The organism is Stenotrophomonas sp. HITSZ_GD, assembly GCF_029543105.1.
Taxonomy (GTDB): Bacteria; Pseudomonadota; Gammaproteobacteria; order Xanthomonadales; family Xanthomonadaceae; genus Stenotrophomonas_A.
In genome coordinates this window covers 1-56,709 of record NZ_JARQXB010000007.1, presented here as the reverse complement: position 1 = coordinate 56,709, position 56,709 = coordinate 1, and the positions used below count along the sequence as shown (strand labels likewise).

The window sequence follows — 56,709 nt, the reverse complement described above, 5'->3', positions numbered from 1 at the left end:
CGCGCGCTGTCGGCCGGCTGATCGCGCTCAGCGCGGCAGCGGTATCCGGTTGGACAGCGCCACGCCGCGCTCGAAGGCGGTGATGTTCTCCAGCGTGGTCGCCATGATCTGCCCGATCGCCTCGGCGGTGAAGAACGCCTGGTGGCCGGTGACGATCACGTTCGGGAACGACACCAGCCGCTGGATCACGTCGTCGGTGATGATCGTCGCCGACAGGTCCTGGAAGAACAGGTCCGCCTCCTGCTCGTAGACGTCGATCGCCAGGCCGCCCAGGCGGTGGGTCTTCAGCGCGTCGATTACCGCTTCGGTGTCGATCAGCCCGCCGCGGCTGGTGTTGATCAGGTAGGCGCCGTGGCGCACCTCCTGCAGCGAGCGCGCGTCGATCAGGTGCCGCGTCTGCGGGGTGAGCGGGCAATGCAGCGAGATCACGTCGCTTTCGGCCAGCAGGTGCGGCAGCGGCACGTATTCGCCGATGCCGTGGAATTCGTCGCTGGGATACGGGTCGAAGCCCAGCACGCGGCAGCCGAAGCCGCGCATGATCGAGGCGAAGATGCGGCCGATCTTGCCAGTGCCCACGACCCCGACCGTGCGGCCGTGCAGGTCGAACCCCATCAGCCCGTCCAGTTCGAAATTGCCGTCGCGCGTGCGCTGGCTGGCGCGCGCGATGCGCCGGTTCACCGCCAGCAGCAGGCCGACGGCGAATTCGGCCACCGAATAAGGCGAGTAATCGGTCACGCGCGTGGCGGCGATGCCCAGCCGCTGCGCGGCCAGCGCGTCGATATGGTTGAAGCCGGTCGAGCGCGTGGTCACCAGGCCGATGCCCAGCCCCTTCAACGCGTGCAGCACGGCCTCGTCCACGTTGTCGTTGACGAACACGCACACCGCGCCGCAGCCCTCGGCCAGCGGCGCGGTGGCCACGCTGAGCGCGTCCTGCACGTAGACCAGTTGGTGATGGTGCGCGGCGTTGGCGCGGTCGAGCATGACCCGGTCGTAGCGGCGCGTGCTGTAGACGGCGACCTTCATCGGCGGCTTCCTGCATCGGGGCGCTCCATCATGCCCCAACCGGGCTTCAATCCATGCCGTCCAGCGCGGGCAGCCGGCGCGCGCCCTCGCCGTCGGCGCCGAGCGCGTCGTGCGGATTGCTCAGGCGGCAGCGCTTGAGCGACAGGCAGCCGCAGCCGATGCACTCGGAGAGCTCGTCGCGCAACGCCTGCAGCGCTTCGATGCGCCGGTCCAGTTCGCCGCGCCAGCGCGCGGACATGCGCGCCCATTCGGCGCGCGTGGGCGGACGCCCGGCCGGCAGCACCGCGAACGCGTCGGCCACGTGGCTGAGCGGAATGCCCAGGCGCTGCGCCACGCGGATCACCGCCAGCCGGCGCAGCACGTCGCGCGCATAGCGGCGCTGGTTGCCGGCGTTGCGCTGGCTGTGGATCAGCCCCTTGCGTTCGTAGAAATGCAGCGCCGACACCGCCACGCCGCTGCGGCGGGCCACGTCGCCCACGGCCAGTACCTTCTCCATCCCGCTTGACCTCAACTTCGCTTGAGGCGGCATCCTGCGCCGCGTCCCTTTCCACGGCAAGTCCACGCAGCGCCCATGTCCCTCCCATCTCCCGGCCACGCCCTGGCCTGCGCACCGCTCTCGATCCTGTCGCCGCGCTACCGCGCCACCACCGTGGCGATGGTCGCGCTGGTGGCGCTCAATGCCTTCGAGGTGCTCGCCGTGGCGACGGCGATGCCCACCGTGGCGCGCGAGCTCTCCGGCCTGCCGCTCTACGCGCTTGCGTTCGGCGGCACGCTGGCCACCAGCCTGGTCGGCATGACCGTGGCCGGGCACTGGAGCGACCGCGCCGGCCCGGGGCCTTCGCTGTGGGCCGGGATGGCCTGCTTCGTGGCCGGCCTGCTGGTGGCCGGGCTCGCGCGCAACATGCCGATGCTGGTCGGGGGAAGGCTGCTGCAAGGCCTGGGCGCTGGCGCGTTCTTCGTCGCGCTGTACGTGATCGTCGGCCGGCTCTATCCCGAACCACTGCGCCCGCGGGTGTTCGCGGCCTTCTCGGCGGGCTGGGTCGTGCCCTCGCTGGTGGGGCCGGGCATCAGCGGCCTGATCGTGCAGCACCTGGGCTGGCGCTGGGTGTTCCTCGGCGTGCCGCTGCTCGCCTTGCCGGCCGCGTGGCTGCTGCGCCCGGGCCTGCGCGAACTCGCCGCGGCGCCCGCCGCGCCACGCACCGGCAGTGCGCCCCCTCCCATCGGCTGGGCGGTGGGCGCGGCGCTCGGCGCGCTGGTGCTGCACCTGGCCGAATCCCTGCCCGCGCCGGTGCGCTACGGGGCCTGGGCGCTGGGCGCCGGCCTGCTGCTCGCTTGCGCGCGCCGGCTGCTCCCGCGCGGCACGCTGGCGGTGGCGCGTGGCCTGCCGGCGGTGATCGCGCTGCGCGGCGTCGCGGCCGCGGCGTTCTTCAGCTGCGAGGCATTCCTGCCATTGCTGCTCTCGCGCGAGCGCGGGCTGTCGCCGCTCGCCGCCGGCGTGGCATTGAGCGTCGGTGCGCTGGGTTGGAGCCTGGGGTCCTGGTACCAAGGCCATCGGCTGCGGCCCGGCGCGCGTGCGCGGGCCATGCAGCTCGGCGCCTACCTGCTGCTCGGCGGCATCGCGGTGGCCGCCAGCGCGGCGCTCGGGTCGCCGGTGGCGCTGTCCATCGGCGGCTGGACGCTGGCCGGCCTGGGGATGGGGCTGCTCTATCCCAGCCTGGCGGTGCTCACCTTGTCGTTGTCGCCGGTCGACCAGCAGGGCCGCCACAGCTCGGCGCTGCAGCTGAGCGAAGCGATGGCGGTCACCGCCGCGCTGGCCGCCGCCGGCGCGCTGTTCGCATTGTGGCTCGATGGCTCGGCGCCGCGCGCGTACCTGGCCGCTTTCGCGGTCTCGGGCGTGCTGGCAGCGCTCGCTGCGGCGCTCGTGCGGCGCCTCTAACCTTCGTCGTCGAATATCGGCTGCAGGCTCTCGTCGACGAAGATGGCCGGCGATTCCCAGGGATGATGCCGCCGCACACCCTCGCGCAGCACGCGCGCCAGGCGCTCGGGATCGCGCGGGATGGCGAAGGTCAGGCACACGCTGGGGACGCGCGCCAGTTCGCCTACCGCCCCCTGCGCCGGATGGGCGCCGGCCAGCGGCCGGAACTGCTCGATCCCCGGCGCGGACAGCCACATCACCGCGTCGTACCGTTCATCGCCCAGCGGCTCGACCGACAGGATGCCCTCGTGCAAGGCCTGCAGATGCGCGGGCGGCACGAACACGGTCACGCGGTAGACCTCCCGCAGGCGCATGGCCGTCAGGGATACAGCATCCGCTTGCTCCACGCGCCGGCGGCGTCGGCCTCGTAGCGCCAGCGCTCGTGCAGGCGGAACTGCGCGCCGTACCAGAACTCGAAACGCTGCGGCACCACGCGGAAACCGCCCCAGCCTTCCGGCCGTGGCACCTCGCGCCCTTCGAAGCCCGATTCCACCTTGGCCAGCCGCTGCTCGAACTCCTCGCGCGAGGACAGCGTGCGCGACTGCATCGACGCCCACGCACCGGTCTGGCTCTGGCGCGGACGCGAGGCGAAGTACGCATCGGACTCGGCCGCCGACACCTGCTGCACGTCGCCTTCGATGCGCACCTGGATGCCGGCCTCGCGCAGGCGCCGCCACAGGAACAGCAGCGCGGCCTGCGGGTTGGCCTGCAGGTCGCGGCCCTTCGGGCTTTCGATGTGGGTGTAGAACACGAAGCCGCGCTCGTCGAAGGACTTCAGCAGCACGGTGCGCGCGCTCGGGCGCCCTTCCAGGCTGGCCGTGGCGAGGGTCATCGCGTTGGGCTCGATCTCCTCGCCCTGCTGGGCTTCCTGGTAAAGGGCCGCGAAGGTCGACAGGGCTTCGGCGTAGAGGTCGGTCATGGGATCCGTGCAGCAGCGACGTTGGCGCTATTGTGGCGGCATGCAAGTGAAAGCGCATCCGATCCCGCGCCCACCGGCCGGCGCCGCGCAGGCACAAGCCGTGCTCGCCGACGCGTGGGCGCATCGTCCACACGACGGCGCCACCGCGGTTTTAGCCATCAGCGGGCTGCAGGGCAGCGGCAAATCGACCCTGGCCGACGCGGTGGTCGAGGCCGCGCGGGTGCGCGGACATGTCGCAGCCACGCTGTCGCTGGACGACCTCTATCTCACCGTCGCGCAGCGCCGCGCCCTGGCCGCGGACATCCACCCGCTGCTGCGCACGCGCGGCCCGCCCGGCACGCACGACCTCGCGCTGGCCGCCCACGTGCTCGACGCGGTCGCCGCCGGCCGCCCGCTGCGCCTGCCGCGCTTCGACAAGCTGGCCGACGACCGCCTGCCCGAATCCGCGTGGCCGCGCGTGGACGCGCCGCTGGACCTGCTGGTGATCGAAGGCTGGTGCGTGGGCGTCCCGGCCGAGGCTGACGAGGCGCTCGCCGTGCCGCTCAACGCGCTGGAGCGCGAAGAAGATGCGCAGGCCACCTGGCGCCGGTATTGCAACCAGGCGCTGGGCGCACGCTACCCGGCGCTGTGGAATCGGCTGCACCGCCTGTGGGCGCTGCAGGCGCCGTCCTTCGAGGTCGTGACCGCCTGGCGCGGGCAGCAGGAGCGCGCCCTGGAGGCCGCCACGCCCGGGCGCACCGGCATGGACGACGCCGCGCTGGCGCGTTTCCTGCAGCACTACGAGCGCGTGAGCCGTCAGGCCCTGCGCACGCTGCCCGAACGCGCCGACCGCGTGCTGTGGCTGGACGCGGCACGGCGGATCGCGCGCGAGCGCTGACGCGCCCTCGCCGCGACAGCGCGCGCGAGGGCGGTTTCACACGAAAGCACCCGCCGTCAGGCCACGGCGCGGTGCTAGCATCCGCGCATGAAGTCCGCACCAAACGTCGTGATGATCGGCCCGATGGGCGCCGGAAAGAGCTGCATCGGCCGCCGCGTGGCCGAGCGCTTCGGGCTGTCCTTCGTCGATGTCGACCACGCCATCGTCGAGCACGCCGGCGCCAGCATCTCCACCATCTTCGAGCTGTCCGGCGAGGCCGCCTTCCGGGCCCATGAGCGCGAGGTGCTGCAACGCCTGCTGTCCGGCGAGAACCGGCTCATCTCCACCGGCGGCGGCGCGGTGCTCGACGCGGCCAACCGCCAGGCGCTGCACGCGCAAGGGTTTGTGATCCACCTGCACGTGAGCGTGGCCACCCAGCTCGAACGCCTGCATCGCGACCGCAGCCGCCCGCTGCTGCAGCGCCCGGACCGCGAGCAAGCGCTGCACGCGCTGGCGCAGGCGCGCGACCCGCTGTACCGGGAAATCGCCGACCTGCACCTGGACACCGACCACCTTTCCCCGGCCGAGGCCACCGCGCACCTGGTGACGCGGCTGGCGGCCGCCTGGCAACCCCGGACCACCACCCACGCATGAACGAAGTTTCCTCCCTGCGCACCGTCGAGGTCGGCGGCGCGGCGCCCTACGCCATCGCCATCGGCCCGGACCTGCTGCGCGACGGCCACCGCCTCGCCGCCCCGGTGCGCGGCCGCCATGTACTCATCGTCAGCGACGACACGGTCTCCCCGCTGTACGCGCCGCGCGTGCGCGCCGCGCTGGTGCAGGCGCGCCCGGACCTGCAGGTGGGCGAACTGGTGATCCCGGCCGGGGAAGCCTCCAAGACGCTGGAACACTTCGGCGCGGCCATCACCGCGCTGGCCGAACTGGGCGCCACGCGCGACGCCTGCGTGTTCGCGCTGGGCGGCGGCGTGGTCGGCGACCTGGCCGGCTTCGCCGCGGCGTGCTGGATGCGCGGGGTGGATTGCGTGCAGCTGCCCACCACGCTGCTGTCGATGGTCGATTCCTCCGTGGGCGGCAAGACCGCGGTGGATATCCCGCAGGGCAAGAACCTGGTCGGTGCGTTCCACCCGCCGCGCGCGGTCATCGCCGACACCACCGCCCTGCACAGCCTGCCGCCGCGCGAGCTGCGCGCGGGGCTGGCCGAGGTGATCAAGTACGGCGCCATCCGCGACCCGCTGTTCTTCCAGTGGCTGGGCGCCGAGCGCGAAGCGCTGCTGCGCGGCGAGGCCGCCGCCACCGCGCAGGCGATCGCGCGCAGCTGCGAGCACAAGGCCGAGATCGTCGAGCGCGACCCGCTGGAGAAGGGCGAGCGCGCCCTGCTCAACCTGGGCCACACCTTCGGCCACGCCATCGAGACCGAGCAGGGCTACGGCGCCCCGCATAACGACAACCTCAACCACGGCGAAGCGGTGGCCGTGGGCATGGTGCTGGCCGCGCGGCTCTCGGCCCGACTGGGCATGGCCCCGGCGGACGACACCCAGGCCCTGCGCGCCCTGCTGGAGGCCTACGGGCTGCCCACCACCGTGCCGGCCGGGTTGGACCCGCTCGCCTTGCTGGCGCGCATGCGCCTGGACAAGAAGAACATCGCCGGACGCCTACGCCTGGTGCTGTGGCGCGGCATCGGCCGGGCCGAGGTGGTGCCGGACGTGGACGAAGCCGCCGTGCTGGACGTGTTGCGCGGCTGATCCGCCCGCCGCCCCGCGTCGCGGTGGGGCAGCCGGTACAATCGGCGCATGCGCGTTTACCTGCGACAACCTCTGATCGGCGCCACGCCCACCCGCTACGTGCGGCTCACCCTGACCCCGGACCTGTTCGGCGGCTGGGAGCTGGTGCGCGAAAGCGGCGAGATCGGCGGCCGCATCCAGCTGCGGCGCGAGCAGTACCTGCTGCAGGAAGAGGCCCAACGCGCCTTCGACAAGGCCCGCGACTCGCAACTCAAGCGCGGCTACGAGATCACGTCCGCGCCCAGTGGCGACGACGGCCCCTGAAGGAAACCCGATGCTGAAGAACGATCGCCTGCTGCGCGCCCTGCGCCGCGAACCGGTGGACTGCACGCCCGTGTGGCTGATGCGCCAGGCCGGCCGCTACCTGCCCGAGTACCGCGCCACGCGCGCCAAGGCCGGCAGCTTCCTGGCGATGGCCAAGAACCCGGAGATCGCCTGCGAGATCACGCTGCAGCCGCTGCGCCGCTTCCCGCTGGACGCGGCGATCCTGTTCTCGGACATCCTCACCGTGCCCGACGCGATGGGCCTGGGCCTGTATTTCGTCGAAGGCGAAGGCCCCAAGTTCGAACGCCCGCTGCGCAGCGCGGCCGACGTGGCCCGGCTGGCGGTGCCGGACATGGCCACCGAGCTGGGCTACGTGACCGACGCGGTGCGGCTGATCCGCCGCGAGCTGGACGGCGCGGTGCCGCTGATCGGCTTTTCCGGCAGCCCGTGGACGCTGGCCTGCTACATGGTCGAAGGCGGCGGCAGCAAGGAATACGCGCGCATCAAGGCGATGGCGCTCAACGAGCCGGCGCTGCTGCATCGCGTGCTGTCGGTGGTCACCGATGCGGTCATCGCCTACCTCGGCGCGCAGCGCGAGGCCGGCGCGCAGGCGCTGCAGGTGTTCGACACCTGGGGCGGCGTGTTGTCGCCGGCGATGTACCGCGAATTCTCGCTGCCCTACCTGACCCGCATCGCGCGCGAACTGGTGCGCGGCGAAGGCGCGCAGCGCACGCCGCTGATCCTGTTCGGCAAGGGCAACGGCGTGCACCTGGAGGCGCTGGCCGCCGCCGGCGCCGAGGCGGTGGGCGTGGACTGGACGGTGGAGCTGGCCGAGGCGGCGCGCCGCACCGGCGGGCGCGTGGCGCTGCAGGGCAACCTCGACCCGGCCACGCTGTACGGCGCGCCGGAGGCCATCGCGCGCGAGGCCGCGCGCGTGCTCGACAGCTACGCCGAGGGCAACGGCGGCTCGCGCGAGGGCCACGTCTTCAACCTGGGCCACGGCATGTCGCCGGACATGAACCCCGAGCACGTACGCGTGCTGGTCGACGCCGTGCACACCCACAGCCGCCGCTGACCCCGGCGCGCGGGCCGGCCCTGTCCGGCCCGCGACGCCTTGCCGAATACCACCGCTCGCCTGCCCACATCGGGCGAAAAGCACGTGCGTACCGGCCCGCGCGCATCGCCTGCACGGGCCGTGGCCGATAATGGCGCCCTCTCCCCCGTGCGAGCGCCCATGAACACCCCGCCGACCTATGCCTCCCTGCGTCCCTTGCTGTGGCTGGTGTCGTTGGCGATCTTCATGCAGATGCTCGACTCGACCATCGTCAACACGGCGCTGCCGGCGATGGCCCACAGCCTGGGCGAAAGCCCGCTGCAGATGCAGTCGGTGGTCTTCAGCTACGCGCTGGCCGTGGCGATGTTCATCCCGGCCTCCGGCTGGGTGGCCGACCGCTACGGCACCCGCCGCACGTTCCTGGCCGCGATCATCGTTTTCACGCTGGGCTCGCTGCTGTGCGCCGGCGCGCAGCACCTGGGCCAGCTGGTAGCCGCGCGCGTGGTGCAGGGTATCGGCGGCGCGATGCTGTTGCCGGTCGGCCGGCTCGCGGTGCTGCGCTCGGTGCCGCGCGCCGAGTTCCTGCGCGCGATGAGCTTCATCGCCATCCCCGCGCTGATCGGCCCGCTGATCGGCCCGACCCTCGGTGGCTGGCTGGTCGAGGTCGCCTCGTGGCACTGGGTGTTCCTGATCAACCTGCCCATCGGCGTGATCGGCTTCGTGGCCGCGCTGAAGATCATGCCCGACCACTACGGCGCCGAACGCCAGCGCTTCGACCTGCCCGGCTACCTGATGCTGGCCTTCGGCATGGTGGCGCTGTCGCTGGCGCTGGACGGCATTTCCGAACTGGGCCTGCGCAGCGCGTTCGTGATGCTGCTGACCATCGGCGGCCTGGCCGCGCTGATCGGTTACTGGCTGCACGCGGCCAACGCGAAGGCGCCGCTGTTCCCGTTGGCGCTGTTCCGGGTGGCGAGCTATCGCATCGGCATCCTGGGCAACCTGTTCTCGCGCATCGGCAGCGGCAGCATGCCGCTGCTGATTCCGCTGCTGTTGCAGGTCGGCCTGGGCATGAGCCCGATGAACGCCGGCCTGATGATGGTGCCGGTGGCGCTGGCGGGCATGGCCTCCAAGCGCGCGGCGGTGCGGCTGGTGACGCGCTTCGGCTACCGCCGCGTGCTGATGACCAACACCGTGTTCGTCGGCCTGATGATGGCCAGCTTCGTGTTCGTCGAGCCGGGCCAGCACATGGCTTGGCGCCTGGTGCAGCTGGCGGTGTTCGGCGCGGTGAACTCGCTGCAGTTCACCGTGATGAACACCGTGACCCTGCGCGACCTGGACCGCGAGATGGCCAGCCCCGGCAACTCGCTGCTGTCGATGGTGATGATGCTGGCCACCGGCTTCGGCGCGGCCGCGGCCGGCAGCTTGCTGGCGGCCTTCAGCCACCACCTGGGGCTGGACCACGGCGATGCGACCCGCGCGCTGCACGCCACCTTCGTGTGCGTGGGCGCGATCACGCTCACCTCGACGTTGATCTTCTGGCAGCTCTCCGATACGCGGCCCGAGCCGCAGCAGGTGGAACAGGTCGCCGAGTAACCGGCAACCAGCGTCTCAGCCGCGCAACACCTGCGCGATCGCCTCGGTCAGGATTTCTCCCGTCACCGGCTTGCGCAGGAAACCATCGAAACCAGCCGCACGCGCTGCCGGTTCGGCATCGGCGTCGGCGCGCGCGGTCACCGCGATCAGCGGCATCGCGTGGCCGAACACGCGCAGCTGGCGGGCCAGCGCGAAGCCATCCAAACCCGGCAGGTCCAGGTCCAGCAGCGCCACGTCGAACGGCTGTTCGGCCACTTCGGTCAGCGCGGCCAGGCCGTGCGCCGCATGCACGACGCGATGCCCGCGCGCGGTCAGCAGGCCGGAAATCACTTCGGCAATGGTCGCATCGTCCTCCACCAGCAGGATCTGCAGGCCCGTCTCGATCGACGGCGCCACCGCGACCGAGGCACTGCGCGCCGCGCCGGAGGTGACCCAGCGCAGCGGCAGCTCGACGATGAAGCGCGTGCCCTGCCCGAGGCGGCTGACGATATCGATGCGCCCGCCCATCGCCACGGCCAGCTCCTGGCAGATCGCCAGCCCCAGCCCGCTGCCGCCATAGCGCGCAGCCGTGCGCGGGCCTTCGCCCTGTTCGAAGCGGCGGAACAGCCGCTGCTGCTGCTCGGCGCTCACGCCCGGGCCGGTATCGGCCACTTCGAAACGCAGGCCCTGCCCCGGCGCCAGCGCGGCCACGTGCAGGGTCACGCTGCCGCGCTCGGTGAACTTCACCGCGTTGTTGAGCAGGTTGAGCAGGATCTGCCGCACGCGGGTCACGTCGCCGTTGGCGGTGAGCTCGCCCGGCAGGGCGTTGTCGAGCACGAAGGACAGGCCGCGGCTCTCGGCCAGCGGCGCAGTCATCGCCGCGGCTTCCTCCACCAGCTGGTTCACCGAGAACGGCTGCAGATCCAGTTCGAGCTTTCCCGATTCGATGCGCGCCAGGTCCAGCGCGTCGTTGACCAGCCGCAGCAGGTGCGCGCCGGCACGGCGGATGGCCTCGGTGTAGCCGCGCTGGCGCGCGTCCAGCGGGGTGTTGAGCAACAGCTCGCTCATGCCCATCACGCCGGTCATCGGGGTGCGCACCTCGTGGCCGAGCGTGGCCAGGAAACGGGTCTTGGCCAGCGACGCCTGCTCGGCCAGCTCCTGCTTGTGGATGGCCAGCTGCCAGGCGTGCAGGCGGCGCAGGCGGCGCCGGTACAGCAGCAGGATCACCAGCACCACCAGCAGCCCCAACGCGGACAACGCGGCGATGCCCCAGCCGCTGCGCCACCATGGCGGCAGCACGCGGAACTCCAGCGTGCGCACCTTGGACCACACGCCGTCCACGGTCTTGCCCTGCACTTCCAGCGTGTACGGGCCGGAGGGCAGGCGCGAGAACAGGCGCTCGCCGCTGGGCCCGACGTCGATCCAGTCCGGGTCGTAGCCGCTGAGCTTGAAGCGGTAGCTGCTCGCATCGGAATCGGCGAAGGAGAGCATGCGCGCGACGATGTGCAGGTCGCGGTCGCCATCGGCGATCTCCAGCGGCTCCACGTGCGTGAGGTCCAGCCCGCTTTCGCCACGGCGCACGCCGACGCGCTCGATCATCAGCGGCGGCTGCCGGGTGGAGGGGCGCACGCGCGCCGGGTCGAACAGCACCAGGCCATCCGGCGTGGCCGCCACCACCTGGCCCAGGCGCGACTGCAGCAGCGTGCGCGGGCGGAACTGCTGGTTGGGCAGGCCGTCGTGCACGCCGTAGATGCGAATGGCGCGGTTGGCCGGGTCGATGCGGATGAGGCCGCGCATGCTCGACACCCACGCCACGCCGGCGGCATCGACCACCATGCCGCCGGGCTCCAGCGCCGGGAAGTCCTCGCGCGCGCCGATGCCGTCGAGCAACTGCAGGCGCCGGCCATCCCAGAAGTATTGCGATACCTGCCCCATGCCGGCCAGCCAGGTGATGCCGGTATCGGTGAAGGCCGAGGCGTAGAGCGGCTGGGCCGGTGCGCCGGGCACGGGCACGAAGGCATCGGCGGCCTCGTTCCAGCGCAGCAGGCCGCGGCTGGTGGCCAGCCACAGCTGCCCGTCCGGGCCCACGCGCATCTCGTTGACCGCCAACTCGCGGCTGAGCCCGTGCGCGTCGTGCGCGAGCGTGCGCAGCACGTGGCCATCGGTATCGCGCAGCTGGATGCCATCGACATCGGAATAGAGCCATAGCCGGCCATCCGGCGTCTGGCGGATCATTTCCGCCTCGCCGTGCATCGCCGGGTCCTGTGCGTCGGTGTCTTGCCAACGGGTGACGCTGCGGTCGGCCGGGTCGTACCGCACCAGCCCCTTGTACAGGCCGATCCACACCCGGCCCCGGTGGTCCTCCTGCACGGATTGCGGCCACTTCAGGCCATCCACCTTCAACAGGTGATGCTCGACCACACCGGTGGCCGGATCGAGCCGATCCAGCATGCCGCGCGTGCCGACGAGCCAGAAGCGGCCATCGGCCGCACGCGCGGCCGCCAGCACATACGGGTTGCCGATGGAGCTGTCGTCCTCGCGACGATTGGCGAGCACGGCGAACTGGCGCCAGTTCGCCGGCAGGTGCCACAGCCCGGTGTTGGGGCTGGCGAACCAGATACCGCCCTCGTGGTCTTCATAGGCGGCCGACCAGTTCGGCTTGACCAGCCCGTGCGCCGAGCTGCTGTACAGCGGCACGTTGCGCAGTTCGCCGTCCGCCTCGCGGCCGAGGCCGGAGAGCGTGTCGAGCCAGTAGCTGCCGGCGCTGTCGCGCAGCAGCACGCTCAGCACGGAGTCGTCGGTGATGTGCCGCCAGGGGTGTTCGTCCCAACTGCCGTCGGGCCGGCGCAGCAGCGGGCTGCCGTTGGAGTCGGCGATCCACAGGCTGCCGTCGGCTTCCACCGACAGGCCGTTGATGTAGCGGGTGACCTCGCCCGGCATCGCCAGGCGTTCGAAATCGTGCCCGGTCCAGCGCGCCACGCCGTTCTTGGCGGCCACCCACAAGGTGCCGTCGGGCCCGACCTTGAGGAAGTTCACCGAGGTGGACGGCAGGCTGCGTTCGTCGCCGGGAACGGGCATGAAGCGCTGCATCTTGCCGGCCGGGTCGATGCGGTACAGGCCGCCGGTGGAGGTGCCGAACCAGATGCTGCCGTCGGGCGTGGACTCCACGCACCACACCGTGTTGCCCAGCATCTGCGGATAGCCGCGGTGGTCGTAGTAGTGGAAGCGCCGCCGGTCGGCGGTGAGCATGACCAGGCCGGCATTCTCGGTGCCGATCCACACGCGGTTGCGCGCATCCACGTGCACGGCCCAGATCATGTTGTCGCGCAGGCCGTCCTCGATTCGCCAGATGCGGTAGCCGCGGCCGTCGTAGCGCGCCAGGCCGTCGCCGCTGGCCAGCCACATGTAGCCGTAGGCGTCCTCGGCGAAGCCGTTGATGGTGTTGGAAGGCAGGCCGTCGGCGACGGTGAGCTGGCGCGGCTGCGGCGTGGCCGGCACCTCGGCCGCCGCCGTGCCGCTGGCGAGCGCGCCGACGAGCAGCATGGCGCCCACGGCGAGGCGGGCGGCCCATCGCCAGCCGCGCTTGCCGCCTTGTCCTGCCCGTATCGTGGTCATGTGCGCCTCCCCGCCCGGCATCGTGCGTGGCCGCGGGGCGGGCTGGCAAGTCGGCGGTTCATGCCGGCGCCGCCGCGCTGGCGGGCAGGTCGAGCGCGGCCAGCGCGCGCGCCAGCCCGTCGCCGGTCACCGGCTTGCGCAGGAAGCCCGCGCATCCGGCGGCGCGCGTCTGCGGCTCGGCGTCCGGATCGGAACGCGCGGTGAGGGCGATCACCGGCAGCGTGCGCCCCAGCGTGCGCAACTGGCGCACCAGGCCCAGGCCGTCGATGCCCGGTAGGTCGAGGTCGAACAGGCCCACGTCGAAGGCCTGCACCTGCAGTTCGGCCAGGGCGGCCAGGGCGTGCGCCACGCGCGTCACCCGGTGGCCGCGCGCGTGCAGCAGGCCGCGCACGACATCGGCCACGGTGTCGTCGTCCTCCACCAGCAGCAGCCGCAGCGGCGGCAGCGGCGTGTCCGGTGGCGCGGCGGCGCCTGCCTCCAGGTCGATATCGGCCTGCTCTGCCCACGGCAGCGGCAAGGTCACGCGGAAGCAGGCGCCCTGCCCGGGTGTGCTGTCCACGCCGACATGCCCGCCCATCGCGGTGGCCAGTTCGCGGCAGATCGCCAGCCCCAGGCCACTGCCGCCGTGGCGGGCACGCCCGTGCGCGCCACCCTGCTCGAAACGCCGGAACAACCCGGCCTGCTGTTCGGCGCTCAGGCCCGGCCCGGTGTCGTGGATCTCGAACACCACGCCACCACCGGGCGCGCCCGGCATCGCGTGCAGCGCGACGGTACCGCGCTCGGTGAACTTGATCGCATTGCTCAGCAGGTTGAGCAGGATCTGCCGCACGCGGCTGGGATCCCCGCGCAAGGCCACCGGCAGCGCCGGGTCGATCTCGCATACGAAGGCCAGGCCCTTGCGCGCGGCCAGCGGCCGCGCCAGCGCCATCGCCTGCTCCAGCAGCGCGTGCAGCGGGAAATTGCGCCGTTCCAGCGAGAGCTTGCCGGCCTCGATGCGGGCCAGGTCGAGCGCATCGTTCACCAGCCGCAGCAGGTGGCGCCCGGCGGTATCGATGGCGCTGGCGTAGCCGTGCTGGCGGGCATCGAGCGGGGTCTGCAGCAGCAGCTCGGTCATGCCGAGCACGCCGGTCATCGGCGTGCGCACCTCATGCCCCAGCGTGGCGAGGAAGTGGCTCTTGGCCAGCGAGGCCTGCTCGGCCACCTCGCGCTTGTGCTGCGCCAGCTGCCAGGCGTGGCGGGCACGCAGGCGCTGGCGGTACAGCGCGGCCACCGCCCACACCGCCAGCAGGATCAGCAACGCGAACAGCAGCAGGCCCAGGTGGCTGCGCCACCACGGCGGCGGCATCGACAGGCGCAGGTGGTGCACGTTGGATGCGTTGCCCTGCGCATCCACGCCCTGGATCTGCAGCGTGTACTGGCCCGGCGGCAGCACCGGGAACTCGCGCAGCGACTGGCCGTTGAAGTCGCTCCAGGCCTCCTCCAGCCCATGCAGGCGCCAGCGGTAGCGAATGCCCTGGCCATCGCCGAAGGAGAGCAGGCGCGCGGCCACGCGCAGCTGGCGGTCGGTCGCGCGCAGGGTGAGCGTGCCCTGCACCGGCAGGCCGATGCGCTGGCCGTCGCGCATCACGCTGATCTCCTCGATGCGCAGCGGCGGCGTGGCCGGCGGCGGGTCGGGCATGCGGGTATCGATCAGCAGCAGGTGGCCATCCACCGTGGCGCCGGCCAGCACGCCGTCGCGGTCCAGCCGCAGGCAGCCGCGGATGAACTCGCGGCTGCTCAGGCCATCGCGCAGGCCGAAGGCGCGCGACGCGGCCGGCCCCGTGGCGGAGGGGTCCATGCGCCAGAGCCCGCGCCGCGTGGCCAGCCAGACGCGCCCGAGCGCGTCCACGCGCATGTCCATCGGCTCGGTCGCCGGCACGCCCTGGGCGGCGGCCATGCGCCGGGCCACGCGCCAGTGCGCGCCCTGCCGCCGCCATTGGGTCAGTTCGCCGAGGCGGTAGGTCCACACCTGCCCGTCCGGCGCCAGCGCGAAGGCGGACACCTCCTGCGGCAGCATCCCGGGCACCGGCACGAAACGACGCCGCGCGGCATCCCACGCATGCACGCCCCGGTTGCCCGACACCCACACTTCGCCCGCCGGCCCGTTCCCCAGCTGGCCGATCTGCGTGCCCGGCAGTAGCGCGTCGCGGCCGAACACGAACGCATCGAGCACGCGGCCACTGTCGCCGTCGCGCCGCTGCAGGGTGTTGAGCACGCTCAACCAGATGTCGCCGCGCGCGTCCTCGACCATCCAGCCCGGCGCGCCGTACTGCGGGGTGGCGTCGGCCGGGTCGTGCCAGGTCCAGTAGGCGGCGGTGCGCAGGTCGATACGCGACAAGCCGGTGAGGTAGTTGCCCAACCACAGCCGGCCCCGGCGATCCTCCACGCCGGCGGTCACGGGCATGTCGCGCAGCGCCGGCCAGTGCGCGGGCAAGGTCTGCCGCGCGCCGCCATGGGTGGGCAGGCGCGAAAGCTGGCCGCGCGGCTCCACTTGCCACAGGCCGCCCTCGCGGGCCTGCACGAGCGGGCAGTACACGCCATCGCCCAGGTCCACAGGCAGCGGCAGCACCGCGGTGCGCTTCCAGTCCGCGCGCAGGTAGGCCAACCCGCGGCCATGCAGTGGCACCCACAATCCCCCGTCCTGGCCGCGCAGCAGCGCCATCACGTTGCGGCGGCGGCTCAACGGCACCTGTTCGCCGAGCATCTGCACCGGAGGCTGCTCGCCATGCGTGCGCCACAGCCCGCGCTCGCTGCCCAGCCAGTACTCGCCATCGCCGGCCGCGGCGACGGCCCACACGATATTGCCCGCCTCGGTACCGAAGCGGCGCGACCACGCCGGCAGCCGCCACGCGCCGGTGCCCTCGCGCCACAGGATGCCGGCGGCGCTGCTCACCCACAGGCGGCCATCGATCCAGGCCAGGGCGAACACCCCATCCTCGAGCGGCATCGCCTCGCGGTGCAGGCGCCGCCCGTCGTAGCGCAGCAGCCCGCCGGTGGTGCCGATCCACAGCTCGCCGTGTGGCGTGGCCGCCATCGCCATGATGTGCGTGCCGGGCGGCAGCAGGCCGGCGGTCTCCACGCGCGACAGCGCGCCCGCCGCGGCGATGCGGTAGAGCTGGCCGCCCTGCGTGCCGAACCAGACCTCGCCGGCGCGGCCGGCCAGGGTGAAGACATCCTCGTCGCGCAGTTGCGGGTGGGTGTCGGCGCGGTAGTGCCTGAAGCGCTGGCGGGCGCGGTCGAGCACGCTGACCCCGCGCCCTTCGGCGGTGACCCAGATGCGGTCCTCTGCGTCGATGTACAGCCCCTGCACCGAGTTGCCCGGCAGCGAGGCCGGATCGCCCGGGTCGTGTCGCCAGACCTTGAAGCCGGCACCGTCATAGCGGGCCAGCCCGTCGCCGGTCGCCAGCCACAGGTAGCCCTCGCGGTCCTGGGCGATGCCCGAAATCTCCGTGGAGGGCAGTCCGTCCCCTCCCTCCACCAGGCCGAAGCGCGGTTGTTCCGGCACGGCCGCCGGTGCGGCAAACGCCACGCCGAGCCACATGCAGGCCATCCAGCCTTTCAGCCATGCGCGCAGCCGCATGCCCGTCATCCTTGTCGTTCGTTCGCGTCCTGCCCGCATGCTCGCAACGGATCGTTGCGGGCGCAACCGCGAGCGGGACGCGCCCGCTATGCCTAGAATCGCCGCCATGAAGCTCCGTGCCCGCCTCCTGCTGCTGTCCCTGGCCCTGGCCGCCCTCCCGCTGGCCCAGGCCGCGCCCGCGCAGTACGCGCTCGACCCGGTGCATACCCGGGTGCTGTTCGCCATCGACCACGCCGGTTTCTCCAAGGCGCTGGGCACGGTGTCCGGCAGCGAGGGCAGCCTGCGCTTCGATCCGGACGACTGGCCGAGCGCCCGCCTGGAGGTGAGCGTGCCGCTGACCCGCCTGGACCTGGGCGATGCGAAGTGGAACCAGGCCGTGCTGGCGCGCAACCTGCTCGACGGCGAGCGCTTCCCGCAGGCGCGGTTCGTCTCCACCCGCGTGGAGCCGATCGACGCGCAGCATGCCAAGGTGTTCGGCACGCTGACCCTGCACGGCGTCAGCCAGGACATCGTGCTGGACGTGACCCTCAACCAGCTCAAGCGCCACCCGTTGCCGCCGTTCCACCGCACCGCCGGCTTCTCGGCGACCACGACGATCAGCCGCGCCGCGTTCGGCATCGACGCGTGGAAATCGGTGATCGGCGACGAGGTGCAGCTGCGCATCGAGGCCGAAGCCGTGCGCCAGGGCAAGGCGGACGACGACACCGCCACGCCTCCTCCCTCTCCCGACACCACCGCCACGCCCGCCAAGGAAGACACGCCATGAGCCTGCGCAACACCGCCGAACGCTGGGGAGGTGTCAGCCAGACCCTGCACTGGCTGATCGCCGTGCTGATCCTGCTGCTGGGCGTGGTCGGCCTGACGATGGGCGAATTGCCGAAGACGCCCAAGTATTTCTGGGTCTACACCGCGCACAAGTCGCTGGGCCTGACGGTGCTGGCGCTGGTGATCGCCCGGCTGGCATGGCGCCTGTACGCCGGCGCGCCCAAGCCGGTGCCGGGCACGCCCGGCTGGCAGGAGAAGATCGCCACCGCCACGCACGGGCTGCTGTACCTGCTGATCTTCGTGGTGCCGCTATCCGGCTGGCTGTACGACTCGGCCAGCGGCCTGCGTCCGTTCCGCTGGTTCGGCCTGGTCGAGGTGCCCAAGCTCAGCGGCCCGGACGAAGCCATCCGCGCCGTCGCCCACTTCTTCCACGAATGGGGCTTCTGGCTGTTGATCGCCGTAGTGCTGGCGCATGCTGGCGCCGCGTTCTACCACCACCTGTTCCAGCGCGATGCCACTCTGGCCCGCATGCTGCCGCGCGGCTGGCTCTCTCCCAAGACCTGAGGAAACCCCCGATGTCCTCCAAGTTCGCTTCCCCCGCTGTCGTGGCCGCCTCGCTGGTGGCCTTGCTGGCCGCCACCCCGGCGATGGCCGCCGATTACGTGCAGGCCCCGGGCTCCACGCTCGTATTCGCCAGCAAGTACGATGGCGAAACCTTCACCGGCACCTTTCCCGGCTTCAATACCCAGCTGAGCTTCGACCCGGCCAACCTGGCCACCGCCAAGCTCGACGTCGCCATTCCGCTGGCCGGCGCCAAGAGCGGCAACCCGGACCGCGACTCCACGCTGCAGGGCGCGGACTTCTTCAACGTCGCCAAGTTCGCCACCGCCCACTACCGCGCCACCAAGTTCCGTGCGCTGGGCGGCAACCAGTACGCCGCCGACGGCACGCTGGAACTGCGCGGCGTGACCAAGCCGGTGACGCTGACCTTCACCTGGACCCCGGGCGCGCAGCCCGTGCTGGCGGGCAAGGCCACCGTGAAGCGCCTGGACTTCGGCGTGGGCGGCGGCGATTGGAAAAACACCGACACCATTCCCAACGAGACCGCCATCAGCACGAAGGTGGTGTTCAAGGCGAAGTAAGCGCAACGGCCGAGGCCCAAGAGGCGGAGCGGAGACGCTCCGCTTTTTTGTTGCCGCAACCGAACCCATCGCGGTCACCCGCTTCGACAGAAGCCGCGGCGATGTATCGGGCGTCCGGGGGCAGGCCCTTTCCGGGACCGTAGGCGACAAGGATGTCGCCTACGAGCCTCCATGGAGGGATTCACGGCGTGTACCGGAAAGGGCCTGCCCCCGGACGCCGCGCGACCCCTCCGCAGGCTGCACGCTTTAAAGCCCCGCCAGCCACCCAGCCAAACGCGCCCCATCGAACGGCCAATCCAGTTCCCGCCCCGAAGCGTCGCGCAGCACCGGCACCCGCATCCCGTAGCGCGCCTCCAGCACCGGATCCTCATCGATGAACACGCTGGCAAAATCCCCCGCCTGCGCCTCGGCCAGCACGGTCACGGCCAGGTCGCACAGGTGGCAATCGTCACGTTGGTAAAGCGTCAGCGGCATGCGGGCTCCGGGCGAATTGCTGCACTGCGTTCAGGCCTGTCATGGCCCGCGCATTAGAATATTCGACCTTTCCCGTATTTCTGCCCATGGCTGTCAGCACGTTCGACCTCTTCAAGATCGGCATCGGCCCGAGCTCCTCGCACACCGTGGGCCCGATGCGCGCCGCCGAACGCTTCGTCCACCGCTGGCTGCTGGATACCGGGCGCCTGCAGGACGTCGTGCGCCTGCGCGCCGAAGTGTTCGGCTCGCTCGCCCTCACCGGGCGCGGCCACGGCACCGACAAGGCCGTCCTGCTCGGCCTGGAAGGCCACCGCCCGAACCTGATCGACCCGGACATCATTCCGGCCACGTTGGAGCGCATTCGCAGCAGCAAGCGCATCAACCTCATGGGCCAGCACGAGATCGCCTTCGAAGAGAAGCGCGACCTGCCGATGAACAAGCGCCAGAAGCTGCCCTTCCACACCAACGGCATGCGCTTCACCGCCTACGACGCGAACGACGAAGTCATCGCCACGCGCGATTACTACTCCGTGGGCGGCGGCTTCGTCGTCAACCAGGACGATGCCGCCGACGACCGCATCGTCGCCGACGAAACCCCGCTGCCCTATCCGTTCAACAGCGGCGACGAACTGCTGGCCCAGTGCACGCGCAGCGGCCTGAGCATCGCCGAGCTGATGTTCGAGAACGAAAAGAGCTGGCGCAGCGAGGACGAGATCCGCAACGGCCTGCGCGAAATCTGGAACGCCATGCAGCATTGCATGCAGCGCGGCATCCGCGAGGAAGGCACCCTGCCCGGCGGCCTGCACGTTTCGCGCCGCGCGCCCACCTTGTACCGCGAACTGTCCTCCAAGCCGGAGGCCAACATGCGCGACCCGCTGACCACGCTGGACTGGGTGAACCTCTACGCGCTGGCCGTAAACGAGGAGAACGCCGCCGGCGGCCGCGTCGTCACCGCGCCGACCAACGGCGCGGCCGGCATCATTCCCGCCGTGCTGCACTACTTCGACCGCTTCTGCCCCGGCAGCAACGAGCAGCGCATCTTCGATTTCCTGCTCACCGCCGCCGCCATCGGCATCCTCTACAAGGAAAACGCCTCGATCTCCGGCGCCGAAGTGGGCTGCCAGGGCGAAGTGGGCGTGGCCTGTTCGATGGCCGCCGGCGGCCTGGTCGCCGCGCTGGGCGGCAATCCCGGGCAGATCGAGAACGCCGCCGAGATCGGCATGGAGCACAACCTGGGCCTGACCTGCGACCCGATCGGCGGCCTGGTGCAGATTCCCTGCATCGAACGCAACGCCATGGGCGCGGTGAAGGCCATCAACGCTTCCCGCATGGCCATGCGCGGGGACGGCAAGCACAAGGTCTCGCTGGACAAGGTCATCAAGACCATGCGCGACACCGGCCGCGACATGCAGGACAAGTACAAGGAAACCAGCCGCGGCGGATTGGCGGTCAACGTCATCGAATGCTGACGGGCGGGCACGTCCCGCTGCGCTACCCTGCGGCCTCCCCCGCCCGGAGGCCGCGCATGCGCCCTGTCCTGTCCACGCTCGCTTTCGCCGCCGCCCTGCTGGCCACGCCCGCGCTCGCCGCCGACACCTACGGCCCGCGTCTGGAGGGCTTCGCGTATCCCTATCCCGTGCACACGTTCGCGTTGGAATCGCAGCGGCAGCCGCTGGAAATGGCGTACCTCGACGTGGCGCCGACCGGCCAGCCCAACGGACGCACCGCGGTGCTGCTGCATGGCAAGAACTTTTGCGCCGCCACCTGGCAGGACACGATCGCCGCACTGGCGCAGGCCGGCTATCGCGTGATCGCGCCCGACCAGGTGGGCTTTTGCAAATCGAGCAAGCCGGCCGGCTACCAGTATTCGCTCGCGCAGCTCGCGGCCAATACGCATGCACTGCTGCAACAGTTGGGCGTCGAACGCGCCAGCGTGGTCGGGCACTCGATGGGCGGCATGCTCGCCATCCGCTACGCGCTGCTGTTTCCGCAGGCCGTGGAGCACCTGGCGCTGGTCGACCCGATCGGCCTGGAAGACTGGAAGGCCGAAGGCGTGCCATGGCGCAGCGTCGATGCCTGGTACGCCGGCGAATTGAAGACCGATTTCGCCAGCATCCAGCGCTACCAGCGCGAGGTGTACTACGGCGGTGACTGGAAGCCGGCTTACGAGCGCTGGGCGCGCATGCAGGCGGGCATGTACGCCGGCCCCGGCAAGCAGGCGGTGGCCTGGAGCCAGGCACTGACCTCGGACATGGTGTTCAACCAGCCGGTGGTCTACGAACTGCCCCAGCTGGCGGTGCCCACCACGTTGTTCATCGGCCTCAAGGACCGCACGGCGATTGGCCGCGACGCGGCGCCGCCGCAGGTGCGCGCGCGCATCGGCGACTACCCGGCGCTCGGCAAGCGGGCCGCGGCGGCGATTCCCGGCGCGACCCTGGTGGAGTTCGCCGACCTGGGGCATTCGCCGCAGGTGCAGGACCCGGCCCGCTTCAATGCCGCGCTGCTGAAAGCACTGGCGCCCTGACCGCCCCCGCCGCCCCGCCGCGATGCGGCGGTGCAGCACCAGGCGCCCTCTGTAAACGTTGTCACCGGAAGAACGTCACAGTCCGGCGGGTTTCTCATGACCGTCTGTTGACAACGTTATCACCACTGGTTGATGGTCTGTCGGCCGGCCGCGATGGCCTGGCCCGCTTCGCGATCACCGCAATTCGTTGCCACAGGGGGAAGACCCGGCGCAACGCCGGGGAAGGGACATCCATCTACCGGACAGGAGATCTATCGTGAACGTGAAACACGCCTTAGCTTGGCTGTTGTGCGGTTGCACCGGCCTGGCCCTGGCTTTCCAGGCCCAGGCACAGTCCGTTTCCTGTAGTGGCGTATCCGAATGGAACGCCGCCACGATCTACCAGGCCGGCGCGAAGCTGACCTACCAGGGCAAGCTCTACCAGACCACCACGCAGATCTGGAACGTCTCGCCGACCTACTGCACCAGCTGCGGCTGGTACCAGGAACTGGGCACCTGCGGCACGACCGGCGGCAACACGCCCCCGACCGTGGCGCTGACCGCACCCACCGCCGGCACCACCTACACGGCGGGCGCCACGATCACGCTCAACGCCACCGCGAGCGACAGCGACGGCACCATCAGCAAGGTCGAATTCTTCCGCGGCACCACCTCGTTGGGCACCGACACCAGCGCGCCCTACAGCGTGACCTGGAGCGGCGCGACGGCCGGCAGTTATTCGCTCACCGCCAAGGCCACCGACAACGCCGGCGCCAGCACCACCTCCAGCGCGGTCGGCATCACCGTCAACGCCACCAGCACCGACACCACCGCGCCGAGCGTGCCGAGCGGGTTGGCGTCCAGCTCGCAGACCAGCGCCAGCATCACCTTGGCGTGGAGCGCATCGACCGATACCGGCGGCAGCGGCCTGGCCGGCTACAACGTGTACCGCAACGGCACCCTGGTGGGCTCGCCGACGACGACTTCGTACACCGACTCCGCGCTGCAGCCCGACACCGCCTACACCTACACCGTGCGCGCCCGCGACAACGCCGGCAACGTCTCGGCCAACAGCGCGCAAATTAGCGTGCGCACCAAGGTGGCCACGGGCAACGGCGGCAACAAGCGCGTCATCGGCTACTTCACCCAGTGGGGCATCTACGGCCGCAATTACCAGGTGAAGGACATCGAGAGCAGCGGCGCGGCGGGCTACCTGACCCACATCAACTACGCGTTCGGCAACGTGCGCAACAACCTGTGCGAGGTCGGCAAGACCATTCCCTCGAACGAATCCACCGGCGAAGGCGGCGATGCGTTCGCCGACTACACCAAGTCCTTCGCCGCGGGGCAAAGCGTGGATGGCGTGGGCGACACCTGGGACCAGCCGCTGCGCGGCAACTGGAACCAGCTCAAGAAGCTCAAGGCCAAGCATCCGGGGTTGAAGGTGCTGATCTCGCTCGGCGGCTGGACCTGGTCGCGCGGCTTCGCCAGCGCCGCCCGCCCGGAGAACCGCCAGGCCTTCGTGGCCTCGTGCATCGATGCCTACATCCGCGGCAACCTGCCGGTCACCGACGGCGCGGGCGGCACGGCGGCAGCGGCCGGCGTGTTCGACGGCATCGACATCGACTGGGAATACCCGGCCGCCTGCGGCCTGGCCTGCGGCACCGCGGAGGAGCGCCAGAACTACACCGCGCTGCTGGCCGAGTTCCGCCGCCAGCTCGATGCGGTGCGTTCGGGCCTGCTGCTCACCGTGGCAGTCGGCGCCGGCGTGGACAAGGTGCGCGTGACCGATCCCAACCTGTACGCGGCCTCGGTGGATTACATCAACGTCATGACCTATGACTTCCACGGCAGCTGGGATACGAAGACCAACCACCACTCCGCGCTGTTCAGCTCCACCGCCGATCCTTCGACCGGCGACCAGCGCTACTACAACAGCAACGACGCCATCCAGGCGTTCCTCGACCGCGGCGTGCCGGCCTCCAAGCTCAACCTGGGCATCGGCTTCTACGGCCGTGGCTGGACCGGCGTATCCAGCGCCAACAACGGCCTGTACCAGAACGGCAGCGCCGCGCCGGGCACCTACGAGGCCGGCAACGAGGACTACAAGGTGCTGCGTGGCCGTGCCGGCACCAGCTACATCGATTCGCAGGCGCGCGCGCACTGGAAGTACGACGGCAACACCTTCTGGAGCTACGACAACCCGGCGTTGGTCACCGAGAAGATGAACTACGTGAAGGTGCAGGGCCTGGGCGGCGCCTTCTTCTGGGAGTTCAGCGGCGACTACCAGGGCGAGTTGCTGCGCACGATGGGCGAAGGGCTGAAGTAACGCCCCCGGCCAGAGGTTGGAGGGCGGGCTGCGGCCCGCCCTCCCCGCATGCAGTGTCCTCTCCGCACTGCATGCGTTTTTGCCGCGCTCAGACGGCGATGCGCAGCACGTCGTCCAGCAACGCCGCGGCGGTGACTTCCGCGCCCGCACCGGGCCCCTGGATCAATAGCGGCTGCTCGCGGTAGCGATCGCTGTGGATCGCCACGCGGTTGTCCGTGCCACCGCCACCGGCCAGCGGATGCGAGGCCGGCAGTTCGCGCAGCCCCACCGTGGCGCCGTGCGCATCGAAACGCCCGACGAAACGCAGCACGCGGCCCGCGTCGTGGGCATGCCGCCAGCGCGTGGCCAGGGCATCGTCCAGTTCCGGCAGGCGCGTTGCGAAGGCGTCCTGCGGCAGCGTGGCGAGGGCTTCGGGCACGAGCGAATCCACCACCACCTGCTCGGCGCGCAGTGCGATGCCGGCCGCGCGCGCCAGGATCAGCAGCTTGCGCCGCACATCCTCGCCGGAGAGATCGATGCGCGGGTCCGGTTCCGTATAGCCGGCATCGGCCGCGGCGCGCACGCATTCGGAAAACGGCGTGCGTCCATCGAAGCGATGGAACAGCCACGCCAGCGAACCGGAGAGCACGCCCTCGATCGCATGGATGTGGTCGCCCCCGGCCACGAGCGCGCGCACGCTGCTCAGCAGCGGCAGCCCCGCACCGACCGTGGCGCTGTCGCCGTAGTGCGCTTCGCCGGCATGGCGGGCCTCGCCGATGGCCTGCGCGCGCTCCCAATGTGCGCCCTGCCCGAGCTTGTTGGCGGTGACCACGTGCACACCGCGCGCCAGCCAGTCGGCGTGCCAGCTGGCGACGGCTTCGCTGGCGGTGGCATCCACCAGCACGTCGCCGGCCCGCAGCGCGGTGGTTTCCGCCCAGGGCTGCAGTTCGGCGCCGTGGTCGCGCGGGGCCTGGCGCGCTTCGTGCAGGGCCTGCGTGATGCCGGCGCCGCAATCGCGGGCCACGCGCGAATTGGCCAGCCATTCGAAGCGCGGCAGGCGCAGCTGGCGTTGCTGCAGCGATTCATAGCGCGCCACGAACGCGCTGCCGACCACGCCGGTGCCCAGCAGCGCCAGTCGCGGCGTGCGCGTGGCCGGCGCGATCCGGCGCGATGCGAGAGGCGCGCCCTGGCTCATGCGTCGGCCTGTTTGCGCGCGCTCTCGGCCAGCGCGCGGTCGGCGCGCTCCAGGCCGGCGGCGAGATCGGCGATGAGATCCTCGGTGGCCTCGATGCCGATCGACAAGCGCAGCAGCCCATCGCTGATGCCGGCCTTGGCGCGTGCTTCCGGCGTCATCGCCGCGTGCGTCATCGAGGCCGGGTGCGCGACCAGGCTCTCCACGCCGCCGAGCGATTCGGCCAGCGTGAAGTAGCGCAGGCCATCGACGAAGGCGCGCACCGCCGCTTCCTGCGCTGCCGCGGTGGCCCCCACCAGTTCGAAGCTGATCATCGCGCCGAAGCCCTTCTGCTGGCGCGCGGCCACGGCGTGGCCCGGATGGGAGGGCAGGCCCGGGTAGTAGACCTGGGCGACCGCTTCGTGGCGCTGCAGCAGCGCCGCGACCGCCTGGGCGTTCTCCTGGTGCACGCGCAGGCGCGCATCGAGCGTGCGCAGGCCGCGCAGGGTGAGGAAGGCATCGAACGGCGAACCGGTCAGGCCCAGCGCGTTCGCCCACCACACCAGTTGCTGGTGCACCTCGGCATCGCGCGCGATCACCGCCCCGCCCACCACGTCGCTGTGGCCGTTGACGTACTTGGTGGTCGAATGCAGCACGAGGTCGGCGCCGAACTCGATCGGGCGTTGCAGCGCCGGGGAGAGGAACGTGTTGTCCACCACCGCCAGCGCGCCGGCCTTGTGCGCGGCATCGATGACGAAGCGCAGGTCGGTGATGCGCAGCAGCGGGTTGGACGGCGTTTCCACCAGCACCAGCCGCGGCGATTGCGCCAGCGCATCGGCCAGCGAGCGCGGGTCGGTGAGGTCGGCGGTGATGAGGTCGAAGTGGCCCTTCTTGGCCAGCGCGTTGAACAGGCGCCAGCTGCCGCCGTAGGCGTCGTGCGGCACCACGAGCTTGTCACCCGGCTGCAGCAAGGCGTGCAGCACGAGGGTGATGGCGCCCATGCCCGTGGCGGTGATCACGCCGCCGGCGCCGCCTTCCAGTTCGGCCAGTGCCTCGCCGAGCAGGTCGCGCGTCGGGTTGCCGCTGCGGGTGTAGTCGTACTGGCGCTTGTTGCCGAAGCCATCGAAGGAGAAGTTCGACGACAGCACCAGCGGCGGGGTGACCGCGCCAAAAGCGGTATCGCGATCGATGCCGGCCCGCACCGCGGCGGTGGCGGCGGTACAGCGGGTGTCGGCGGAATCGTGCAGGCTCATGCGGTTTCTCCGGAGGTGCGCAGGGCGGTAGCGAGGATCGCGTCGATGCGATCGGTTTCTTTCAGGAAGGCATCGTGGCCGTAGGGCGAGCGCAGCACGCGCAGGCTGCCGCGCGGCCCCAGGCCCTCGACCAGCGAGACCAGGTCGGCCAGCGGCACCAGGCGGTCGCCTTCGACCGCGACGACGACGGTCGGCACGCCCACGGCGGCAGGCTCGACGCGGTGCAGGTCGATGGATTCGGACAGGCGCAGGTAGGCATCGACCGGCGTGCGCGAGACGTATTGCGCGCCGGCGGCATCGAGATAGTCCTCGGCGGCCACGCGCACGCGGCCGTTGACTACTTCGGGGGCGGCGTCGAAGCGTTCGCCGAACTCTTCGGGCGTGCGGTAGCTGAGCATCGCGAACTGGCGCGCCAATGCCAGGCCGTGATCCTCGGCGCACTGCAGCTGGCCCAGCGCGACGGCGCGGCGCTGCAGCGCGCGCCAGGCCGCGGCATAGGGATGGGCGCGGTGCGCGCCGCTCACCGCCACCAGGTGCGCCAGCCGCGCGGCATGGCGGATGGCGAACTGCAGGCCCACCAGCGCGCCGTAGGAATAGCCGACGAAACCGTGCAGCTGCTCGATGCCGAGCAGGTCCAGCAGCACGGCCACCGCGTCGGCCTGGTCGGCGGTGTCGATCGGCGCGTCAAGCTTGCCGTCGGCGCCGAGGAAGTCGAAGGACAGCAGGCGGCGGTGGGCCGGGTCCAGCGCGCGGCCCGCGCCGACCAGGCCTTCCAGCCAGCCTTTCTCCGGGAAGTCGACGGTCGCCGCGAGGTGGCGGTGGGCCGAGATGCCGCCGGCGACGAAGACCACCGGCGCGTCCGCCGCGCCGACCAGTTCGTAGCGCAGCGCCACCTGGCGGGCGCCGGCGTGGCGCATCGGCAGGGTGATGATGCGTTCGCCGCGCACGGCAAGGCGGCGGTCGTCGGCCACGAAGGCGGCGACGGGGTCACTGGCGAGGAATCGGTTGGCGGCGTTCACGAGACTCATGGCGGTTTCCGGAGAGACGTTCCTGGAAAAACAGCCATCGAGCTTCGCGGAGCTCGCGTTCGACCTGCGGAAGGCAAGTTCGAACCATCTTTCGGCGGACGCGGTGGTCCCCGCAGGATTTGGCACCTACGCGGATGCTTACGCTGTCCGCGGGCTGCCCCGGCATCAAAGGGCCTGTCCCTCCGCCGGTCTCGATGGTGCGTGAACGATGCCACCGGCTTCCGCCCGTGTCAATCGCTTCATGCGGATGAAAGGATGGATACATCTGCAACCGTTCCGGGGTGGTCGCCTTATCATTCCGGCCCATGTCGCGACGCCGCCTCCCGCTACTGCTCGCCCTGTGCTTGGTCCCGCTAGGCGGGTCGGCGCAGCGCCTGCTGCGCTGGAACGCGCCACCGGCCCCGCCCTCGCCGCCCGCGGACGCCGCGTGGCTGCGCCTGCAACCGGCCAGCGGCGGCTATGTCGCCTGGGTGGATAACCCGTGGCCGGGCCCGGCCGAGGTGCGGCTGCGCGCGGGCCAAGCGGAAGGCTTCGACAGCGTGCCGGCCCTGCCCGCCACCGCCGTGCTGGGCGCGGGCGAGCGGCGTGCGCTGGCACACCTGTATCGGCGGGCGGACGACGCCGCGCAATTGCGCCTGGCGGTGGATGCGATTCCCGGCGACCCGCGCGCCGTGCCCGACGGCCAGGTGCTGCGCCTGCCGTTCGACGGCGTGCCGGTGCGGGTGGACCAGGGCTACGAAGGCAGCTTCAGCCACCACGACGCCGCCAACCGCTACGCGCTGGACTTCGCGCTGCCGGCCGGCACGCCCGTGCTGGCCGCGCGCGAGGGCGTCGTGCTGCAGGTGGAAGCCGGCTACCGGGAGGGCGGCGAGGACCCCGCCCTGCCCGCCAACCTGGTGCGCATCCTCCACCGCGACGGCACGATGGCGGTCTACGCTCACCTGGCGCCGGACGGCGTGGCCGTGCGGCCGGGGCAGTGGGTGAAGGCGGGCGAGCGCATCGCCCTGTCCGGGCAAACCGGCTACAGCACGGCGCCCCACCTGCATTTCGCCGTGCAGGTGAATGCCGGGATGCGGCTGGCGGCGATTCCCTTCCGCATGGCCGGCCCACTGGGCGAGCTGCGCCTGCCCCGGGCCGAAGCCGCGACCGCCGCGCCCTGATGCGCCGGCCGGGCCGGCTATAATGCGCGGCTCCGATCGCTTCCGCTGCGCCGCCCGGCGCGCTCGCTCATGTCCGAAGTTTCCACCGAAGCCGCGCGCCGCCGCACCTTCGCCATCATTTCCCACCCCGACGCCGGCAAGACCACGCTGACCGAAAAACTGCTGCTGTTCGGCGGCGCGATCCAGATGGCCGGCTCGGTGAAGGGCCGCAAGGCCGCGCGCCACGCCACCTCCGACTGGATGGCGCTGGAGAAGGAGCGCGGCATCTCGGTCACCTCCTCGGTGATGCAGTTCCCGTACGAAGGCAAGATCGTCAACCTGCTCGACACCCCCGGCCACGCCGACTTCGGCGAGGACACCTACCGCGTGCTCACCGCGGTGGACTCGGCGCTGATGGTGATCGACGTGGCCAAGGGCGTGGAGGAGCGCACCATCAAGCTGATGGAGGTGTGCCGCCTGCGCGACACGCCGATCATGACCTTCATCAACAAGCTCGACCGCGAGGGCAAGGACCCGATCGAGCTGCTGGACGAAGTGGAGACCGTGCTGGGCATCCAGTGCGCGCCGGTCACCTGGCCGATCGGCATGGGCCAGCGCCTGAAGGGCGTGATCCACCTGCTCAGCGGCGAGGTGCACCTGTACGAGCCGGGCCGCAACTTCACCCGCCAGGACTCGACCATCTTCCCGTCCATCGACGCGCCCGGCGTGGCCGAGCGCATCGGCGAGGAGCTGCTGCAGCAGGTGCGCGACGAATTGGAACTGGTGCAGGGCGCCAGCCATCCGTTCGACGTGGACGCCTACCTCGCAGGCAAGCAGACCCCGGTGTTCTTCGGCTCGGGCGTGAACAACTTCGGCGTGCAGCCGCTGCTGGACTTCTTCATCGAGCACGCGCCGCCGCCGCAGCCGCGCGCCACCACCGGCCGCGTGGTGTCGGCCGACGAACCCAAGCTCACCGGCTTCGTGTTCAAGATCCAGGCCAACATGGACCCGCAGCACCGCGACCGCGTGGCGTTCATGCGCGTGTGCTCGGGCCGCTTCAGCGCCGGCATGAAGGCTTTCCACGTGCGCAGCGGCAAGGAAGTGAAGCTGGCCAACGCGCTGACCTTCATGGCCTCGGATCGCGAGATCGCCGCCGAAGCCTGGCCGGGCGATGTGATCGGCATCCACAACCACGGCACGATCTCCATCGGCGATACCTTCACCGAGGGAGAGGCGCTGTCGTTCACCGGCATCCCGAACTTCGCCCCGGAGCTGTTCCGCCGCGCGCGCCTGCGCGACCCGCTCAAGCTCAAGCAGCTGCAGAAGGGCCTGGCCCAGCTCTCGGAAGAAGGGGCCACGCAGTTCTTCCGCCCGCTGATGAGCAACGACCTGATCCTGGGCGCCGTCGGCGTGCTGCAGTTCGACGTGGTGGCCTACCGCCTGAAGGACGAGTACGGCGCGGATGCGATCTTCGAGCCGGTCAATGTCACCACCGCGCGCTGGGTGCACTGCGACAACCCCAAGAAGCTGGAGGAGTTCCGCGAGAAGAACGCGCTGAACCTGGGCGTGGATGCCGCCGGCCAGCTCGTGTACCTGGCCCCGACGCGCGTCAACCTGCAGCTGGCCGAGGAGCGCGCGCCGGACGTGCGCTTCACCGCCACCCGCGAGCACGCGCACAGCGTGGCGATCGACTGATCGCCCGCCGCGGCGCCGGCGCGCCCGCGCGAGGCGCCGCCGGCGATGCGAATCCTTCTCCACTGAGGTAACGTGGCGCGCATGAACGCCGACGCATCGCCCTCCACCGATCTGCGCGACGAACTCGCCAGCGCGCTCACCCATGGCCTGGGCGCGATTGCCGCCCTTGCCGGTGGCTCGGTGCTGATCACGCTCACCGCGATCTACGGCGATGCGTGGCAGCTGGCCACCACGATCGTATTCAGCGTCACGCTGCTGCTGCTCTACGTGGCGTCCACCCTGTACCACGCCATCCCGCACCCGGGCGCCAAGGCGCGCCTGCAGATCTTCGACCACTGCGCGATCTACCTGTTGATCGCCGGTACTTACACGCCGTTCACGCTCATCGCCCTGCGCGGGCCGTGGGGCTGGGGGCTGTTCACCGCGATCTGGGCGCTTGCGGTGGCGGGGGTGGTGTTCAAGCTGTTCTTCACCGGGCGCTTCCGGCTGCTCTCCACGCTCATATATATCGCGATGGGCTGGTTGGTGATCGTGGCGATCAAGCCCCTGCTGAGCTCGCTGGACGCCTTCACCCTGGGCTGGCTGCTGGCCGGCGGCTTGTTCTACACGCTCGGCACGTGGTTCTACCAGCGCGATTCGGTGCGCTACTTCCACGCCATCTGGCATCTGTTCGTGCTGGCCGGCAGCGTTTGCCATTTCGTGGCGGTGACCGCGCAGGTCCTGTGACGCGCCCTTCAAGCCGCGTTCGCGCGGCTTGCACACATCGATGCGAACCATGGGGTGCATGAACGATGCAGCCCCCGCACCTGCCGCGCCCCGACGCCGCCTGACGCCACGCCACCAGCGCTGGCTGGCCGCGCTGGGAGTGATCGTCGCCCTCATCCTGCTGCTGATCGCGCTCTGGGACTGGAACTGGTTCCGCGGGCCGGTGGAGCGCGCGGTCGAAGCGCGCACCGGGCGCGAGTTCCATCTGGGGCATCTGGACGTGGACCTGGGCCGCGTCACCACCGTTCGCGGCGACGACATCACGCTGGCCAACGCCGACTGGTCGAAGGACCCGCGCATGGCCGCGATGGATCGCGCCGAGATCGACGTGCGCTTCTGGCCGCTGCTGCTGGGCAGGGTGCAGATTCCCGAAATCCGCCTGGACAAGCCGGACTTATTGCTCGAAGCGGGCAACAAGGACCATCCCGGCAACTGGGTATTCAAGGAAAGCAGCGGCGACGGCACGTTGCCCGCGCTCGGGCGCCTGCGCGTGACCGACGGGCAGCTGAAGTTCGTCGACGCCGCCGGCAAGACCGACATCGACGTAAACGTCAACAGCCTGCCGGTGAAGAACCGCGACGACGCCGCGCCGATCGCCATCGACGGCAAGGGCCGCTGGAAAGGCAACCCCTTCACCCTGCGCGGCAGCACGGCCTCGCCGCTGGAACTGAGCCAGACCGAGCACCCGTTCCGCATCGACCTGCGCGGCAGCGCCGGCGCCACCAAGGCACACGTGCGCGGCACGCTCACCAACCCGTTCCAGTTCCGCGTATTCGACCTGCAGATGGCGCTCTCGGGCGAGGATATGGAGGACCTGTACCCGCTGCTGGGGCTGGCGATTCCTTCCACCCCGCCCTACCAGCTCGACGGCCGCCTGCAGCGCGACAACGATGTGTGGCGCTACCTGGACTTCAAGGGCAAGGCCGGCGACAGCGACCTGGCCGGCGACGTGGAAGTGGATACCGCGCCCGAGCGCCCGCTGCTGCACGCCGAGCTGGTCTCCAAGCGCCTGGACTTCGACGACCTGGCCGGCTTCGTCGGCGCGCCGCCGAAGACCGATGCCGGCGAGACCGCCAACGCCGAGCAGCGGGCCGAGGCGGCGAAGATCAAGGCCAGCGGCAAGGTGTTGCCGAGCAAGCCCTACGATCTCTCCAAGCTGCGCGCCATGGACGCCGAAGTGCACTGGCGCGCGCACCGCATCAACGCGCCGTCCCTGCCGCTGGACGACATGGACGCCACGCTCAGCCTGCACGACGGGCTACTCGAACTGCATCCGCTGAACTTCGGCGTGGCTGGCGGCGATATCCGCTCCACCATCCGCATGGATGCGCGCAAACCGCAGATCGCGACCCGCCTGCAGGCGCAGATCCGCGGCCTGCACCTGGGCCAGCTGTTCCCGGACGTGAAGCTGGCGCAGCAGGCCGAGGGCGCCATCGGCGGCGACGTGCAATTGAGCGGCACCGGCAACTCCATCGCGCAGATGCTTGGCAGCAGCGATGGCACGCTGGGCGTGGCGATGGGCCGCGGCCATATAGGCAACCTGATCATGGAACTGGCCGGCCTGGACGTGACCGAATCGCTCAAGTTCCTCCTCACCAAGGACAAGCAGATTCCGCTGCGCTGCGCATTCGCCGATTTCGGCGTGCGCGACGGCCTGATGACCAGCCGCGCGCTGGCGGTGGATACCACCGACACGATCATCATCGGCGAAGGCACGGTCAACCTGAAGGACGAGAAGCTCGACCTGCTGCTCAAGCCGCGGCCGAAGGATCGCAGCATCCTCACCTTCCGCTCGCCGCTGCGTATCGGCGGCACCTTCGCCGACCCTTCGTTCTTCCCGGACCTCAAGGCCCTGGGCGTGCGCGGCGCCATCGCCGTGGCGCTGGGCTCGATCGCGCCGCCTGCCGCATTGCTGGCGACGATCGAGACCGGCCCGGGCAAGGACGCCGACTGCGGCGGCCAGTACGCCCGCTGAGGCTCAGCCGGCGATATAGCGCTGCAACTGGTCGATGTCCTTGCGCTGGTCCTCGATGACCGATTTGACCAGGTCGCCGATCGAAATCACGCCGGTGACCGCGCCGCCCTCCACCACCGGCAGGTGGCGGAAGCGGCGCTCGGTCATCAGCTGCATGCAGTGCTCGACGCTGTCGTCCGGCCCGACCGTCACCACCTCGGCCGTCATGATCTCCGAGACCGGCGTGGTGGAAGAGGCGCGGTCGCGCAGCACCACCTTGCGCGCGTAGTCGCGCTCGGACACGATCCCCACCAGCCGCTGGCCGTGCATCACCAGCACCGCGCCGATGCGCTTGTCGGCCATCAGGCGGATCGCGTCGATCACCGCGGCATCGCTGCCGACCGCGAAGACCTCAGCCTTCTTTATCCCCAACAGTTGCCGCACCGTCGACATGGCTCGCCGCTCCCTGCCTGGAAGGATGGCCGGAGGATACGCCTGTGCCACCGATGCGGGTGTCGACAAGGTACAGCGGGCGCAATTTGGCTTCGTCGTAGAGCCGGCCGAGGTATTCGCCGATCATGCCCAGCGCCACCAGTTGCACGCCGCCCAGGAACAGGATGACGGCCATCATGGTCGGCCAGCCGGCCACCGGGTCGCCCCACAGCGCGGCCTTCACCACCACCCACGCGCTGAACGCCAGCGCGGCCGCCGCGGTGAGCAGGCCCAGGTAGGTGGCCACGCGCAGCGGCGCGGTGGAGAAGCTGGTGATGCCCTCCAGCGCGAAATTCCACAGCTTCCAGAACGTGAACTTGCTGCGTCCGGCCAGCCGCGGTGCGCGGTCGTACGGCAAGGCGGTCTGGCGAAAGCCCACCCAGCCGAACAGGCCCTTCATGAAGCGATGGCGCTCGCGCAGTTGCTGCAGGGCCGCCAGCGCGCGCGGCGAAAGCAGGCGGAAATCGCCGGTATCGGCGGGAATCGGCGTGCGCGACAGGCGCCCGATCACGCGATAGAAGCTTGCCGCCGCGGCGCGCTTGATCCAGCTCTCGCCTTCGCGCACCAGGCGCGTGCCGAACACGTTGTCGTAGCCCTCGCGCCACAGCGCTACGAAGCGCGGGATGAGCTCGGGCGGGTCCTGGCCGTCGGCATCCAGCAGCAGCGCCGCGCCGGTGGTCACCTGGTCCAGCCCGGCCGTGAGCGCCAGCTCCTTGCCGAAGTTGCGCGACAAGCGGATCGCCCCGACCCGCGCGTCGGCGGCCACCATCGCCTGCAGCACCGCCCAGGTGCCATCGCTGCTGCCGTCGTCGACATAGAGCACGCGGCCGTCGAGCCCGGGGACGGACTGGAGCGCGGCGATGATGCGCGGATGCAGGCGCGGCAGGCTTTCGGCCTCGTTGCAGGCGGCTACAACGACAGTCAGCAGATCGGTCATGCGGCGATGGTACGGAGCCGGTCGCTTGGCGACCAGCCGCGCCGGCTCACGGCGCCAGGTAGCCGGGGCCGCCGAGCTGGCGCGTCTGGCGCTGGATCCACGCCGCGCGGCGCTGCACGTAGGGCCCCGGATTGCGCGCGTCATAACGCCGCGGCGCCGGCAGCACCGCGGCCAGGCGCGCCGCCTCGGCCGGCGCCAGGCGCGCGGCATCCTTGCCCCAGAACTGGCGCGCCGCGGCCTGCACCCCGTACACGCCATCGCCGAACTCGGCGATGTTGGCGTACACCTCGATGATCCGCTGCTTGGACCACAGCAGCTCGATCAGCACCGTGTACCAGGCTTCCAGGCCCTTGCGCACCCAGCTGCGGCCCTGCCAGAGGAACAGGTTCTTGGCGACCTGCTGGCTGATCGTGCTGGCACCGCGCAGGCGGCCGCCGCGCGCATTGTGGTCGCGGGCCTTTTCGATGGCCTGCAGATCGAAGCCGCTGTGATAGGGAAAGCGCTGGTCCTCGGCCGCGATCAGCGAGATCGGCACGCTCGGCGCGATCTCGTCCAGGTCGCGCCACTGGTAATGCAGCCGGAAGCTCCCGTCCCCCTCGCCCCACGCTTCCACGTAGCGCAGCGCCATGGTGGTGGTGAACGGCGGATCGACGAAGCGCAGCACCAGCACCTGCAGCATGCTCGCCGCGGCGAACAGCAGCGGCGCGGCCAGCAGCCAATAGCGCCAACGCCGCACGCGCGGCCGCGCCGCCTTGTGGATTTCCGTCTGCGCCCCCATCGTCACTGCATTCCCCCCGATCCAGTCGCCTGCTGCATTATCCGGCAACAGGCGCCGCCCACGCTCACGCCCCTTTCCCGATGAACGCACAAGACCGACTGACCCGCTTCCTGCTCCCGACCGCCGGCGTCCGCGGCGTCCATGTCCAGCTCGGCGCCGCCTGGCAGGAAATCCGCGGCCGCGCCGACTATCCGCCGGCCGCCGGCCGCCTGCTGGGCGAGGCCTGCGTGGCCGCGGCGCTGTTCACTGGCCACACCAAGATCGACGGCCGCCTGTCGGTGCAACTGCGCAATGGCGGCGAAGGCGCCCTGCGCACGCTGTTCGCCGAGTGCACGGCCGCCGGCACCTTGCGCGGCATCGTGCAACTCGACGAGACCGGCGGCGACGCGCCGAGCGACCTGCGCACGCTGGGCGAGGCCGCGCTGCTGGCGATCACCATCGAGAACCCGGGCCTGGATCCGCGCGAGCCGCAGCGTTACCAGAGCCTGGTGGCGCTGGACGCCAGCAGCCTGGACGAAGCGTTCGAGGACTACTTCCGCCAGTCCGAACAGTTGCCCACCCGCCTGTTGCTGGCGGCCGACGGCGAGCATGCCGCCGGCCTGCTGCTGCAGAAGCTGCCCGGCGATGCCGGCGACCAGGATGGCTGGAACCGGGCCAGCGCCCTGTTCGACACCCTCGCCGCGCCCGAGCTGCTGGACACCGATGGCCAGACCCTGCTGCATCGCCTGTTCCACGAAGAGCAGCCGCAATGGCTGGGCGACAAACCGCTGGCGTTCGCCTGCTCGTGCTCGCGTGAGCGGGTCGAGGCCATGTTGCGCGCGCTGGGCGAGGAGGAGGCCCGGGCGGCCGCCGAGCCGACCGGCGCGGTGGAGATCCGCTGCGAGTTCTGCGGGCGGGAATATCACTTCCCTTTGACCGAATTCGGCGTATTGTTCGCCAAGCAGCCGGCCCATGCGCCGGCCTCTGAGCGGCTACAGTGATAGCCGTCACGCTTGACGGGACTACGTTCTGGGGAGGACGGAGACTTGTTAAAGAATCATAAACCGCCTAGCATCGTCGGCCTGGTTCCACGGGAACTAGACGCCTGCCTTTGGGTCTGACGAACGACATGCGCACCCTTGCCCGCCTCTCGCTAGCCCTGCTGACCGCGTTCGCCGCGGCCACGGGCGCCCATGCGCAGGCGCTGCCGGCCAAGGACAGCGGGGCGGTCATCCCGGTCTGGAACCAGGGCAGCGGCAAGGTGGAAGCGCTGCTGTATCTGGAGCCGACCGGCGAGCAGAAGGCCGGCGCGCGCTGGCACTTCGGCCGCAATTCCCTGGATGCCGCATTTGGCCTGTCCTCCGGCGACTCGCTCGGCCTGCTGTGCAACAGCAGCCGCGGCACCAGCATCAGCGGGCTGGCCAGCCACTGCATGCTGGCCACGCTGGGCGACGACGAGGACGATGCCGCCGGCAACCGGCACCTCTCCGGCACGCTCGGCTTCAATCGCGGCACTACCCGCCTGGGCCTGACCGCCGGCACCGGGCGCGAGGCGATGCCTGCCTGGCTCACCGGCAATGTCCGTTCGCCGGCCTCGCGGGTGGAGCAGAACGACCTCACCGTGTTCGGCCAGAAGAACATCGGCCGCGAGGGCTTCGTATCCATCGGCGGCACCTTCGCCAAGGCGCGGCTGGTCCCGCTGGCCGACGCCGCGCCGGCGCTGGCCGACGAGTGGGACAGCAAGACGCTCAGCGTAGGCGGCGGGTATGGCGCATTCAGCGCCAACATCATCGGCCGCGTCGTGGACGTGCCCGGCCAGCCGGAAAAGTGGCAGGGCCTGGGCCTGGGCATTACCTGGCGCACCCCGTGGAGCGGCCAGTTGACGGTCGGCGCTGAGAACATCGTCACACGCGGCAAAAATCCCTTCGCGCCCAACAACGAGAGCAACAGCGACGGCACGGTACCGTACGTAAGGTACGAGCAGGATCTGTAAGCCGCTGATTCTGCAGTGATTCCCACGCCCTGACGCCCGCCTTGCGCGGGCGTTTTGCGTGATGCGCTCGCACCCGGACGGTGCATAAGCAACGAACGAGTGCAAGCCAATTTCACGTATTTCTCCCCGTGCGTTAACGGTACTTTAATTCTCCGAAGAACGCGGCTACCATCGGGTCAAGCCTGTCGGTTTTGGGTTCGCTTTTTCGAAACCTCCGCTGGCCAAACCCTTGGCAAGACCAAGATCTCACTTGGAGAGAGAGCTAATGAATTGCAAGTCCAACACGCTGCGTGACGCAGTTGTGCTCGCGCTCGCCGTCGGCGCCGGTGGCTCCGCCACCGCTGCCTTCGCGCAGGAGTCGAGCAACCCGACCAACCTGGATCGCATCGAAGTCACCGGTTCGCGTATTCGCGGCTCGGAGATGGAGACGCAGCAGCCGATCATCTCGCTGGACCGTCAGACCCTGGAAAAGCAGGGTTTCACCTCGGTCGCCGACGTGCTGCAGAACCTGACCTCGGCCGGCTCTCCGGCGATCTCGCGCGCTGATGCGCTGGCTTCCGGCGAAAACGTCGGCGGCTACTACATCGACATCCGCAACCTGGGCGCCCCGCGCACCCTGGTGCTGATCAACGGCAAGCGCGCCGGTGCGACCACCGGTGGTTACCAGGATCTGGGCCAGATTCCGTTCTCCTCGATCGAGCGCATCGACATCCTGAAGGACGGCGCCTCGTCGATCTACGGTTCGGACGCCATCGCCGGCGTGGTGAACATCATCACCCGCAAGCGCTTTGACGGCGCCGAGGCCGGTGCCTACTTCGGCCAGTACAGCGAAGGCGACAGCGAGACCGAACAGTACTGGCTGACCATCGGCTCGCAGGGCGAGCGCGGCGGTGTCACCCTGTCCGCCGAGTACTACAAGCAAGATCCGGTGTTCGCGAAGGATCGCGACTTCTCCGCCTACGGCAACGCCGGCCCGAACTATCCGGGCTCGGGCTGGAGCCCGGTGAGCCAGAACGGTTCGTGGTCCGGTCCGTGCGGCCCGGGCGGCGCGACCACCTGGTGCACCCTGAACCAGGGCGGCAACCCGAACAACATCGCCGACTACCACCCGATCACGGCTGCCGAGTACGCCAACTCGAACCAGGAAATGTTCGTGCAGACGGGCATCGAGCGTAAGTCGCTGTATGTCAACGCGAACTACGACCTGACCGACTCGGTCGTGTTCAACGCCGACATGCTCTACAACGAGCGCCAGACCCACCAGCAGATCGCCGGCTACCCGTACCAGTCGGGCTCGTTCGGCACCCCGCTGGATGCCGACAGCGCCTTCAACCCGGCCGGCCGCGACGTGGCCTTCCGCCGCCGCCTGTGGGAGGTGCCGCGCACCACCGACAGCAGCCTGAAGACCCTGCGTTTTGCCCCGACCATCAGCGGCGCCTTCCAGATCGGCGACCACGCGTGGGATTGGGACGTCGGCGCGCTGTGGAACCGCAACGACGTGACCAAGACCGGTCACGGCGACGCCAGCCTGATCGCCACCGAGCAGGCCCTGGGCCCGTCGTTCATCAACGCTGACGGCATCGCGCAGTGCGGCACCGCGGCCAGCCCGATCGACCTGGGCTCCTGCCGCCCGTGGAACCCGCTGCTGCCGTACGGCGTGGCTGGCCAGGGCTCGCTGTCCGATCCTGACCTGCAGAAGTTCCTGTTCCCGTACTACACCGATACCGGCCGCACCAAGACCACCAGCTACACCGCGAACCTGTCCGGTTCGATCGTGACGCTGCCGGCGGGTGACCTGGGCCTGGCGATCGGCTACGAGCACCGTGAGGAGCAGGGCCGCTTCGTGCCCGACGCCTTCAACCAGTCGGGTTCGAGCACCGGCCTGGCCGCCACCACGACCGAAGGCAAGTACGAGCTGGACGAGGTCTACCTCGAACTGAACGTGCCGCTGCTGGCCGACATGGCGTTCGCCAAGGAACTGACCCTGAATGTCGCGACCCGTTACTCGGATTACGACAACTTCGGCGACACCACCAACTCGAAGTTCGGCCTGGTGTGGCGTCCGATCGACGGCCTGCTGATCCGCGGCACCTACGCCGAGGGCTTCCGCGCGCCGACCATCGACAACCTGTACGGCGGCATCGGCTCCTCGTTCGAGTCGTACGTCGACCCGTGCGGCGTGGGCGCCCCGAACAGCGTGAACGGCAACGCTGCCTGTAATGCCGCCGGCGTGCCGGCTGGTTACGTGCAGCTCGGCCAGGGCCTGGTGCCTTGCACGGCGTATCCGTGCCAGACCCCGGACCAGTTCATCAGCGGTTCGAACCCGAACCTGCTGCCGGAGAAGTCCAAGAGCAAGACCGCCGGTATCGTGTGGAGCCCGCAGTGGGTCGAGGGCCTGGACCTGTCGCTGGACTGGTACAGCTACAAGATCACCGACGCGATCATCTCCGACAGCGTGGACCGCATCCTGCGTGACTGCTACGTGCTGGGCAACGCTTCGCGTTGCGACGGCATCGTGCGCGACGCCGACGGCCACATCAGCTCGATGTTCTTCGGCCTGGCCAACCTCGGCGAGCTGGAGACCGAAGGCTACGACTTCGGCGTGAAGTACCGTCTGCCGGAGTTCGGCATCGGCCAGTTCACCATCGACTGGCAGACCAGCTACGTCAGCAAGTACGACGAAGCCAGCCAGGACTCGGACGGCAACGACATCATGGTCGGCCGCGTCGGCGACGCCGGTTACTTCCGCGTGCGTTCGAACGTGGGCATCGACTGGTCGCTGGGTGACTTCAGCGTCAACTACACCGCTCGCTACTACTCCGGCATGAAGGAATCGTGCGTCACGAACCGTCCTTGCACGGATCCTGACCACTACGCCAACGGCGAGCCGGATCCGGTGCGCTGGACGGGCTCCAACACCTTCCACGACCTGCAGGTCAGCTGGAAGGCGCCGTGGAACGCGACGATTGCCCTGGGTGCCAACAACGTGTTCGGCCACGAAGGCCCGATCATGTTCTCGGCTCCGAACAGCAACTTCCCGTACTACGGTGGTTTCGACATCGGTCGCTTCATCTACGCCAAGTACGTGCAGCGCTTCTGATCGTCATCGACAGGACGTCGATAGGAGCGGCCCCCGAAAGGGGGCCGCTTTTTTTGTTGGGCCGGCGCGCGAACGAAAAAAGGGCGCCTCGCGGCGCCCCGTGTGTCGGCAAGTCGTGCCGCGGCCCTCAGCCCGGGATCAGCGTCGCGATGACGTGCTCCACGTACGCCTCGAAATCCTCGCGCGCCTGCTTGGGCTGCTGCAGCTGCAGCGACAACTGCAGGAAGCCGACATAGGCGGCATAGGCCAGCCGCGCACGATGCTGCGCATCGGTGCGGCTCAACCCCGCCTGGCGGAAGGAAGCGACCAGGTACTCCATGCGCCGCTGCGACACGCGGTCGATCACCGGGCGCACCGCGGGGTGGTCCAGCGCCTTGAGCAATTCGCTGTAGATCACATGCGGCTTGACCTCGTGCGCCACCAGCTGGAACAGCGCGCGCAACCGGGCGCTGGGGTCGGCCACGTCCTCCAGGCTGCCGAACACCTGCTCCTGCTCGAACAGCTCCCAGCGCTCCAACGCCGCCTGCAGCAGCGCATCGCGGGAGGGGAAATGCCAGTAGAAGCTGCCCTTGGTCACGCCCAGCCGGCGCGCCAGCGGCTCCACCGCCACGGCGCCCACGCCCTGCTCGGCGATCAGGTCCAAGGCCGCCTGGGCCCAGTCCTCCGCGCTGAGGCGGTTGTTGCGGCCACCGGCCGCGCGGCCCGGAGCGTCGTTCTGCGATGCGTTGTCGTCGGTCATCCGATGATTTAACCATACGCCGGAGTCGGTTGCAGTACGCGGCCCCGCGGCGAACTGCCGAAACCCCCGCCGCGCCTGCATTCTGACCTCCATACCAGCCAGTATTGACAGAACCTCGGCCACGTCCATACCATTAAGTATGGTTAGCCAGACACCGCCGCTGACGCTTGCCCCCGATGCCGTGCTGGCAGGTGCCGCCGAGGCCCGCCTTGCCGCCTCGCGGCTGGGCGATGGGCGGCGGGGCAGCGTGCTGCTCGCCCATGGCTTCGGCCAGACCCGCATGGCGTGGGACGACACCGCCCGCGCCCTCGCCGAGGCCGGCTACGCAACCCTCGCCTACGACGCCCGCGGCCATGGCCAGTCCAGCCGCAATCCCGCCGGGTTGCGCTACGACGGCACGCAGTTCACCGACGATTTGATCGTCATTGCCGGCGAGATGTCGCCGCCGCCGGTGCTGGTGGCTGCCTCGATGGGCGGCCTGTTCGGGCTGCTCGCCGAATCGCGCTGGCCGGGCTTGTTCCGCGCGATGGTGCTGGTGGACATCACCCCGCGCTGGGAAACCGCCGGCGTGGAGCGCATCCTGCGCTTCATGAGCGCGCATCCAGATGGCTTCGATTCGCTGCCTGCCGCCGCCGATGCCATCTCCGCCTACCTGCCGCACCGTCCGCGCAAATCCGGCGATGGGCTGCGCAAGCTGCTGCACGAAGGCAGCGATGGCCGCTGGTACTGGCATTGGGACCCGCGCCTGATCGACGAACTGGCCGGCGGCGATGCGCACGAACAGCAGCAGATTCTGCTGCATGCCGCCGCGCAGATCCGCTGCCCGGTGTTGCTGGTCAGCGGCGGGCGCAGCGACCTGGTCAGCCCGCAGACCGTGGCCGAATTCCTTTCGCTCGTGCCGCACGCCCAACACGTGCGGCTGCCGGAGGCCACGCACATGGTCGCCGGCGATGAAAACAGCGCATTTACCGCCGCTGTGTTGCACTATCTGGACGCCTTGCCCCCGGCTCGCGCCAACCCGGCGTCCACCGACATCAAGCACGCTACCGAGTACGTTACTGGAGCAGGACCATGAGCATCGTCGCGCCCTTCCTTCTTGTATTGCTGGCGGCCGGTTTCGCCGCCTACCACCGCATGCGCCTGGCCGCCTGGGTGGCGATCAGCGCCACGCTGCTGGTCGCCGGCTGGCTGCTCGGCGCCCATGCCACGGCCACGATCGTGGCCGCCGTGCTGGTGGCGCTCATCGCCGTGCCGGTGCTGCTGCCCTTCATCCGCAAGCCGCTGCTCACCGCGCCGTTGCTGAAGGTGTTCCGCAAGGTGCTGCCGCCGCTCTCGCAGACCGAGCGCATCGCGCTGGAAACCGGCTCGGTCGGCTTCGAAGGCGAACTGTTCACTGGCGACCCGGACTGGCAGAAGCTGCTCAACTACCCGAAGCCGGAACTGAGCGCGGAGGAGCAGGCCTTCCTCGATGGCCCGGTCGAAGAACTCTGCAAGATGATCAACGACTGGGAGATCACCCACGTCCACGCCGACCTGCCGCCGGAAATGTGGGACTTCATCAAGAAGAACCGCTTCTTTGGCATGATCATCCCCAAGCAGTTCGGTGGCCTGGGCTTCAGCGCGCTGGCGCACCACAAGGTGATCCAGAAGCTGGCCTCGGTCTCCAGCGTGGTCAGCTCCACCGTCGGCGTGCCGAACTCGCTCGGCCCGGGTGAACTGCTGGTCCATTACGGCACCCAGGAGCAGAAGGACCACTACCTGCCGCGCCTGGCCGCCGGCCAGGAAGTGCCCTGCTTCGGCCTGACCGGTCCGTTCGCCGGCTCCGACGCCACCTCCATTCCGGACTACGGCATCGTCTGCAAGGGCGAGTGGAACGGCGCCAACGTGCTCGGCGTCAAGCTCACCTTCGACAAGCGCTACATCACCCTGGCCCCGGTGGCGACGATCATCGGCCTGGCCTTCCGCATGTACGACCCGGAAGGCCTGATCGGCGACACCCGCGACATCGGCATCACCCTGGCGCTGCTGCCGCGCGAAACGCCCGGCGTGGAGATCGGCCGCCGCCACTTCCCGCTCAACTCGCCGTTCCAGAACGGCCCGATCCACGGCCGCGAGGTGTTCATCCCGCTGAGCCAGCTGATCGGCGGCGTGGACATGGTCGGCAAGGGCTGGAACATGCTCAACGAGTGCCTGGCCGTGGGCCGATCGATCACCCTGCCCTCCACCGCCTCGGGCGGTGCGAAGTTCGGCGCGGTGGTCACCGGTTCCTATGCACGCATCCGCAAGCAGTTCGGCCTGTCGGTCGGCCGCTTCGAGGGCGTGGAAGAGGCGCTGGCGCGCATCGGCGGCAAGGCTTATGCGATCAGCGCGCTGTCGCAGGCCACCGCCGCGGCGGTGGACCGGGGCGACGTGCCGTCGGTGCCTTCGGCGATCGCCAAGTACCACTGCACCACGATGGGCCGCGAGGTCATCAGCGACGTGATGGACGTGGTCGGCGGCAAGGGCATCATCCTGGGGCCGCGCAACTTCGCCGGCCGTGCCTGGCAGGCCGCGCCGATCGGCATCACGGTGGAAGGCGCCAACATCATGACCCGCAGCCTGCTGATCTTCGGCCAGGGCGCGATCCTGTGCCATCCGTGGGTGATGAAGGAAATGAAGGCCGCCCAGGACACCGACACCGCGCGCGGCCTGGAGGAGTTCGACCGCAGCCTGTTCGGGCATATCCGCTTCGGCATCTCCAATGCGGTGCGTTCGTTCTGGTTCGGCCTGACCGGCGCGCGCTTCGGCAGCGCGCCCGGCGACGACTACACCCGCCGCTTCTTCCGCAAGCTGGACCGCTACTCGGCCAACCTGGCCCTGATGGCCGACGTGTCGATGATGATGTTGGGCGGCAAGCTCAAGTTCAAGGAATCGCTGTCCGGCCGCCTGGGCGACGTGCTGAGCCACATCTACATGACCAGCGCGATGCTCAAGCGCTACCACGACGAAGGCGCGCCGCAGACCGACCAGCCGCTGCTGGCCTGGGCGTTCCACGACAGCGTGCACAAGATCGAGACCGCGCTGTCGGCCGCGCTGCGCAACTTCCCGATCCGTCCGGTCGGCTGGCTGATGTGGGCGCTGATCTTCCCGTTCGGCCGCCGCGCCGAAGCGCCGGGCGACCGCCTGTCGCGCCGCGTGGCCGCGTTGCTGATGGCGCCCAACGAGGCGCGCGACCGCCTCGCCAAGGGGGTGTTCCTGACCCCGTGCGAGAACAACCCGGGCGGGCGCATCGCCAGCTACCTGGCCAAGGCCGTGATGGCCGAGCCGGTCGAGCGCAAGTTCCTCAAGGCGCTCAAGACCAAGGGCATCGAGGCGTTGGAGTTCAGCGCCCAGCTGGACGAGGCCGTGGCCGAAGGCGTGCTCAATGCCGAAGAGCGCAAGCTGCTCGAGGAGCTGCGCGAGATGACCATGGACACCATCACCGTGGACGACTTCGACACCCACGAGCTGCGCGCGGCGACGTACTACGACCAGACCAAGGCCGGCCAGTCCCGCGCAGCGGCCTGAGCCTGACACGCAACACCGAAGACGGCGGGCCCAGGCCCGCCGTCTTCGTATCCGGAGCCACGCATCCATGACATCCCTGCTGCGGCTGTACCAGCGCATCACCCGCTGGCCGTGTGGCCACTGGCTGTTCTCGCGCGCGATCTGTTTCAAGGCGCCGTACTTCGGCACGATCGCCCCGCGCATCACCCGGCTTGAACCGGGCGTGTGCGAGGCCCGCATCGGCGACCGCCGGCGCGTGCACAACCACATCGGCACCGTGCATGCCATCGCGCTGTGCAACCTGGCCGAGCTCGTGGGCGGGGTGATGGTGGATGCCAGCCTGCCGCCTTCGATGCGCTGGATCCCCAAGGGCATGACCGTGCAATACCAGCGCAAGGCCACCGGCACGATGCATGCCACGGCTACCCCGGCGACAGAACTGCGCGAGGCGACCGAAGGCTACGACCTGCCGGTGGACGTGGTAGTGCGCAACGATGCCGGCGAACAGGTGTTCCAGGCGCGCATCGAGATGTGGGTGTCGCCGCGCAAGGGCTGAGGCCGACGGGTTCTATCGCCTGAAACCCGCCCCCTTTGCAGGCGCGGCTTCAGCCGCTGCCACGCAACGCATGCCGCTTCGCGGCTGAAGCCGCGCCTACGGGAAACGGCGAACGCTCCGCATTCCCGCGACGATCACCGCTCCTCAAACCCCCAGCCACAGCAGCACCAGCGCGACCAGCGCCGGCGCGGCCTGGATCCACAGGATGCGCCGGCTCACGCTCCAGGCGCCGTACAGCCCGGCCACCACCACGCAGCCGAGGAAGAAGCCCAGCACGTCCACGCGCGCGGCCACCACGCCCCATGCCAGGCCGGCGGCGAGGAAGCCGTTGTACAGCCCCTGGTTGGCCGCCAGCACAAGCGTGGCCTGCGCCTTCTCCGGCGTGTTGCGGAACACCTTGAGGCCCAGCGGGCGGGTCCACAGGAACATCTCCAGCACCAGGAAGTACAGGTGCAGCAGCGCGACCAGCGCGGCCAGCGAACGGGCGATCAACATCGGCGACGATCCTTCGTGGAAGAGGACGCATCATCCCCGCGCGCTCGGGCGCGAGGCAAGCCGTCAGGAGGCCGTGCGCGCGCCGCTGCCCGGCGCCTGGTCCCCGGCTTCTACGTCACCGTGCCCACGCTCGGCGGGCAGCTTGTCCACCTCGCGCAGCAGGCGCCAGGCGCTCAGCGTCATGCCGCCGGCCACCAGCAGGCCGGCGCCGAACACGACGTGCGAACCGAACGCCGAGAGCACCTTGTGCAGCCACACGATGGTCAGGTCGCTGCCGCGGTAGATCACCGTGTCGATCGCCGCGCCCGCTTTGTAGCGCCATTCGCGGCCCACCCGGGTGTAGATCGTCTCGCGCGCCGGCTTGGCCAGCGAGAACTCGCTGGCACGCGTCACCACCTGCACGATCGCCACCATCAACGGCAGCGGCGACATCGCCAGGATCGAATAGCCCAGGATGATCGCCACGCCCGGCACCAGCAGCGCCGGTGCGATGCCGAAGCGCGACAGCAGCAGGCGGGTGAACAGCACCTGCACCACCAGGGTCAGCGCATTCACCGCCAGGTCGATGCTGGCGTAGTACGCGGTGCTGGCGGCCGCATCGGTGAACAGCCGGCGCACGATCGCGGCCTGCTCGTTGTAGAGCAACGTGCCCACGCCCACGCCGAACACCACCATGATCGCCAGCCAGCGCAGCAGCGGCTCGCGCACGATCAACTGCAGGCCGGCCAGCACCCCGCCGCCCATCGGCACCTCGCCGCTGGGCAGGCGCTGCTCGCGCTCGCGCCGTACCGCCCACAGGCGCAGGCGCAGCAGGCAGACCATGCACACGGCCAGGAAGCCGGCCGACACCAACATCAGGTTGGCGATGCCGATGCGCTCGACCAGCGTGCGGGTGAGGATCGGGCCGAGGAACGCGCCCAGCGTGCCCGCCGCGCCGATATAGCCGTAGTAGGCCTTGGCTTCCGTGTTGCTGAAGACATCGGCCATGAAGCTCCAGAACAGCGCCACCGCGAACAGGTTGAACACCGCGATCCAGATGAAGAACGCCATCCCGCGCCCCGGCACGCCGCTGTCGAACAGCACGTAGAACCCGAGCAGCGTGGCGATGAAGAACCCGTAGGCCACCGGCATGAACACCCGGCGCGGATAGCGGCTGACCAGCGCGCCGTACAGCGGCTGCAGCAGCAGCATGATCAGGAAGGTGCAGGTGAACAGCACCTGCAGGGTGAAGTCCTTCAGCGGCATGCCGTGCGCGCCGAAGAAGGCGATCATCGCCGGCGGGAACACGGCTTCCACGTCGGCCGAGGCCCCCATCGCCTCGCGCACCGGACGCAGCACGTAGTAGCCGCTGAGCAGGCAGAAGAAGTACACGAACGACCACCACAGCGCCGGCGAGCCGCGCAGCGCATGCAGCAGGCGGCCGGGCCCGGAGGCCGCCGCACTCATGGGCACCGGCACGGCGAGGTGCCCGGCTGGCGGAGGAACATGGTCTGGCTCCGGGGGGAGGAGAAGCGCGCAAGTTAGCCGATGGCCCGCCGCGCCGCCAGTTCCGTGCGCATGACAGCGCGTTGCCGGCGCGCCGCCAGCTGCCTATGCTCGGCGAACGCGAGTTCCGGGGAGGGAATGCGTGTACGACTACATCATCGTGGGCGCCGGCTCGGCCGGCTGCGTGCTGGCCCATCGCCTGAGCGCCGATCCTCACTGCCGGGTGCTGCTGATCGAGGCCGGCCCGCGCGACCGCCATCCGCTCATCCACATGCCTGCCGGCCTGGCGCGCCTGGTCAACCAGCGCAGCGTGAACTGGAACTACGACACCGAACCGCAGGCCGCGCTCGGCGGCCGCCGCCTGTGGTGGCCGCGCGGCAAGGTGCTGGGCGGCTCCAGTTCGATCAACGCCATGTGCTACACCCGCGGTGTACCCGCTGACTACGACGAATGGGCGCGCGGCGGCGCCGAAGGCTGGGATTGGGCTGGCGTGTTGCCCTACTTCCGCCGCAGCGAACGCAACCAGCACGGCGCCGACGCCCTGCACGGTGGCAGCGGTCCGCTGCATGTCAGCGACCTGCGCCACCGCAACCCGCTCAGCGAAGCGTTCGTCACCGCCGGCGTGCAGGCCGGGCTGCCCGCCAACCCCGACTTCAACGGCCACGAGCAGGCGGGTGTGGGCTTCTACCAGGTCACCCAGAAGGACGGCGCCCGCTGTTCGGCCGCCGTCGCCTACCTGCGGCCGATCCGCGCGCGCGCCAACCTGCATGTGCGCACCGGCGTGCAGGTCCACCGCGTGCTCATCGAAGGCGGCCGCGCCACCGGCGTGCAATACGCCGAGCGCGGCGTGGCGACCACCGCCCGCGCCGCGCGCGAGGTGCTGTTGTGCGCCGGCGCGGTGAACTCGCCACAGTTGCTGATGCTCTCCGGCGTGGGCCCTGCGGACCACCTGCGCGCGCATGCCCTGCCCGTGCACGCCGACCTGCCCGGCGTGGGTGGCCACCTGCAGGACCACCTGGACATCTGCACGCTCTTCCATACCCGGCCGGGTGTGAGCTACGACCGCAGCAACGAGCTGGCCATCGCCTTCCACTACTTCCTGCGCGGGCACCAGGGCGCGGGCACGAGCAACATCGCCGAGGCCGGCGGCTTCCATCGCTCGCCACTCGCGCAGGACGAACGCCCCGACATCCAGCTGCACTTCGTGCCCGCGATGCTCGACAACCACGGCCGCCACCGCCTGCCCGGCGACGGCTACACCCTGCACGCCTGCTTCCTGCGCCCGCGCAGCCGCGGCACGTTGCGCCTGCGCGACGCGAACCCCTTGAGCGCGCCCCTGATCGATCCGGCCTACCTGAGCGACGCCGAAGGCTTCGACCTGCGCATGATGGTCGAGTGCGCCCGGCTCTCGCGCCGCATCCTGGCGCAGCCCGCCTTCGACGCGTGGCGCGGCGCACCGATCTTCCCCGCGCGCGGGGACCTGGACGACGCCGGCCTGGTCGACTTCATCCGTGCCAAGGCCGAGACCATCTACCACCCCGTCGGCACCTGCCGGATGGGCGCCGCGAACGATGGCGGCGCCGTGCTCGACCCGCAGCTGCGCGTCAACGGCGTAGAGGGCCTGCGCGTGGTCGACGCCTCCGCGATGCCCACCCTGCCGGGCGGCAACACCAATGGCCCGGTGATCATGCTGGCCGAACGCGCAGCGGACCTGATCCAGGGCAAGCAGCCAGAGCGCTCCAGGCCCCTCTAGCCGCCGCGCTTCGTTCCCGTCCACCCGGCTCCTTCGGGCCACTGGGGGGCCGCCATGGGAGGAATAGAGGCCGGACAAATACCGGCGAATCTGCAAACAGGTTTGCAAAAATCCCCGCAAGATCAATGCCCTTCCCATTCATCTTCCTGCGGTTTGTGCTATCCGGAAAACCGGCGCTAGAATCCCCTCAAGCACGGTTCACAGGCGGCACACATCCATGAAAGACAAGAGCAAGCGCCGGCGTCTTCGTCCGGTAGCATCGGGGTTGCTCGGCGTACTGATGCCCTTCGCGTTGTCTTCCACCGCCCAGACGCCCGCGCCGCGCGCGCAGACGCTCGAGGCGTTCAATGTCGCCGCTGCCTCCACGCAGCCCATGCCGTACCGCGCCGCGCTCGGCCAGCAGCAAGTGCAGCCGCTGGCGCCCGGCTTCGACCCGGCCGCCTTCGAATCGATGGCCGAACAGCTCACCTATGGCGAACGCGTGCCGGGCATGGCGCTGGCCATCGTCCAGGGCGGCCGCGTGCTCAGCGCGCGCGGCTTCGGCGTCACCGACGTCAACCATCCGCAGCCGGTCGACGCCCACACCGTGTTCCGCCTCGCGTCGCTGTCGAAGGCCTTCGCCGGCACCATGGCCGGCCTGCTGGTCAACGACGGCACGCTGCGCTGGGACAGCAAGGTGGTCGACTATGTGCCCGGCTTCCAGCTCAGCGACCCGGTCGCCACCCGCCAGCTGACCATCGCCGATGTCCTCAGCCACCGCGTCGGCCTGACCCGCAACGCCTACGACCGCGACGTCGAATCCAACGACGACTACTACACCCTGAGCCACAAGCTCGCCTACGCGCCGCTGCGCTGCGCGCCCGGCGAATGCTATGCGTACCAGAACGTCGCCTTCAGCCTGGTCGGCGATGTCGTGTTCGCCGCGTCGGGCAACTTCTACGAGCAGTCGGTCGAGAAGCGCATCTTCAAGCCGCTCGGCATGAACGATGCCAGCATGGGCCTGGCCGGCATCCAGGCCAGCCCGAGCTGGGCGCGGCCGCACGTGCGCAGCCGCAACGGCTGGGTCTCGCTGACGCCCAAGCCGACCTACTACCGCCTCGCCCCGGCGGCCGGCGTCAACGCCAGCGCCGCCGACATGGCCCAGTGGTTGCTCGGCCAGACCGGGCATCGTCCCGACGTGCTGCCCGCCCCGCTGCTGGCCACGCTGCATGCCTCGCTGATCTCCACGCCGGGCGAAATGCGTTCGGGCTGGCGCCACGAGCGCGTCAACTCCGCCGGCTACGCGCTCGGCTGGCGCGTGTTCGACTATGCCGGCCACCAGGTCGTCTTCCATGCCGGTGCCGTGCAGGGCTATCGCGGCCTCGTGGCGCTGGTGCCGGAGCGCGACCTGGGCATCGCCATCCTCTGGAACGGCGAGAGCGGCCTGCCTTCCGGCCTGCTGCCGACGATCCTCGATCGCGCGATGGGCCTGCCCGCGCAGCGCTGGCTCGACATCGACGTGGACAGCGACTTCGGCGGCGACAACATCCTGGCCGAACGTCCCCAGCCCGCGCCCAAGCGCGGCGCCTCCACCGGCAAGGCCGTCGCCTCGCCGCGCTGACCACACCGGCATCGCAACACGCAAAAGGGCGGCCCAGTGCCGCCCTTTTTCTTTGGCGCGGAAAACACACCCCTCGCGCCTCCGGCGTACAGCCCCTTCTGCCAGGGGCGCGGCGAAGCGGGTTTTCGTTTCGCCCATAAAAAACTCCCTTCCCGCTGGGCACCGGGAAGGGAGTTGATGTACGGCTTATCGGGACAGATGAATCAGATCAGCGGAGCCGGGGTGGCCGGCAGGGCGACCGGAGCGGCCTTCTTCTTGCGAGCGGCCGGCTTCTTCTTGGCGACCTTCTTCGCAGCCTTCTTCGGGGCCTTCTTGGCGGCCTTCTTCACGGCCTTCTTGGCGGTCGACTTCTTGGCAACCTTCTTGGTGGCCTTCTTGGCAGCCTTCTTCACCGCCTTCTTGGCGGTCTTCTTGACGCCCTTCTTGGCGGCCGACTTCTTGGCAACCTTCTTGGCGGCCTTCTTTACGGTCTTCTTGGCGGCAGCCTTCTTCGCGGTCTTCTTCACCGCCTTCTTGGCCGTGGCCTTCTTGGCGACCTTCTTGGCGGCCTTCTTCACGGTCTTCTTGGCAGCAGCCTTCTTCGCAGTCTTCTTCACCGCCTTCTTGGCGGCCGGTTTCTTCGCAGCTTTCTTAGTGGCCATGTGATGGCTCCTCGTCAGTGAACTATGGAGTTGAGTGCCCAGTGAAACCAAAGTCCGCGGCGGGACTCCGCCCGCGGATACCGCCTGACCGTCGGATCGACGCGGCGGATACAGAAACACCCGCGCCGAACGACACGGGTGCATGTTGGAAGGACGTTGCGGTTTTCGCGGAGGGAAGCAGACCCATATCCACCTTCTTAGGTTCCAGGGCGGATGCGCGGTTCTTGCTTGTCACCTTGATGTCGATTCGGCTCACTCTCTGCGGCAGCAACGTCTGCTTGGGGCGAAACCTAATCACGGTTTTTTTTACTGTCAACACTCCGGCGAAAATTTTTTTCGTCCGGCCGCCACCGCCGCCGCCGCCCGGCACGCAGCGCCACCACCCTGGCCGCCCTCGCGCGCGCGCGCCGATGCACTGCATCTTCGCCACGCATGAAAAAAAACCACTGCTTTTCAGCTGTATTTTTTTCGGCCACGCGAATTCGAAGGCGACGATGCCGCGCCGCGCGCATGCATGCGCCCACCCTGTCCGCCGGCCAACGGCGCGTAACCGGTGGGCGAAAATTTTTTCCGCCAAGGCGGCTTTCGCGGCATCGCATCGGGCGAAATGCGCAAACTTTTCCCGCCCGACGAACACCCTCGACGGCGAGGACAACGCTCGCGCGATGCGCGCGCGAACACCCCGCGCCGGCCAGCGCGCACGCGCCGGCGCATCCGCCGCGGCACGCCGAACGATCGCCGCCGCCACCGGCGTGCGTCCGCTCGCCGGATCGCGCGCAAACAAAAACGGCCGCTTTCGCGGCCGTTTTCGATTCCTGCTCGCTGCCGTGAAGAATCAGTGAGCGTCGTCGTCGAGCAGCTCGGCGTAGTCGTCCGGGGAAAGCAGTTCGTTGAGCTGTTCCGGCTCGCTGACCTCGACCACGAAGATCCAGCCGTCGCCGTAGGCATCCTCGTTGATGGTCTCCGGCTTGTCGGACAGCGCCGAGTTGACCTCGACGACCTTGCCGCTGACCGGGCTGTAGACATCCGAGGCCGCCTTGACCGACTCGACCACCGCTGCGCCGTTGCCGGCCTCGACGGTGTCGCCGACATTCGGCAGCTCGACATAGACCAGGTCGCCCAGCAGGCCCTGCGCATGGTCGGAGATGCCGACGGTGACGCGGCCATTGCCTTCGACGCGGGCCCACTCGTGGGACTTGAGGAACTTGAGGTCGCCTGGGATCTCGCTCATGGGAAAGCTCCGGGAAAACGGGGTTCGGGGATGGGGGTATAGTTTAACCAACCGGCGCCGGGTGCATCACCCGGCGCCGGACGAACGGCGGCGATCAGCCAAGCACGCCGGCCTGGGCATGGCCTTCGCGCACGAACGGGAACTTGACCACGCGCACCGGCACTTCCTTGCCGCGGATATCCACGCGCACCTCGCCCGGCTCGCCGGCCGGCACGCGGGCGAACGCGATCGCCTTGCCGAGCGTGGGCGAGAACGTGCCCGACAGGATTTCGCCCTCGCCCTGCGCGGTGATCACCTTCTGGCCGTGGCGCAGCACGCCCTTCTCGTCCATCACCAGGCCGATCATCTGGCGCGGCGCGCCGGCGGCCTGCTGCGCCTGCAGCACGCTGCGGCCGATGAAGTCGCGGCCTTCGTCCAGCGCCACCGTCCAGGCGAGCGCCGCTTCGAACGGGCTCACCGCATCGTCCATGTCCTGGCCGTAGAGGTTCATGCCCGCCTCCAGGCGCAGCGTGTCGCGCGCGCCCAGGCCGGCCGGCTTGACGCCCGCTTCCAGCAGCGCGTTCCAGAACGCCACCGCATCGCCCTCCGGCAGCACGATCTCGAAACCGTCCTCGCCGGTGTAGCCGGTGCGCGCCAGGAACAGCGGCGCGCCCGCGGTGGAGGTGGCGTGCAGCGCGGCGAAGCGGCCGAGCTTGCGCGCGGCCGCCTGGTCGTCGGCGGCCAGCAGCGAAATCACCTTCTCGCGTGCGGTCGGGCCCTGCACGGCCACCATCGCAAAATCCGCACGCTCCTGCACCCGCACGTCGAACGCGGCCGCCTGCTCGCCGATCCACGCCAGGTCCTTCTCGCGGGTGGCGGCGTTGACCACCAGGCGGAAGAAATCTTCGGCCTGGTAGTAGACGATCAGGTCGTCGATCACCCCGCCCTGCGGATTCAGCATGCAGGTGTACAGCGCCTTGCCCGGCACCTTGAGCTTGTCGACCGAGTTGGCCAGCAGGTAGCGCAGGAACGCGCGCACGCGCTCGCCGTGCAGGTCGACCACGGTCATGTGGCTGACGTCGAACATGCCGGCGTCGCGGCGCACCAGGTGGTGTTCGTCCAGCTGCGAGCCGTAGTGGATGGGCATGTCCCAGCCCCCGAAATCCACCATCTTGGCGCCCAGGGCGCGGTGGCTGGCGTTGAGGACGGTCTGCTTCAGGCTCATGGCGTCGGTTCCGATGGAAAGACGCCCATTATCGCCCGCCGGGGGCGGGCGATCACGCAGCAGTGCAGCGCGCCGCCCTCAGGCCGCCTGCACCTTCAGGGTCATGCCGTCCACCGCGACCACGCGCACCTCGGTGCCGACCGGCAGATCCGGCCCGGAGACCACCCAGAACGCGTCGTCGATCTTCACCCGCCCGCGGCCGCCGGCGATGGCCTGCTCCACGCGCACCACCCGGCCGATCAGCTGTTCGGCGCGGCGGTTCAGCAGCGGCTGGTCGCTCTGCCGCTCGCCGCGGCGGAACCAGGTGCGGTAGATCTGCACCGAGACGAAGCTCAGCACGACGAAGGCCACCACCTGCACCAGCAGCGGGATGCCCGGCACGACCCACACCGCCACGAACAGCGCGGTGGCGGCAAAGCCCATCCACAGCATGAACGCGCCCGGCGCCAGCGCCTCGGCGGCGAACAGCAGCAACGCCACCGCCGCCCACACCACCACTTCGGTGCGCATGGCTCAGCCTCCGAAGCGCGGCGGCTGCGGGCCGCGCGGCGGCGGCGTGGCGGCGCGGTCGGCCAGCGCTTCCTTGGCGAGGTCGGCGATGCCGGCGATCGAGCCGATGATGCCGGAGGACTCCATCGGCATCAGCACGAACTTCTGGTTCGGCGCGGTGGCCAGCTCCTTGAACGCCTCGACGTACTTCTGCGCGATGAAGTAGTTGATCGCCTGCACGTTGCCGCTGGCGATGGCGTCGGACACCATCTGGGTCGCCTTGGCTTCGGCTTCGGCCAGGCGCTCGCGCGCCTCGGCATCGCGGAACGCGGCTTCCTTGCGGCCTTCGGCTTCCAGCACGGCGGCCTGCTTCTCGCCGTCAGCGCGCAGGATTTCCGACTGGCGCGAACCCTCGGCCTCGAGGATTTGCGCGCGCTTCTCGCGCTCGGCCTTCATCTGGCGGGCCATCGCATCGACCAGGTCGCGCGGCGGCTGGATATCGCGGATCTCGATGCGGGTGACCTTGATGCCCCAGGGATTGGTGGCATGGTCGACCACGCTCAGCAGCTGGGCGTTGATGGTTTCGCGCTGGCTCAACGATTCGTCCAGGTCCATCGAGCCGATCACGGTGCGGATGTTGGTTTGCACCAGGGCGATCGTGGCCAGCTCCAGGTTGGCGACCTCGTAGGCGGCCTTGGCCGCATCCAGCACCTGGAAGAACACCACGCCGTCCACCGCGACCACGGCGTTGTCCTTGGTGATCACGTCCTGGCGCGGCACGTCGAGCACCTGCTCCATCATGTTCACCTTGCGGCCGACGCCGTAGACGATGGGGATCAGCACGTGCAGGCCGGGCGTCAGCGTGTGGGTGTACTTGCCGAAGCGCTCCACCGTCCATTCATAGCCCTGCGGCACCATGCGCACCGCCTTGAACAGCACGATGGCGCACACCACCAGCAGCACCATCACCAGGAAACCTGTGGTGAACATTCCCTTCCCTCCTCAACGCGTTCCGTGAAGAGCGAGTATGCCCCACGAGCGGATCAGAACGGGATGCGACCGAGCAGGATGTCGCGGAACATCACCCAGTCGCCGGCGAAGGAATAGAACGGGTGGCGGAAGGTGGCCGGGCGGTTCTTCTCGAAGAAGAAGTGCCCGACCCAGGCGAAACCATAGCCGCACAGCAGCGCGCCCAGCAGCCATGCCGGGCGCGCGGTGACCAACGCCACGCCGAGCAGCAGCAACACGCCGCAGCTGCCGATGAAATGCAGCCGGCGCGAGGTGCGGTGGGCATGCTCGCCGAGATAGAACGGATAGAACTCGCGGAAACTGGCGAAGCGGCGCATGGGCCCTCCCTTCGGGCGCGACGACGGCCACAGGATACGCCGCCGCGTGGCGCTCAGGCAGGCCGCGGCGAGCACATGATCACCGCCATGCCGCCCAGGCACAGCGCGACGCCGAGCAGGTCCCAGCGCGTGGGCACGACCTTGTCCACCTGCCACAACCAGAGCAGGGCGACGGCGACATAGACGCCACCGTAGGCGGCGTACACGCGGCCCGACGCGGTGGGATGCAGCGTCAGCAGCCAGACGAACAGTGCGAGGCTGCCGGCGGCCGGCAGCAGCAGCCACGCGCTGCCGTCGCGGCGCAGCCACAGCCAGGGCAGGTAGCAGCCGACGATCTCCGCCAGGGCGGTGAGCGCGAACAGCAACAGCGTCTTCATGGCCCGGCGTGTTCCTGCGCCTTGACCTGGTCCCACAGGGCGTCCTGTTCGGTGAGCGAGAGTGCGTCCAGCGCGGTACCGGCGTCGCGGGCAAGGGCTTCCATGGCGCGGAAGCGGCGTTCGAACTTGTGGTTGGCGCCGCGCAGGGCGGCGCCGACATCGACCTTGGCGTGGCGGGCCAGGTTGGCAACGACGAACAGCACGTCGCCGATCTCTTCCTGCAGGCGGTCGTGGCGGGCTTCGATATCGCCGTGGGCGAATTCTTCGCGCACTTCGTCGATCTCCTCGTGCAACTTGGCGAGCACGGGGGCCGGATTCGGCCAGTCGAAACCGACGCGGGCGGCACGCGATTGCAGCTTCACTGCGCGCTGCCACTCGGGCAGGCCGCGCGCGATGCCGGCCAGCGCGGAGTCGTCCTGCTCGCCGGCGGCCTGGCGTTCGGCGCGCTTGATGGCTTCCCAGTTGGCGGTGACTTCGCTGGCGCCGTCCACGGCGGCATCGCCGAAGACGTGCGGGTGGCGGCGCACGAGCTTGTCGCTGATGGCCTGTACGACGTCTTGGAAGCTGAAGGCACTTTGCTCTTCTGCCATCCGGGCATGGAAGACCACTTGCAGCAGGAGGTCGCCGAGTTCGTCCTTCAGCGCCGGCAGGTCGCCGCGATCAATGGCGTCGGCGACTTCGTAGGCCTCTTCGATGGTGTACGGGGCGATGCTGGCGAAATCCTGCTCAAGATCCCACGGGCAGCCGTGCTCGCGGTCGCGCAGCCTGGCCATGATGCGCAGCAGGTCGTCGATGCCGCGCGGGGAGGATGGGTCGGCCAGGGTCATGGGAAGCGGGCTCATGCGAGGGACTTCATGATGCACGAAGCGCTATTTGCCTGCGCTTGCTTTTGCCGGGACCTTTCCTTGGCGGGCGGTTTCGGTCGTGTCAGCAGGTTGTGCCGACGGTGATTTGTGCGCTGTATTGCTTGACGCGTGCGGTGCGTCGCGCGGCGGGTGGGGGCAGGCCCTTTCCGGGACACGCCGTGAATCCATCCATGGAGGCTCGTAGGCGACATCCATGTCGCCTACGGTCCCGGAAAGGGCCTGCCCCC

The 56,709-nt window shown here is 69.7% G+C and carries 51 protein-coding genes and 1 riboswitch (1 of these 52 only partly in view); of the genes, 27 read left to right on the top strand and 24 right to left on the bottom strand.

Going from position 1 to position 56,709, the window contains the following annotated elements; all coding sequences use genetic code 11:
* A protein-coding gene (gene proC / locus P6166_RS08925; RefSeq protein WP_277764114.1) for a pyrroline-5-carboxylate reductase crosses the window boundary here: on the top strand, positions 1–21 show its 3' end. 813 nt of this gene lie to the left of the window's left edge; 21 of the gene's 834 nt are visible here — the last part of the coding sequence; its start codon lies beyond the left edge, outside the window; it ends in the stop codon at positions 19–21.
* Between the two features lie 6 nt (positions 22–27).
* On the opposite strand, the gene P6166_RS08920 is transcribed toward proC, so the two are convergent.
* Both P6166_RS08920 and soxR read right to left on the bottom strand, forming a co-directional pair.
* Entirely contained in the window at positions 28–1,023 is a 996-nt protein-coding gene (locus P6166_RS08920) for a 2-hydroxyacid dehydrogenase (RefSeq protein WP_277764113.1), read from the bottom strand.
* 46 nt (positions 1,024–1,069) lie between these two features.
* A complete protein-coding gene (gene soxR, locus P6166_RS08915; protein WP_277764112.1) occupies positions 1,070–1,519 on the bottom strand; it encodes a redox-sensitive transcriptional activator SoxR in 450 nt (149 codons plus the stop codon).
* 75 nt (positions 1,520–1,594) lie between these two features.
* Between soxR and P6166_RS08910 the strand changes: the two genes are divergently transcribed.
* Positions 1,595–2,959: an MFS transporter gene (locus P6166_RS08910; protein WP_277764111.1), complete on the top strand. Its 1,365-nt coding sequence runs from the start codon at positions 1,595–1,597 to the stop codon at positions 2,957–2,959.
* Here the strand turns inward: P6166_RS08910 and P6166_RS08905 are convergent.
* Together P6166_RS08905 and pdxH are read right to left on the bottom strand one after the other, a co-directional pair.
* Positions 2,956–3,312, bottom strand: a complete 357-nt coding sequence (locus tag P6166_RS08905; protein ID WP_277764110.1) for a hypothetical protein — start codon at positions 3,310–3,312, stop codon at positions 2,956–2,958. The two genes, P6166_RS08910 and P6166_RS08905, sit on opposite strands and share 4 nt — an antisense overlap.
* A 5-nt stretch (positions 3,313–3,317) precedes the next feature.
* Complete coding sequence (gene pdxH / locus P6166_RS08900) at positions 3,318–3,917, bottom strand: pyridoxamine 5'-phosphate oxidase (RefSeq protein WP_277764109.1); 600 nt, start codon at positions 3,915–3,917, stop codon at positions 3,318–3,320.
* A gap of 100 nt (positions 3,918–4,017) precedes the next feature.
* Between pdxH and P6166_RS08895 the strand changes: the two genes are divergently transcribed.
* The 6 genes from P6166_RS08895 (at position 4,018) to mdtD (ending at position 9,486) form a co-directional block, all read left to right on the top strand.
* Complete coding sequence (locus P6166_RS08895) at positions 4,018–4,794, top strand: kinase (RefSeq protein WP_277764239.1); 777 nt, start codon at positions 4,018–4,020, stop codon at positions 4,792–4,794.
* Between the two features lie 87 nt (positions 4,795–4,881).
* Positions 4,882–5,427 carry a shikimate kinase gene (locus tag P6166_RS08890; protein ID WP_277764108.1) on the top strand — a complete coding sequence of 182 codons (546 nt, stop codon included), beginning with the start codon at positions 4,882–4,884 and terminating at the stop codon, positions 5,425–5,427.
* Positions 5,424–6,536, top strand: a complete 1,113-nt coding sequence (gene aroB, locus P6166_RS08885) for a 3-dehydroquinate synthase (RefSeq protein WP_277764107.1) — start codon at positions 5,424–5,426, stop codon at positions 6,534–6,536. The genes P6166_RS08890 and aroB overlap by 4 nt, the downstream gene beginning before the upstream one ends.
* 48 nt (positions 6,537–6,584) lie before the next feature.
* Entirely contained in the window at positions 6,585–6,839 is a 255-nt protein-coding gene (locus P6166_RS08880) for a WGR domain-containing protein (RefSeq protein WP_277764106.1), read from the top strand.
* A gap of 10 nt (positions 6,840–6,849) precedes the next feature.
* Positions 6,850–7,914 (top strand): uroporphyrinogen decarboxylase, encoded by a 1,065-nt coding sequence (gene hemE / locus P6166_RS08875; RefSeq protein ID WP_277764105.1) that lies wholly within the window; start codon positions 6,850–6,852, stop codon positions 7,912–7,914.
* A gap of 159 nt (positions 7,915–8,073) precedes the next feature.
* Positions 8,074–9,486, top strand: coding sequence for a multidrug transporter subunit MdtD (gene mdtD, locus P6166_RS08870; RefSeq protein WP_277764104.1), 1,413 nt, complete (start codon positions 8,074–8,076; stop codon positions 9,484–9,486).
* Between the two features lie 15 nt (positions 9,487–9,501).
* On the opposite strand, the gene P6166_RS08865 is transcribed toward mdtD, so the two are convergent.
* Positions 9,502–13,008, bottom strand: a complete 3,507-nt coding sequence (locus P6166_RS08865) for an ATP-binding protein (protein WP_277764238.1) — start codon at positions 13,006–13,008, stop codon at positions 9,502–9,504.
* 130 nt (positions 13,009–13,138) lie between these two features.
* Positions 13,139–16,669 carry a hybrid sensor histidine kinase/response regulator gene (locus tag P6166_RS08860; RefSeq protein WP_277764237.1) on the bottom strand — a complete coding sequence of 1,177 codons (3,531 nt, stop codon included), beginning with the start codon at positions 16,667–16,669 and terminating at the stop codon, positions 13,139–13,141.
* A gap of 136 nt (positions 16,670–16,805) precedes the next feature.
* On the opposite strand from P6166_RS08860, the gene P6166_RS08855 reads away from it, so the two are divergent.
* Genes P6166_RS08855 through P6166_RS08845 form a run of 3 tightly spaced genes read left to right on the top strand, consistent with a single transcriptional unit; the run spans position 16,806 to position 18,606 of the window.
* Positions 16,806–17,465 (top strand): YceI family protein, encoded by a 660-nt coding sequence (locus P6166_RS08855; protein ID WP_277764103.1) that lies wholly within the window; start codon positions 16,806–16,808, stop codon positions 17,463–17,465.
* The gene (locus P6166_RS08850; RefSeq protein WP_277764102.1) at positions 17,462–18,028 is read left to right on the top strand and encodes a cytochrome b; all 567 of its coding nucleotides are present in this window, start codon (positions 17,462–17,464) and stop codon (positions 18,026–18,028) included. Before P6166_RS08855 ends, P6166_RS08850 begins: the two co-directional genes overlap by 4 nt.
* An 11-nt stretch (positions 18,029–18,039) precedes the next feature.
* Positions 18,040–18,606 (top strand): YceI family protein, encoded by a 567-nt coding sequence (locus P6166_RS08845; RefSeq protein ID WP_277764101.1) that lies wholly within the window; start codon positions 18,040–18,042, stop codon positions 18,604–18,606.
* 246 nt (positions 18,607–18,852) lie between these two features.
* On the opposite strand, the gene P6166_RS08840 is transcribed toward P6166_RS08845, so the two are convergent.
* Positions 18,853–19,080: a glutaredoxin family protein gene (locus P6166_RS08840; protein ID WP_277764100.1), complete on the bottom strand. Its 228-nt coding sequence runs from the start codon at positions 19,078–19,080 to the stop codon at positions 18,853–18,855.
* A gap of 86 nt (positions 19,081–19,166) precedes the next feature.
* On the opposite strand from P6166_RS08840, the gene P6166_RS08835 reads away from it, so the two are divergent.
* The 3 genes from P6166_RS08835 to P6166_RS17360 all read left to right on the top strand — a co-directional run bounded on the left by P6166_RS08835 (position 19,167) and on the right by P6166_RS17360 (position 23,912).
* Positions 19,167–20,549 (top strand): L-serine ammonia-lyase, encoded by a 1,383-nt coding sequence (locus P6166_RS08835; protein WP_277764099.1) that lies wholly within the window; start codon positions 19,167–19,169, stop codon positions 20,547–20,549.
* Positions 20,550–20,605: 56 nt separating this feature from the next.
* The gene (locus tag P6166_RS08830; protein WP_277764098.1) at positions 20,606–21,604 is read left to right on the top strand and encodes an alpha/beta hydrolase; all 999 of its coding nucleotides are present in this window, start codon (positions 20,606–20,608) and stop codon (positions 21,602–21,604) included.
* A gap of 283 nt (positions 21,605–21,887) precedes the next feature.
* Complete coding sequence (locus P6166_RS17360; protein ID WP_345781868.1) at positions 21,888–23,912, top strand: glycosyl hydrolase family 18 protein; 2,025 nt, start codon at positions 21,888–21,890, stop codon at positions 23,910–23,912.
* Between the two features lie 88 nt (positions 23,913–24,000).
* Here the strand turns inward: P6166_RS17360 and P6166_RS08815 are convergent, their stop codons facing one another.
* The 3 genes from P6166_RS08815 to P6166_RS08805 all read right to left on the bottom strand — a co-directional run bounded on the left by P6166_RS08815 (position 24,001) and on the right by P6166_RS08805 (position 27,469).
* On the bottom strand, positions 24,001–25,086 hold the full coding sequence (locus P6166_RS08815) for a homoserine dehydrogenase (protein ID WP_277764097.1): 1,086 nt from the start codon (positions 25,084–25,086) through the stop codon (positions 24,001–24,003).
* Positions 25,083–26,315: an O-succinylhomoserine (thiol)-lyase gene (locus tag P6166_RS08810; protein WP_277764096.1), complete on the bottom strand. Its 1,233-nt coding sequence runs from the start codon at positions 26,313–26,315 to the stop codon at positions 25,083–25,085. The genes P6166_RS08815 and P6166_RS08810 overlap by 4 nt, the downstream gene beginning before the upstream one ends.
* Positions 26,312–27,469: a homoserine O-succinyltransferase gene (locus P6166_RS08805; protein WP_345781867.1), complete on the bottom strand. Its 1,158-nt coding sequence runs from the start codon at positions 27,467–27,469 to the stop codon at positions 26,312–26,314. Before P6166_RS08805 ends, P6166_RS08810 begins: the two co-directional genes overlap by 4 nt.
* Positions 27,425–27,544: riboswitch (SAM riboswitch) on the bottom strand. (Overlaps the previous gene by 45 nt.)
* A 104-nt stretch (positions 27,545–27,648) precedes the next feature.
* On the opposite strand from P6166_RS08805, the gene P6166_RS08800 reads away from it, so the two are divergent.
* From P6166_RS08800 to P6166_RS08785, 4 genes are all read left to right on the top strand, one after another.
* Positions 27,649–28,503 (top strand): M23 family metallopeptidase, encoded by an 855-nt coding sequence (locus P6166_RS08800; RefSeq protein ID WP_277764095.1) that lies wholly within the window; start codon positions 27,649–27,651, stop codon positions 28,501–28,503.
* 69 nt (positions 28,504–28,572) lie between these two features.
* Positions 28,573–30,177 carry a peptide chain release factor 3 gene (locus P6166_RS08795; RefSeq protein WP_277764094.1) on the top strand — a complete coding sequence of 535 codons (1,605 nt, stop codon included), beginning with the start codon at positions 28,573–28,575 and terminating at the stop codon, positions 30,175–30,177.
* A gap of 81 nt (positions 30,178–30,258) precedes the next feature.
* On the top strand, positions 30,259–30,903 hold the full coding sequence (locus P6166_RS08790; protein WP_277764093.1) for a hemolysin III family protein: 645 nt from the start codon (positions 30,259–30,261) through the stop codon (positions 30,901–30,903).
* A 58-nt stretch (positions 30,904–30,961) separates the two neighbouring features.
* Positions 30,962–32,917 carry an AsmA family protein gene (locus tag P6166_RS08785; protein WP_277764092.1) on the top strand — a complete coding sequence of 652 codons (1,956 nt, stop codon included), beginning with the start codon at positions 30,962–30,964 and terminating at the stop codon, positions 32,915–32,917.
* A gap of 3 nt (positions 32,918–32,920) precedes the next feature.
* Here the strand turns inward: P6166_RS08785 and P6166_RS08780 are convergent, their stop codons facing one another.
* From P6166_RS08780 to mtgA, 3 genes are read right to left on the bottom strand one after another with little or no spacing between them, the layout of a single operon-like run.
* Positions 32,921–33,349 carry a CBS domain-containing protein gene (locus P6166_RS08780; protein ID WP_277764091.1) on the bottom strand — a complete coding sequence of 143 codons (429 nt, stop codon included), beginning with the start codon at positions 33,347–33,349 and terminating at the stop codon, positions 32,921–32,923.
* Entirely contained in the window at positions 33,309–34,325 is a 1,017-nt protein-coding gene (locus P6166_RS08775; protein WP_277764090.1) for a glycosyltransferase family 2 protein, read from the bottom strand. The genes P6166_RS08780 and P6166_RS08775 overlap by 41 nt, the downstream gene beginning before the upstream one ends.
* A 46-nt stretch (positions 34,326–34,371) precedes the next feature.
* Entirely contained in the window at positions 34,372–35,103 is a 732-nt protein-coding gene (gene mtgA / locus P6166_RS08770; protein WP_277764089.1) for a monofunctional biosynthetic peptidoglycan transglycosylase, read from the bottom strand.
* Positions 35,104–35,183: 80 nt separating this feature from the next.
* Between mtgA and P6166_RS08765 the strand changes: the two genes are divergently transcribed.
* The 3 genes from P6166_RS08765 (at position 35,184) to P6166_RS08755 (ending at position 40,175) form a co-directional block, all read left to right on the top strand.
* Positions 35,184–36,083, top strand: a complete 900-nt coding sequence (locus P6166_RS08765; RefSeq protein WP_277764088.1) for an Hsp33 family molecular chaperone HslO — start codon at positions 35,184–35,186, stop codon at positions 36,081–36,083.
* 161 nt (positions 36,084–36,244) lie between these two features.
* The gene (locus P6166_RS08760) at positions 36,245–37,075 is read left to right on the top strand and encodes a hypothetical protein (protein ID WP_277764235.1); all 831 of its coding nucleotides are present in this window, start codon (positions 36,245–36,247) and stop codon (positions 37,073–37,075) included.
* Between the two features lie 265 nt (positions 37,076–37,340).
* The gene (locus P6166_RS08755) at positions 37,341–40,175 is read left to right on the top strand and encodes a TonB-dependent receptor (RefSeq protein WP_277764087.1); all 2,835 of its coding nucleotides are present in this window, start codon (positions 37,341–37,343) and stop codon (positions 40,173–40,175) included.
* Positions 40,176–40,302: 127 nt separating this feature from the next.
* On the opposite strand, the gene P6166_RS08750 is transcribed toward P6166_RS08755, so the two are convergent.
* Positions 40,303–40,914 carry a TetR/AcrR family transcriptional regulator gene (locus P6166_RS08750; RefSeq protein ID WP_277764086.1) on the bottom strand — a complete coding sequence of 204 codons (612 nt, stop codon included), beginning with the start codon at positions 40,912–40,914 and terminating at the stop codon, positions 40,303–40,305.
* An 82-nt stretch (positions 40,915–40,996) separates the two neighbouring features.
* Between P6166_RS08750 and P6166_RS08745 the strand changes: the two genes are divergently transcribed.
* From P6166_RS08745 to P6166_RS08735, 3 genes are all read left to right on the top strand, one after another.
* Positions 40,997–41,989 carry an alpha/beta fold hydrolase gene (locus P6166_RS08745; RefSeq protein WP_277764234.1) on the top strand — a complete coding sequence of 331 codons (993 nt, stop codon included), beginning with the start codon at positions 40,997–40,999 and terminating at the stop codon, positions 41,987–41,989.
* A complete protein-coding gene (locus P6166_RS08740; protein ID WP_277764085.1) occupies positions 41,986–44,460 on the top strand; it encodes an acyl-CoA dehydrogenase in 2,475 nt (824 codons plus the stop codon). Before P6166_RS08745 ends, P6166_RS08740 begins: the two co-directional genes overlap by 4 nt.
* A 67-nt stretch (positions 44,461–44,527) precedes the next feature.
* Positions 44,528–44,995, top strand: a complete 468-nt coding sequence (locus P6166_RS08735) for a hotdog fold domain-containing protein (protein WP_277764084.1) — start codon at positions 44,528–44,530, stop codon at positions 44,993–44,995.
* A 144-nt stretch (positions 44,996–45,139) separates the two neighbouring features.
* On the opposite strand, the gene P6166_RS08730 is transcribed toward P6166_RS08735, so the two are convergent.
* Together P6166_RS08730 and P6166_RS08725 are read right to left on the bottom strand one after the other, a co-directional pair.
* Positions 45,140–45,490 (bottom strand): DUF1304 domain-containing protein, encoded by a 351-nt coding sequence (locus tag P6166_RS08730; RefSeq protein WP_277764083.1) that lies wholly within the window; start codon positions 45,488–45,490, stop codon positions 45,140–45,142.
* 63 nt (positions 45,491–45,553) lie between these two features.
* Positions 45,554–46,936, bottom strand: a complete 1,383-nt coding sequence (locus P6166_RS08725) for an MFS transporter (RefSeq protein WP_277764082.1) — start codon at positions 46,934–46,936, stop codon at positions 45,554–45,556.
* Positions 46,937–47,117: 181 nt separating this feature from the next.
* Between P6166_RS08725 and P6166_RS08720 the strand changes: the two genes are divergently transcribed.
* Together P6166_RS08720 and P6166_RS08715 are read left to right on the top strand one after the other, a co-directional pair.
* A complete protein-coding gene (locus P6166_RS08720; protein WP_277764081.1) occupies positions 47,118–48,728 on the top strand; it encodes a choline dehydrogenase in 1,611 nt (536 codons plus the stop codon).
* A 217-nt stretch (positions 48,729–48,945) separates the two neighbouring features.
* On the top strand, positions 48,946–50,328 hold the full coding sequence (locus P6166_RS08715) for a serine hydrolase domain-containing protein (protein ID WP_277764080.1): 1,383 nt from the start codon (positions 48,946–48,948) through the stop codon (positions 50,326–50,328).
* 203 nt (positions 50,329–50,531) lie between these two features.
* Here the strand turns inward: P6166_RS08715 and P6166_RS08710 are convergent, their stop codons facing one another.
* Complete coding sequence (locus P6166_RS08710; protein ID WP_277764079.1) at positions 50,532–50,969, bottom strand: hypothetical protein; 438 nt, start codon at positions 50,967–50,969, stop codon at positions 50,532–50,534.
* Positions 50,970–51,193: 224 nt separating this feature from the next.
* Between P6166_RS08710 and P6166_RS08705 the strand changes: the two genes are divergently transcribed.
* Positions 51,194–51,811, top strand: coding sequence for a hypothetical protein (locus tag P6166_RS08705; RefSeq protein WP_277764078.1), 618 nt, complete (start codon positions 51,194–51,196; stop codon positions 51,809–51,811).
* Here P6166_RS08705 and gcvH read toward each other — a convergent pair.
* From gcvH to mazG, 7 genes are all read right to left on the bottom strand, one after another.
* Complete coding sequence (gene gcvH / locus P6166_RS08700) at positions 51,805–52,200, bottom strand: glycine cleavage system protein GcvH (protein WP_277764077.1); 396 nt, start codon at positions 52,198–52,200, stop codon at positions 51,805–51,807. The genes P6166_RS08705 and gcvH overlap by 7 nt on opposite strands.
* Before the next feature lie 94 nt (positions 52,201–52,294).
* Complete coding sequence (gcvT, locus tag P6166_RS08695; RefSeq protein WP_277764076.1) at positions 52,295–53,404, bottom strand: glycine cleavage system aminomethyltransferase GcvT; 1,110 nt, start codon at positions 53,402–53,404, stop codon at positions 52,295–52,297.
* 78 nt (positions 53,405–53,482) lie between these two features.
* On the bottom strand, positions 53,483–53,914 hold the full coding sequence (locus P6166_RS08690) for an NfeD family protein (RefSeq protein WP_277764075.1): 432 nt from the start codon (positions 53,912–53,914) through the stop codon (positions 53,483–53,485).
* Between the two features lie 3 nt (positions 53,915–53,917).
* Positions 53,918–54,883, bottom strand: a complete 966-nt coding sequence (locus tag P6166_RS08685) for an SPFH domain-containing protein (RefSeq protein ID WP_130318825.1) — start codon at positions 54,881–54,883, stop codon at positions 53,918–53,920.
* Between the two features lie 53 nt (positions 54,884–54,936).
* Positions 54,937–55,239 (bottom strand): DUF962 domain-containing protein, encoded by a 303-nt coding sequence (locus P6166_RS08680; RefSeq protein ID WP_277764074.1) that lies wholly within the window; start codon positions 55,237–55,239, stop codon positions 54,937–54,939.
* A 53-nt stretch (positions 55,240–55,292) separates the two neighbouring features.
* Complete coding sequence (locus P6166_RS08675) at positions 55,293–55,616, bottom strand: YnfA family protein (RefSeq protein WP_277764073.1); 324 nt, start codon at positions 55,614–55,616, stop codon at positions 55,293–55,295.
* Positions 55,613–56,458: a nucleoside triphosphate pyrophosphohydrolase gene (gene mazG, locus P6166_RS08670; protein WP_277764072.1), complete on the bottom strand. Its 846-nt coding sequence runs from the start codon at positions 56,456–56,458 to the stop codon at positions 55,613–55,615. The genes P6166_RS08675 and mazG overlap by 4 nt, the downstream gene beginning before the upstream one ends.
* Positions 56,459–56,709: the final 251 nt, after the last annotated feature.

Coding starts and splice junctions, on each gene's coding strand:
- P6166_RS08755 (WP_277764087.1), top strand. CDS start 37,341: ATGAATTGCAAGTCCAACACGCTGCGTGACGCAGTTGTGCTCGCGCTC.
- P6166_RS08710 (WP_277764079.1), bottom strand. CDS start 50,969: ATGGCCACTAAGAAAGCTGCGAAGAAACCGGCCGCCAAGAAGGCGGTG.
- P6166_RS08690 (WP_277764075.1), bottom strand. CDS start 53,914: ATGCGCACCGAAGTGGTGGTGTGGGCGGCGGTGGCGTTGCTGCTGTTC.
- P6166_RS08845 (WP_277764101.1), top strand. CDS start 18,040: ATGTCCTCCAAGTTCGCTTCCCCCGCTGTCGTGGCCGCCTCGCTGGTG.
- P6166_RS08865 (WP_277764238.1), bottom strand. CDS start 13,008: ATGCTGCTCGTCGGCGCGCTCGCCAGCGGCACGGCGGCGGCCGAGGTG.
- P6166_RS08715 (WP_277764080.1), top strand. CDS start 48,946: ATGAAAGACAAGAGCAAGCGCCGGCGTCTTCGTCCGGTAGCATCGGGG.
- P6166_RS08735 (WP_277764084.1), top strand. CDS start 44,528: ATGACATCCCTGCTGCGGCTGTACCAGCGCATCACCCGCTGGCCGTGT.
- pdxH (WP_277764109.1), bottom strand. CDS start 3,917: ATGACCGACCTCTACGCCGAAGCCCTGTCGACCTTCGCGGCCCTTTAC.
- P6166_RS08795 (WP_277764094.1), top strand. CDS start 28,573: ATGTCCGAAGTTTCCACCGAAGCCGCGCGCCGCCGCACCTTCGCCATC.
- P6166_RS08890 (WP_277764108.1), top strand. CDS start 4,882: ATGAAGTCCGCACCAAACGTCGTGATGATCGGCCCGATGGGCGCCGGA.
- soxR (WP_277764112.1), bottom strand. CDS start 1,519: ATGGAGAAGGTACTGGCCGTGGGCGACGTGGCCCGCCGCAGCGGCGTG.
- P6166_RS08810 (WP_277764096.1), bottom strand. CDS start 26,315: ATGAGCCTGCACGATTCCGCCGACACCCGCTGTACCGCCGCCACCGCC.
- mazG (WP_277764072.1), bottom strand. CDS start 56,458: ATGAGCCCGCTTCCCATGACCCTGGCCGACCCATCCTCCCCGCGCGGC.
- P6166_RS08780 (WP_277764091.1), bottom strand. CDS start 33,349: ATGTCGACGGTGCGGCAACTGTTGGGGATAAAGAAGGCTGAGGTCTTC.
- P6166_RS08905 (WP_277764110.1), bottom strand. CDS start 3,312: ATGCGCCTGCGGGAGGTCTACCGCGTGACCGTGTTCGTGCCGCCCGCG.
- P6166_RS08740 (WP_277764085.1), top strand. CDS start 41,986: ATGAGCATCGTCGCGCCCTTCCTTCTTGTATTGCTGGCGGCCGGTTTC.
- gcvT (WP_277764076.1), bottom strand. CDS start 53,404: ATGAGCCTGAAGCAGACCGTCCTCAACGCCAGCCACCGCGCCCTGGGC.
- P6166_RS08860 (WP_277764237.1), bottom strand. CDS start 16,669: ATGGCCTGCATGTGGCTCGGCGTGGCGTTTGCCGCACCGGCGGCCGTG.
- mtgA (WP_277764089.1), bottom strand. CDS start 35,103: ATGGGGGCGCAGACGGAAATCCACAAGGCGGCGCGGCCGCGCGTGCGG.
- P6166_RS08790 (WP_277764093.1), top strand. CDS start 30,259: ATGAACGCCGACGCATCGCCCTCCACCGATCTGCGCGACGAACTCGCC.
- P6166_RS08765 (WP_277764088.1), top strand. CDS start 35,184: ATGAACGCACAAGACCGACTGACCCGCTTCCTGCTCCCGACCGCCGGC.
- gcvH (WP_277764077.1), bottom strand. CDS start 52,200: ATGAGCGAGATCCCAGGCGACCTCAAGTTCCTCAAGTCCCACGAGTGG.
- P6166_RS08675 (WP_277764073.1), bottom strand. CDS start 55,616: ATGAAGACGCTGTTGCTGTTCGCGCTCACCGCCCTGGCGGAGATCGTC.
- P6166_RS08815 (WP_277764097.1), bottom strand. CDS start 25,086: ATGAGCCAGGGCGCGCCTCTCGCATCGCGCCGGATCGCGCCGGCCACG.
- P6166_RS08830 (WP_277764098.1), top strand. CDS start 20,606: ATGCGCCCTGTCCTGTCCACGCTCGCTTTCGCCGCCGCCCTGCTGGCC.
- mdtD (WP_277764104.1), top strand. CDS start 8,074: ATGAACACCCCGCCGACCTATGCCTCCCTGCGTCCCTTGCTGTGGCTG.
- P6166_RS08680 (WP_277764074.1), bottom strand. CDS start 55,239: ATGCGCCGCTTCGCCAGTTTCCGCGAGTTCTATCCGTTCTATCTCGGC.
- P6166_RS08800 (WP_277764095.1), top strand. CDS start 27,649: ATGTCGCGACGCCGCCTCCCGCTACTGCTCGCCCTGTGCTTGGTCCCG.
- P6166_RS08725 (WP_277764082.1), bottom strand. CDS start 46,936: ATGAGTGCGGCGGCCTCCGGGCCCGGCCGCCTGCTGCATGCGCTGCGC.
- hemE (WP_277764105.1), top strand. CDS start 6,850: ATGCTGAAGAACGATCGCCTGCTGCGCGCCCTGCGCCGCGAACCGGTG.
- P6166_RS08910 (WP_277764111.1), top strand. CDS start 1,595: ATGTCCCTCCCATCTCCCGGCCACGCCCTGGCCTGCGCACCGCTCTCG.
- P6166_RS08835 (WP_277764099.1), top strand. CDS start 19,167: ATGGCTGTCAGCACGTTCGACCTCTTCAAGATCGGCATCGGCCCGAGC.
- P6166_RS08730 (WP_277764083.1), bottom strand. CDS start 45,490: ATGTTGATCGCCCGTTCGCTGGCCGCGCTGGTCGCGCTGCTGCACCTG.
- aroB (WP_277764107.1), top strand. CDS start 5,424: ATGAACGAAGTTTCCTCCCTGCGCACCGTCGAGGTCGGCGGCGCGGCG.
- P6166_RS08785 (WP_277764092.1), top strand. CDS start 30,962: ATGAACGATGCAGCCCCCGCACCTGCCGCGCCCCGACGCCGCCTGACG.
- P6166_RS08685 (WP_130318825.1), bottom strand. CDS start 54,883: ATGTTCACCACAGGTTTCCTGGTGATGGTGCTGCTGGTGGTGTGCGCC.
- P6166_RS08855 (WP_277764103.1), top strand. CDS start 16,806: ATGAAGCTCCGTGCCCGCCTCCTGCTGCTGTCCCTGGCCCTGGCCGCC.
- P6166_RS08840 (WP_277764100.1), bottom strand. CDS start 19,080: ATGCCGCTGACGCTTTACCAACGTGACGATTGCCACCTGTGCGACCTG.
- P6166_RS08850 (WP_277764102.1), top strand. CDS start 17,462: ATGAGCCTGCGCAACACCGCCGAACGCTGGGGAGGTGTCAGCCAGACC.
- P6166_RS08750 (WP_277764086.1), bottom strand. CDS start 40,914: ATGACCGACGACAACGCATCGCAGAACGACGCTCCGGGCCGCGCGGCC.
- P6166_RS08880 (WP_277764106.1), top strand. CDS start 6,585: ATGCGCGTTTACCTGCGACAACCTCTGATCGGCGCCACGCCCACCCGC.
- P6166_RS08775 (WP_277764090.1), bottom strand. CDS start 34,325: ATGACCGATCTGCTGACTGTCGTTGTAGCCGCCTGCAACGAGGCCGAA.
- P6166_RS08920 (WP_277764113.1), bottom strand. CDS start 1,023: ATGAAGGTCGCCGTCTACAGCACGCGCCGCTACGACCGGGTCATGCTC.